This is a genomic window from Nocardiopsis trehalosi NBRC 14201 (assembly GCF_001552555.1).
Classification (GTDB): Bacteria; Actinomycetota; Actinomycetes; order Streptosporangiales; family Streptosporangiaceae; genus Nocardiopsis_B; species Nocardiopsis_B trehalosi.
Genome location: NZ_BCRK01000018.1, coordinates 1 through 54,889 on the forward strand (window position 1 = coordinate 1; position 54,889 = coordinate 54,889).

Genomic DNA, 54,889 nt, shown 5'->3' on the forward strand with positions numbered 1-54,889 from the left:
GGGGTCATGGGGCGGTTCCCTCGCTGGTGGACGTGTGCGATCCCTCGGTCCAGAACTCCTGGCCCATCCCGGCGCGGTGCATGTTCCACAGGTCCTGCTCGCTGAACGAGGACGGGATCGGGGAGCCGACGGCCGGGGTGGTGCGGTCCTCGTCCCAGTCGTAGTACTTCTGCACGTTGGTCGCCGCGGAGACCTCGTACCGCCACTCGCCGCCCGGCTCCTCGGGCGGGTAGACCCGGACCTCCCCGGTGTGCTGGTAGTTCCAGCTGCCGAGGGTGTTGATCCAGTCCTCGTTGTCGTAGACGTACCCGGTGCCCGTGCCGGTGCTCGTCCCGTTGAACCCGAAGGAGTTCCACTCGGTGCTGACCGGGTAGGTCACGGGACCGTCGACGCCCTGCGCCTTGGCGTCCGCGATGGCCCGGCGGCCGATGTCGCGGTGCGCGCCCTCGATCTCGCGCTGGAACTCGGGGACGTCCGCCACCAGGTCGTCCACGTCGATCTCCAGCGTCTCGCCGCTGCCGTCGAGGAAGTGGTGCAGGGCCTCGGAGGCGTTCGGCTGCCCGCGCAGCGCACCCCCGTTGGCGTACATCCGCACGTCGCGGTACTCGCGCTGGATCTGGTGGTCGATGCAGAGGGTCCAGAAGTCGCAGCCGGAGACCTCGCCGATGTCCTTGCTGTCGTACTCCTCGGCCGACTCCAGGGCGGTCGCGGTCTCCGGGTGCATCGGCGGCGACGGCCACTCGACGAGGCTCATCGCGCCGGGCGAGGGCTCGCACAGCGGGCTGCACACCTCGCTGCCGCCGTCGTCGACGGGGTACTGCAGGGTGGTCAGCCCGCCGCCGTCCCCGTCCTCGCCGCCCGAAGCGGCGGTGTCGCCACCCGGGGCGTCCGCGCACGCGGCGTCGCCGGCCACCCGGCAGACGGCGGTGTCGAGGAGGGCACCGACCCGGTCGGGCACCCCCGCGACCAGGACCACGCCGGCGATGGCGGCGACGAGGAGGACGACCCCCGCGTACTCGGTCAGGCCGGCGCCGGTGTCCCCCGATGGGCGCGTGCCCGCCCGCGCCCCGCTCCCCGGATCTCCCACCGACGCCCCCAGAAGGGTCGAAATATGAATAATCAGGTGAGATTAAGCCCCTACCGCATCGCGCGTCGTGGGCCCTGGGACCCAATCGCCCCCGGGAGGCCCCTGGCACCCGGCGGGCCGGGGAGGCGCTCGTCGGCGCGCCCGGTCCCCGCGGCCCTGCCGCCGCGGGGACCGGGCGCCGCCGCCTATCCCAGGACCGCGCGCACCGCGGCGGTGCCCGGGGCCGCGGTGAGGACGGTGCCCTCCGCTGTCTCCGCCGCCTCCGCGCCTTCGGCACGCACCCCGCCGCGCACGCCCACCAGCAGCACCCGCCACCCGGTCGGCGGCGGGGCGTCCGCGGCGACCACGACCTCGCCGCCGCCCCTGCGGGTGCGGAAGACCGCCGCGGGCCGGCCGTCGGGGCCGGGGACCGCGGTGGCCGCCTCCCCCTCCCCCGCCGCGCCGTACACGCGCAGCGTCACCCCGTCGAGCAGGTCGTAGTCGGGCCGGTCCTCGACCGCGCCGGTCGGCAGCACCGCTCCGGGCCGCACCAGCAGCGGCAGCGACGCGAACCCGTGCTCCTCCCGCCGCCACGCCGGGCCGCGCACGGCCTCCCCGGTGAGCAGGTGGGTCCACTCCCCCTCCGGCACGTAGTACTCGACCTCGCCGCCGGGATCGAGGACCGGCGCGACGAGGAGGTCGCCGCCGAGCATGTACTGGGTGTCGAGGTGGTGGCAGGTGGGGTCGTCGGGGAACTCCAGCAGCATCGCCCGCATCACCGGGACGCCGCGGTCCCGCGCCTCGGCGGCCGCCCCGTACAGGTAGGGCATCAGCCGGCACTTGAGCCGGGTGAACGCGCGGGCGACGTCGACCGCCTCCGCGTCGAACTCCCACGGCACCCGGTAGGACCCGCTGCCGTGCAGCCGGCTGTGCGACGACAGCAGCCCGAACGCCAGCCACCGCTTGAACAGGGCGGGGTCGGGCGTGCCCTCGAAGCCGCCGATGTCGTGGCTCCAGAACCCGAACCCCGACAGCCCCAGCGACAGCCCGCCCCGCAGGCTCTCCGCCATGGCCTCGAACGTCGACGCGCAGTCGCCGCCCCAGTGCACCGGGAACCGCTGGCCGCCGGTGGTGGCCGAACGGGCGAACAGCACGGCCTCGCCCTCGCCGCGCACCTCGCGGAGCACGTCGAACACGGTCTCGTTGTAGAGCTGTGTGTAGTGGTTGTGCATGCCTTCGGGGTCGGAGCCGTCGGCCCACACGACGTCGGTGGGCACGCGCTCGCCGAAGTCGGTCTTCACCGCGTCGACGCCGGTCTCCAGCAGCCCGCGCACCTTGTCGCCGTACCACCGGCGGGCCTCCGGGCTGGTGAAGTCGACCAGCGCCATCCCCGCCTGCCACATGTCCCACTGCCAGACGGTGCCGTCGGGCCGGCGCACGAGGTGGCCGAGCCGGGCGCCCTCCTCGAACAGCGCCGACCGCTGGGCGATGTAGGGGTTGATCCAGGCGCAGATCCGCAGCCCGCGCTCCTTCAGCCGGGCGAGCATCCCCTCGGGGTCGGGGAACACGGCCGGGTCCCAGGTGAAGTCGGTCCAGTGGTACTCGCGCATCCAGAAGCAGTCGAAGTGGAACACGCTGAGCGGGATGCCGCGCTCGGCCATGCCGTCGACGAACGCGGTGACGGTGTCCTCGTCGTAGTCGGTGGTGAACGAGGTCGACAGCCACAGCCCGAACGACCACGGCGGCGGCAGCGCGGGGCGGCCGGTGAGGGCGGTGTAGCGCTCCAGGACCTGCTTGGGGGTGTCGCCCTGGACGATGTAGTACCGCAGCCGCTGGTCCTCGACGCTGAACTGGACCCGGCCCACCGACTCCGACCCCACCTCGAACGACACCCGCCCCGGGTGGTCCACGAGCACGCCGTACCCGCGGTTGGTCAGGTAGAACGGCACGTTCTTGTACGCCTGCTCGCTGCTCGTGCCGCCGTCCGCCTGCCAGATCTCCACCTCCTGCCCGTTGCGGGTGAAGGGGGTGAACCGCTCGCCGAGCCCGTAGACCAGCTCCCGGACACCCAGCGCGAGTTGGGCGACCATGTGGTGGGCGCCGTCGGGGGTGTGCACGAACCCGGTGCCGCGCTCGCCGGCCGAGGTGAGGACGCGGTCGCCGGAGCGGAACTCCAGCCGCCAGGGGGCGGCGGTGTCGACGCGCAGCGTGAGGTCGCCGCTGGTCAGCTCCACGGTGCCGCCGTCGCGCGCGGTCCGCGGCGCGGCAGCGGGGTCGGGGGTCAGCGCGGTCGCCGGGTGCGGCCGGACGCCGCCGGCGAGGTGGGTGGTCTCGACGCCGATCACGCCGGGCGCGGGCGACCAGCACTCGACGGTCAGCAATGGGGCGTTGAGGGTGTCGCCGCGGTGGCGCACCGGTCGGACGGGGGCGTACAGGGTGAACCGGTCGTCGCGCAGGTCGACGTCGCGGACCTCGCGGGCGAAGTGGGCGCGCACGCCCTCCCGCAGGAGCCAGAAACCATCGGTGAACTTCATCGGCCGCCTTCCAGGGGTGGTGGGGCGAGGGGGCCGCCGCAGCGGGGGGCGGGCGGGTGGCCCGCCCCTCCGCCGGGCGGGTCAGGACGCGGCGCCGCCGTGGCGCTCGGCGTGCCGGCGGATGAGCTCCCGGAACCAGCGGTAGCTGTCCTTGGGGGTGCGCTCCAGGGTGTCGTAGTCGACCCGGACGATGCCGAAGCGCCGGTCGTAGCCGTAGGCCCACTCGAAGTTGTCCAGCAGCGACCACACGAAGTGGCCGCGCACGTCCACCCCCTTCTCGGCGGCGGCGGCGGTGGCGGCGATGTGGTCGCGCAGGTAGGCGATGCGGTCGGTGTCGTGCACGACGCCGTCGGGGCCGACCCGGTCGTCCTCCGCCGACCCGTTCTCGGTGATGTACACGGGCGGCAGGTCGTAGCGCTCGTCCAGGTCCACGAGGAGGTCGGTCAGCGCCGCGGGCACCACCGGCCAGTCCATGGTGGTGTGGCGGACGCCCTCGATCCGCACCTCCTCGGTGCGGATGTCGACGGCGGTGCGACGGCGGGGGTCGGGCTCATCGTGGGGGGCGTCGCGCAGCACGACGGGCCGGTAGAAGTTGATGCCGAGGAAGTCGAGCGGCTGCCCGATGACGTCCAGGTCGCCGTCGCGCCGGTAGGAGCCGTCGGCCAGCTCCCCCCACGTCTCGGCCTCGTTCGCCGGGTAGGTGCCGCGCAGCAGCGGGTCGAGCCAGACCCGGTTGTGCAGGGTCTCGGCGCGGTCGACGGCGGCGCGGTCGGCGGCGGAACCGGTGGCCGGGAGCAGTCGATCGAGGTTGAGGGTGATGCCGACCTCGGCGGTGCCGCCTCGGGCGGCGGCCGACGCGCGCAGTTCGCGGGCCGCCAGCCCGTGCGCGAGGAGCAGGTGGTGGGCGGCCGCCAGGGCGGGGGTCCCCTCGCGGGCGCCGGGGGCGTGCCGGCCGACGGCGTAGCCGACGAAGGCGGTGCACGTCGGTTCGTTGAGGGTGATCCAGCGGGTCACCCGGTCGCCGAGGCGGTCGGCGGTGATGCGCGCGTACTCGGCGAAGCGCTCCGCCGTGGCGCGGGAGCGCCACCCGCCGGCGTCCTCCAGCTCCTGGGGCAGGTCCCAGTGGTAGAGGGTGACGACGGGGTCGATCCCGGCCGCCAGGAGGGCGTCGACCACGCGGTCGTAGAAGTCGAGCCCCTCGGGGTTGGCGGGCCCGCTGCCGCCGGGCCGGATGCGCGGCCAGGCGGTGGAGAACCGGTAGTCCTGGACGCCCAGCTCCTTCAGCAGGGCGATGTCCTCGGGGTAGCGGTGGTAGTGGTCGCAGGCGACGTCGCCGGTCTCGCCGCGCGCCACCTTGCCGGGCGTGCGGCAGTAGGTGTCCCAGATGGAGGGGGTGCGGCCGCCCTCGGCCGCCGCGCCCTCGATCTGGTAGGCGGCGGTGGCGGTGCCGAACCGGAAGCCGGCGGGCAGGTCGGGGAAGTCGGGCGTGGGCATGGGTGCGGTCCTCGTCTCTGTGGGGGACGGCTCTGTGAGGGGCTGCTCTTCGGGGGCCGGCCGGACGGCGGCCGCTCGGCGGCGTGCGGAGGGCGGCGGGGCGGGGCGGGCGGTCACTTGCCGGAGCCGGCGGAGATGCCGGCGGCCACGTACTTCTGGGCGACCACGAGCAGCACCGCGGCGGGGATGGACGACAGCGTGGCGACGGCCATCACCGCGCCCCAGTCGCCCACGTGCGCCCCGATGTACTCGTAGATGCCGAGCGTGACGGGCTTGACGTCGTCGGTGGTGTTGAGGGTGAGCGCGAACAGGAAGTCGCTCCACGCGAAGAGGAACGTGAACAGCCCGCCGGTGATGAGGGCGTTGCGGCTCATCGGCAGCACCACGCCGATCAGCACCCGCAGCCGGCCGGCGCCGTCGACCATCGCCGCCTCGACCACCTCGCCGGGGATGGACACCATGAACGCGCGGAGCAGGATGATCGTGAACGGGATGCCGAGCGAGGCGTCGGCGAGGATCAGGCCGAGGTAGGAGTTGACCAGGTCGAGGTCGACGTAGGCGTTGTAGATCGCGTTGGCGACGACGATGCCGGGCACCATCTGGGTGATCAGGGTGGCGAACACGACCGCGCGGGCGCCGGGCGGCCGGAACCGGGCCAGCGCGTAGGCGGCCGGGGTGGCGACGGCCAGGCACACGGCGACCGCGCCGAGCGCCACGAGCATGCTCGTCACCAGGTTGGCGCCCTGCGACTCCCAGGCGCGGGCGAAGTTGCCGAGGTCGAGGGTGCGGGGGAACCACGCCAGCTCGGCCATGCCGGAGCCGGGTTGGAGCGCGGTGTTGACCATCCAGTACAGCGGGAACAGGAGCACGGCGAGCACGGCCGTGCCGATGGCGATGTCGGCGTAGGAGCGGCGGGTGCGCGGCGCGGTGGCGGCCACGGGGGTCATCTCCCCTCGGTGAAGCCGTCGCGGTTCGCCCGGAGGTAGATGACCGCGAAGACCATGCTGATCAGGATGAGGACGTTGCCGACCACGGCGCCCTGCCCGAAGTCCAGGCGCAGGAAGGACAGCTGGTAGGTGAAGGTGCCGAGGGTCTCGGTGGCGTTGGCGGGGCCGCCGTTGGTGAGGGCGAGGATGAGGTCGAGGATCTTCACCGTCGACATGAAGCCGAGGACGAGCACCACGGTCACCACCGGCCGCAGCAGCGGCAGGACCACGCCGAAGAACGTGCGGACGGGGCCGGCGCCGTCGAGCTTGGCGGCCTCGCGCACCTCGGTGGGGATCTCCTGGAGGCCGCCGTAGAGGATGACCATGTTGAACGGGATGCCGATCCAGACGTTCACCAGGATGACCGACACCAGGGCGAGGTCGGGGCTGCTCAGCCACGGAATCCCGGTGCCGAGGAGGGCGTTGGCCACGCCGGTCTCCTCGTCCAGGACCCGCCGCCACACGGTGCCCGACACCACCATGGGGATGAGCCAGGGCAGCAGGAGCAGCGACCGCATCGCCCCCGACAGCGGGAAGCGCCGGGAGAAGAACAGCGCCAGCGCCATGCCGATGGTGAACTGGCCGGCCAGGGAGCCGACCGTGAACACCAGGGTGTGCCACAGCGAGGCGCCGAACAGCTCGTCGGCGAGCACGGCCCGCCAGTTCGCCAGGCCGTTGAACGGGGCCTCGCCGGTGAAGTACGTCGCGAACGTGTAGTCCTGGAAGCTCATCGCGACGTTGCGCACCAGCGGGTACCCGAAGAACGCGAGCATGTAGAGCACGGCGGGCGCGATGAACAGCCACTGGGCGAGGACGCGGCGGCGCCGGGCGGCGCGGGACGCGGCCGCCCGTTCCCGGGAGCGCTCCCGGGGCGGGGCCGCGGGGGCGGTGGGTGCGGTGGTCGTCACGGCGTGCCCTCCAGTTCCGCCTCGATCCGGGACTGCGCGGCGGCCATCGCGGCCTCGGGCGCGGCCTCCCCGGTCAGCGCCGCCTGGAGCGCCCCGCCGATGGCCTGCGAATAGGTGTTCCACTCGGTGCCGACGTACTGGGTGCGGCTGCGGGCGGTCTGCACCTGGTCGGCGAACGGGGCGAGTTCCGGCACCTCCTCGCGGTACGCCTCGGCGGCGCCGCTGTCGACCGGGACGTTGCTGCCCTTGGTCGACCAGTCGAGCTGCGCCTCGGGCGTGGTGAGGCAGGCGATGAGCCGGGCGGCGGTCCGCTGCCGCTCGGTGTTCTCGGCGTTGACCGGCACCGTGTAGGTCTCGCCGCCGATCGGGGCGACGGGGGTCGCGCCCGCCTCGGGGACCGGGATCTCCACGACGGCCCACTCCAGGTCGGGGTGTTCGCGCAGGACCGGCATCTGCCACGGCCCGTTGACCATCATGGCGGCGTTGCCGGCGATGAACTGGTCGTTGACGTCGGCCTGGGTCCAGTTCACGGCGGACCGGGAGGCCGAGCCGTCCTCGATCAGCGAGGCGACGTACTCCAGCGCGGCCACCGACTCCGGGGAGGTGAGGTCGCGCTCGTCGCCCCCGTTGGACCACAGCCACGGCAGGAACTGGTAGACGCCGTCCTCGGTGGCCAGCGCGCTGATGGCCAGGCCGTAGCGGTCGCCCTCGGTGAGCGCCGCCGCGGCCTCGCTCAGCTCGGCCCACGTCTCGGGCGGGTCGATGCCGGCGTCGGCGAGGAGGGCGGTGTTGTAGAACAGGCCGAGCGAGTTCACCGAGCGCGCGGCGCCGTAGTAGACGCCGTCGTAGCTGCCGAACGCCACCGCGCCCGGCGACAGCGTGTCCGTGGTCAGCCCCAGGTCCTCCAGGGGCACCAGGCCGCCGGCCGCCGCGAACTGCGGCAGGTCCGACCCGTCCAGGATGAGCACATCGGGCAGCGACCCCGAGGACGCCATGCGCAGCGCCTTGGGGACGAGCTGGTCGGCGGGCACGCTGATCTGCTGGACGCGCACGCCGGCCTCGGCGCCGCAGCGGTCCATCACCTCCTGGTCCCAGGTGTGGTACGGCTCGTCGGTGCCGGAGTTCATGATCGTGTAGACGCCGGGGTCGCGCTCGGCCGCGCAGCCGGTGAGCGCCGCCGCGAGCGCGGCGGTGGCGGCGACGGCGGCGAGGGGCCGGGTGGCGGGGCGCACCGGCGCGGCGGGCCGGGGCGGGCGGGAGCGGCGCCGGGGGCGGTCGGGGGGTCGGTGGGACATGGGGGTCCTCCGTCGGTGGGACGGTCGGCCGCGCGGCGGGGCAGGGTCGCGCTGTCGGGGTCGGGTTCCGGGCGGGCGGGCCTCGGGGGGGCCGCCCGCCGGACTCACGGTGCGGCGGCCACGGTCCCGCCCGGGGTCAGCTCGGGCGGGATGAGCACGTGCGGGGCGGGTTCCGGGCCGGCGGGCGGCTCGGCGGAGGCGGTGGCCGCGTCGACCGCGAGGCGGGCGACGGCGGTCGACATCCGCGCCACGGGCAGTTCGACGCGGGTGGCGTCGACCCCGCCGAGGTCCTCGGGGAAGTTGCCGATGGCCACGAGGGAGAGGTCGCGCGGCACCTCGACCCCGCGCGCGGCGAGGTGGCGCAGGATTCCGGGGAGGGCGGCGGGGTGCTGGACGGCGAGGGCGGTCGGGGGCGCGTCGGCGTCGAGCAGGGCGTCGAGGCGGCGGGCGAGTTCGGCGGGGTCGCCGCTGGAGGGGTGGACGGGGACGGGGAGGCCGAGTTCGGCGGCGGCGCGGCGGGCGCCGTCGATGCCGCGCACGGAGTAGCTGCGCCGGGCGCGGATGTCGGCCTCCACGGTGGCGAGGTAGTGGACGCGGCGGTGTCCGGCCGCGTGCAGGGTGCGCACGGACAGGGCGGCGGCCGCCTCCCAGTCGAGGTCGGCCCAGGGGGCGGCGGCCTCGTCGGCGGGCCGGCCGAGGACGGCGACGGGCAGGTCGAGGGCGCGCATCGCGGGGATGCGCGGGTCCTCCATCTCCACGCCCATGAGGACGGCGGCGTCGGCGAGGCGGCTGCGCGCCACACGTTCCAGCCCGGACCCGCCGGTACGGGCGGTGATGAGCAGGACGTCGTAGCCGAGCGCGCCCGCGGCCTCGCTCAGCCCGTACATGAAGCGGCCGCCGACCGGCAGGTACCCGCGGGAGGGCAGCGGCAGGGCGAGGGCGACGACGTTGGTGCGGGTGCTGCGCAGCGACCGCGCCCCCGCGTTGGGGTGGTAGCCGAGTTCGGCGATGGCGTCCTGGACCGCCCGCCGGGTCGTGTCGGAGATCTTGCGCGACCCGCTGAGCACGTAGGACACCGTCGAGGGCGCCACCCCCGCCGCGCGCGCCACGTCCTTGATGGTGGGCATACCGCCTCCCGTCGAATCGATTCGACATCCGGGTGCACCGACGCGTCGAATCGATTCACCGCTACGGGGATGTTAAGAACCCGTTGCCGTGTGGTCAATGCCTCATGGCGGACGCGTCGGTCCGCCCCGGGGTCGCGGGCCGGGCGCCGGGCGGCGGGGGCGGCTTTGCGGGGGACGGACGGGGCGGGATATCGTTCCGGCGGGTGGGACCGCGTACGCGGCTCCCGGTGGACCGCGCTGAGAACGGAATGGCCGATGGACGCCGACGCGACACAGATTATGACGCGGACCGGGGAATTCACCGGAATGGCGCCCGAGGGCCCGCCTCCGTGGGAGGCCATCGCCCGGGACCGCCTCAACGGGGCGCTGCAGCGCTTCGCGAAGCCGCTCGCCGAACTCGTCGCGCGCGACGCCAACGAGGGCGACACCCGGCTGCTCGTCACCGATTTCCTCAGCGACGCGCTGAATTACAGCAAGTACGGCGAGCTGACCACCGAATACCGCACTAAGGGCGAATCGGTCGATTACGGAATCGTCCTGGACGACAAGCTGTTCGCGCTCATCGAGGTCAAGCCGTGCGGCCGCGACCTCGACGTGCGCAACCTGCGGCAGGTCAAGGCGCAGGCCGCCGAGCTGGGCACCCCGTGGGTCATCCTCACCAACGGGTGCGCGTGGCAGGTCCACCACCTGCCCGAGGGCGACCCGGCGGCGTCGGCGCTCATCATCGACGTCGACCTGCGCGCCGAGGACCGGCGCGCGCACACCGTCGACACCCTGTTCCACCTGAGCCGCGAGGCCGTCCGCAACGGGCGCCTGGACGACCTGCGCGCCTGGCGCGCGGCGCTGGCGCCGGCCCGCCTCGCGGAGGTGCTGGGCAGCGCGTCCGTGGTCGCCGCGATCCGCGCGGAGATGCGCCGGGCCACCGGCCACGCCGGGCACCTCGGCGACTCCGACGAGATCCTGGCCGCCCTGCGGTCCGACGTCGTCGCCCGGGGCCTGCTGGGCTGACCCCCGCCGGGCGCTACCGGACACACCGTCCCGGTCTCCCGCCCACCGCACGCGCGGCGCCGGCCGGGGAACCGGCCGCCCCGGCCGCCCCGGGCGGGTGACCGGGCGGATCAGCGGCGGCGGCCCCGGTCCGGCGGGGCGATCCGGTCGCGTCCGCCGAGGGCCGCGTCGTCGGCGGCCGCCGTGCCCGACACCCACCCCTCGTGGTCGTAGACGCCCCGGACCCGGCCGCGCACGGTCGCCGGGAACAGCTCGTCGGTGGTGTCGGCGACCTCCCGGTCGCGCGCCGCGAGAACGGGCAGCAGGTCCCCGGCGGCGGCCTCGCCCGCCGCGCGCTCCTGCTCGGCCTCGACCGCCGCCCGCAGCCGCTCGCCGACGCGCTGCGCGAACCCGTGCAGGTAGGACTGGCGGAAGGACCGCGACCGCGACCCGCCGCCCTTGCGGCCGGCCCGCCGCCCGCCGCTCAGCCCGCCGGTGGCCTGCACCAGCAGCGACGTGAACATGACCTCGACCGCGTCCAGCTCGGCGGGGAACCCGACGACGGTGCACCAGCCCAGCTCCGCGTCCCACACCGCGCGGCACCCGTTGGCGTCGGCCACGACGTCGAGCAGCACCGCCTTGGCGTCCGGGTAGGGGTCGTCGACGGGCACCCGGCGCACCGACGGCCCCCCGGTGGCCGCCCCCGGCGCGGCGGCGAGCAGGGCGGCGTCGATGCGGTGCCGCGCCATCAGCTCCTGGGCGCGCGCGGTCAGCGCCTCGGCCTCGGCGGGGAAGTCGGTGCCCTCGGCCTTGGCGAGCAGCGCCCGCACCCGGTCGAGCGCCCGCGTGTCGACCGGCGCCCCGCTGCGCGGCCCCTCGGGGCCGGGTCCCGCCGGGCCGGGCGCCGCGCGGCGGGCGCGGCCCGGCGGCGGCCCCAGGAGCGCGACCGGCGGCACGGCCGCGGCGGCGTGCAGGGCGTCGAGCGCCCACTCGATCCACTCGGCGCGCAGGGCGTTCTCGCGGCGGGTCCACTCCCGGACGTAGTCGGCGTCGTCGCCCCACCAGGTCCGGGCGTCGGCCGCCTCGGCTCGGGCGGTCCAGTCGGCGTCGACGGTGGCCGGGTCGTGGCGGCGCAGGTCGGCGGCTACCGCGTCGGCGGTGATGCGGGCCGGCGCGGCGCCCGCCGCGCGGCGCACCTGCCGGACCAGTTCGTCGGGCCGCCACCCGTTGTGTCCGGCGGCGGACACGGCGCCGGTGAGGCGGATGAAGAGGGCGCGGTCGGCGGCGGCGCACGCGGCCTCGTCGGGCCGCGCGGTGAGCTGGTCGACGTTCCACCGGAACCCGGCCTCGTCGCCGTCGCGGCGCGCCCGCAGCGCGGCGCCGATCAGGTCGTCCGGGGTCGCCGCCGCCCCGTCGGCCGGAGCGGCCCCCCGGTCGCCGCGCCCCGTTCCGCGGCCGTCGTCCCCGCCCACGTCTCCCCCACTCGCGTCGTCCCGGCCCGCGACCGGGCCTCCCCCATGGTCGCAGCCCCGCCGCCCCGCCGGAACCGGGCGGCGGCGCGCCCGGGGATAGCGTGGGCGGGACCACAGGCGAGCGGGAGGACGGCGTATGGGTGCGGAACACGTTCCGGCGGCGGTGCGGGCGGACGTGGAGTCCCGCGCACGCGGGTCGGCGGAGCTGGTCGACCGGCTGGTGGCGGGGGTCGGCGGCGCGTTGGGCTCGCGCGCCGTGTACGGCGAACCGGTGCGGCAGGGGGACGTGACCGTCGTCCCGGTCGCGCGCGTGTTCTACGGGTTCGGCGGCGGCACCGACCCGGGTGCCGGGGGCCGCGACGGGCTGGGCGCCGGCGGGTCGGCGCGGCCGCTCGGCTTCATCGTGCTGCGCGACGGGCAGGCGGAGTTCCGCCCCATCCGCACCCCGGCCGTGGCGATCGTGGTCCCGCTGGCGCTGATCGCCGGCGCGACCGCCGCCCGGATCGTCGGCACGGTGATGCGCCACCGGGGCGCCGCCCGGCGCTGACGGCGGACCGCGGCCGGGCCGTCCGGGCGGGGCCCGGACCGGCGCGGTCGGCGGCACGGGGGTCAGGACTCGCAGGCGGCGCCGTCGCCGTCGCGGTCGAGGTGCGCCCCGTATCCGGGGTCGCCGGCGTAGAGCGGGGCGGCACCGGCGGCCTCGGCGTCGGCGCAGGTGTCGTAGTGGACGTCGGGCACGACGGGGTCCGGGAGGGGTGCGGGCGCCTCCTGTTCGGGCGCCGGTTCGGGTTCGGGTTCGGGCTCCGGTTCGGACTCCGGCTCCGGTTCGGGGGGATCGGCGGTGACCGTCGCCGTAGTGGTGGTCTCGACCGTCGCGGTGGCCGTGGCGGTCACCGTCGCCGTGGGGGCGGCGGCCGTGCCGCCGCCCGCCGCGGCCCCCAGCAGGGAGACGCAGCCGACGAGGAGGAACAGCAGCACGGCGGCGCCGCCGCAGCCGATCGCGACGCGGGCGCCGGGGCCGAGCCGGTCGGCGGGCCGGGGGGCGGAGGTGCGGCCGGGGGATGGGTGCATGGGCACGTCCAGGGGTCTCCTGCCGCGCCCGAGCGGGGGGCGGAGCGGGGCGTTCGGGGGATGGCGCGGGGAGTACCGCGCCGCGCTGTCCGCGAGGGACCGGAGTGCGCCCCGTTGCACGGGGTGCGCGTTGGACGCCGCGCCACCCGTCCCGGTTGTCCCGATCGCCGGGTTCGGCCACCTTGTCTCCGCACGTCACAGCGCGGGCACCGAGGGTCGCCCCGCCCCCGGGAACGCCGACGGGCCCCGTACGCGTACGTACGGGGCCCGCTGGACGACTACTTAGAGAGCGACGACGTTCTCCGCCTGGGGGCCCTTGGCGCCGGCGACGATGTCGAACTCGACGCGCTGGTTCTCCTCCAGGTTGCGGAAGCCGTTGCCCGCGATGGCGCTGTAGTGGACGAACGCGTCGCCACTGCCGTCGTCGGGGGCGATGAAGCCGAAGCCCTTTTCGCCGTTGAACCACTTCACGGTGCCCTGAGCCATGCTGTCTCCTTCGGTGACTCTGCTCGGACGCGCACGGTGCAGCGTCCGATCGTTGTCGCGAGCCGTTCCCCGAAAAAGAAAACGCCCGCCGGCCAACAACTCCGCGGGCGATACACGAACACCATCAACTGCGAAATCACGACTAACAACTCCTTGAAAGCTACCACGCGTCCCACGGCCGCGCCAGCGTCGCGCACGTGTCCCCCGTCACTCCCGGTCGGCGGGCCCGGTGCGGGATCATGGGGCGCGGTGCCGGATCGGCACCGCGAGGACGAGGAAGAGGTGAGGACGACGGACGTCCAGCGGTTGGCCGCGCGGGTCCGCGCGGCGTGCCTGGGGCCCGCGGGGGCCGAGGCCGTGCGGCGGCAGATCGACGCGATCGCGCGCGTCCTCGCGGAGCACGCCGACGCGTTCGGCTACGACCCCGGGGCGCTCTCCCCCGAGCAGGCCGACGCCCTGCAGGACGCCTACCTGTCCGAACGGGACCTGCCCGTGGTCGAGGCCGACGACATCCGCGACATCCACGAGGCCCACGAGCCGGACGCGATCCCGCACAACAGCGACATCGCGGTGCTGGCCGTGGACCCGCACGACTGGACCGGCTACACCGTCACGAGCGCGGGCGAGGCCGAGCGCCAGGGCATGGCGGTCCTCTACACGGCGGCGCGCCTGGCCGAGCGCCTGTCGGGCGCCGATCTGACCGACGACCTGGCCGAGGACATCGCCTGGGAGGTCACCAGCGAGGTCTCCCCCGCCTGAACCCCGGCGCGCGCGTCCGGCGCGCGGCCTCGGGGCCCGGCAGCGGGGAGATCGGGCACCGCTCCCGAGGGGTTCGGCCGAACGGGCCGCACGCCCAGGGTCACCGGGAGAGAATGACCCATGACCCTTCGTGGTATCCGTCGTCCGACCTCCCACCGTGGGGCCGCCCGGTGGGGTGCGGGGGTGCGGCGCCCGTGACCTCCCGCGACGCCCTTCCCCGCGGCCCACGCCCACCGGCCGAGAGCGCGGCCGGGCCCCCGCCCCGCGACCGGCGGCACGGCGGCGCCGGGTCCGCCGCCCCCGCCGCGCTGCGCGACCGCGCCGAGGCCCTGTACCGCCACCTGCGCGACGCCGAGCGGCGCGCCCGCGCCGACGGCCGCCTGATCGACCTGCGCGCCGCACCCGGTTCGGCGGCCGGTGCCGTCCTGCTGCCGCTGCGGGCCGAGCCGCTGTTCAGCGGCGCCGCGGACACCCTCGCGGTGCCGGGCGCCGCGGCGCGGCCGCTCCGCTCCCCCGGCGGGGACGGCGCGGTGCTGCGTTACGGCTACCCGCTCGTCGTGCTGCCCGGCGCCCCGGACGGCGCCGCGCCGCGCGCGGTCCCGCTGTTCACGGTGGACGTCGCGGCGGTGCCCGGCGGCCCCGGCCTGCGGCTGCGGGCCACCGGCCCGCCCGGGGTATCGCCGGCCCTGCTGGAGGCGGTCGGCGTCGACCGCGCCGACGACCGCGCCGCGCTGCTCCGGGTGCCCCGGTCGGCCGGGGGCGGCTCCGGGCGCCCCGCCGCGATCGCCGACCTGGCGGGCACGGCGCGGGCGCTGCTCGACCGGCTCGACGTCGGCCGGGTGCACGACATCGACCCGGAGCGGCTCTCGACCGCGCCCATGGGCGACCGGCCGCTCGCCGGGGCGCACAACACCGCCGTCCTGCTGCGCGTCGACGCCGGACCCGGCTGCGCGGTCCCCGACGACCTCGACCCCGCGCACCCCGACGGCCCGCGCCTGGAGGAGGTGGCCGGGACGGCGCTGGCGGCACTGCTCGGCGCGGACGACCCGCAGCCGGCCGCGCCCGTGGTCCCGGTCGCGGCGGGCGCGGTGGCGGAGTCCCACCACGCGGTCCTGCGGTCGGTGCTGCGCCACCGGCTCACGGTGGCGGCGGCCCCGCCGGGCACGGGCGCCGACGGCCTGGTCGGGGCCGTCCTGCGGACCGCCGCCGCAGCGGGCCGCAGCGTCCTGCTGGTCTGCGGCGACGAACGGGTCCTCGACCGGGCGGCCCGGCAGGCGGCGGCCGCGCCCGCGCTCCCCCTGATCCGGGTCTGCGGCGGCGCCCGGCACCGGGCCGACGAGGCCCGCGTCCTGGCGGCCCTGCTGCGCCGCGCCCCCGCCGACCCCGCCGCCCCGGGCGCCCACCGGTCCACCGCGCACGACACCTGGGCGGCGGTGCGCGGGGCGTGGCGGGCGCTGGACACCGCCGCGTCGGCCGGCCGCGACCTCGCCCGGCTGGCCGGTGAGCGGCGCCGCATGGCCGGCCTCGGCTGGGACGCCGACGCCCTGTTCGGCCCCGGCGACCCGGCGGTGTGGCTGCGGCGGCTCGACCGCGCCCTGGCCGGCGGGCTCGGCGGCGCGTCGCACCGCGCGGCCGTCCGCCGCGAACTGGGGGTCGACCCGTCCCCGTGGAACCTGGACCGGCTGCGGTGGCTGGCCGCCGTCGAGACCGAGTGGCGGGTGGCCCTCGACCGCGCGGACCGCACCGGGCCGCCGGAGCGGTCGACCGCCGGCCTCGCGACCGCCCTCGCGGCCCACCGCCGCGCCGCCGCCGAGCACCTGGCGACCGCCGTCGACGCGCGGGCCGCCCTCGGCCGCACGGCCGTGGCCCGCCGCCTGGAGAGCCTGAACTGGCACCGCGACGCCGCCGCGCCGGGGGTCGGCCCGCTGCTGACGGCGGTCCCCGCGTGGGCGGCCACGCCGGCGTCGGCGCGCGGGCTGCCCGCGTCGGCGGCCCGGTTCGACCTCGTTGTGGTGGCCGCCGCCGACCGGCTGCCGGCGGCCGACCTGCCGCCCCTGCTGTACCGGGGCGCGCGGGCGCTGGTCGTCGGCGACCCCGCCGCGCCCGCACCGCCGGAGCCCCCGGCCGCGCGGTGGCCGCAGGGGCTCGACCCCCTCCGGTCGGCCGCCTCGGCCTATGGGGCGGCGGAGGCGGCGGTCGGGGCCACCGGGCGCCGGCCCGTCTGGCTCGACGAGCACGACCGCTGCCACCCGGCCGTCGCCCGGCCGGCGGCCCGCCACCTCTACGGCGGCCGGGTGGCGGTGCGCAGCGACCCCGCCGAGCGCCCCGACCCCCTGGCGGCCGGGCCGGGCTCCCGCGGCGGCGGCACGGGTCCGGACGGCGGCGCGGCGCGGATCGCGCCGTGGCAGCACGTGGCGGGGGTGTGCGAACCCGTTCTGGGCGGGTCGTGCCGCAACCGGGCCGAGGCGGCGGCCGCCGCCGACCTCGTGCGCCGGCTCGACGCCCTGCTGCCCGAAGGGGTGCGGGTGGGCGTCCACACCCCGTTCCAGCCGCAGGCGGCGCTGCTGCGCCGGCTGCTGGCGGGGCGGCCGCCCCGGCGCGCGGTCCGCGTGGGCGGGACGGCGCCGTTCGCCGACGACGTCGAGGACGCGGTGGACGTCATGGTGCTCTCCCCCGCGTGCGCGGGCGACGACCCGCCGCACCGGGTGCTCGCGGCGGCCCGGGCCGCCGCGAGCTGGGCCGTGCCGCTCACCCGGACCCTGGCGCGGCTCATCGTCGTGGGCGACCGCGGCCTCTGGGGCGGCGACGACGGCGTCCTCGGCGACCTGTGCCGGGCCGCCGGGCAGGAGGCGGTGGCACCCCCGCCCGGCGCGGCGGCCGCCGCCCTGGCGGCCGCGCTGCGGGAGCGGGGCGCGGCGGTGGCGGTCGGCCCCGAGTACCAGGGCGTGCCCGCCGACCTGGCCGTGCACGGGCCGCGCGGCACGGTGCTCGTGCTGGTCGACCGGGCGCCCACCGGGGCGGCGCTGCGCCGCCTGCTCGACCACCGCGCCCTGGTGGCCCGGGTGTCGGGGCTGCCCGCCGTGCGCGTGCCCGCCTGGCGCTGCCTGCACGACCCCGCCGGGACGGCCGCCGGGATCGCGGCGGACGTCGGGTGAGGGCCCGGCGGCGCGGGTCAGGCGCGGGGGGCGACCGCCTGGCCGGCACCGTCGACGGGGGCGGCCGGGGCCGCGGCGGCGGGGGCCGCCGGCGCCACCGGGGCGGGCGCCGCCGGGTGGGCCGGGCGGGCCAGCATGCGGTCGATCAGCGCGAGCGCGATGGCCGAGACCACGAAGGTCAGGTGCAGCACGGTCTGCCACAGCATCGTCTGCACGTCGGTGCGCGACGCCTCGATGAACGTCTTCAGCAGGTGGATGGAGGAGATGCCGATGATCGCCGTCGCCAGCTTCACCTTGAGGATGTTGGCGTTGACGTGGTCGAGCCACTCCGGCTGGTCGGGGTGGTCGTCCAGGTTGATGCGCGACACGAACGTCTCGTAGCCGCCGACGATGACCATGATCAGCAGGTTGGCCACCATCACGACGTCGACCAGGCCGAGGATGATCAGCATGATCGAGGTCTCGTCGACGTGGCCCGCCGCGACCTCCGCGATGAGGTGCCACAGCTCCTGCATGAACAGCCAGACGTACACCCCCTGCGCGACGATGAGCCCCAGGTAGAGGGGGACCTGCAGCCAGCGGCTGAGGAACATCAGGTAGCCCAGGCTCAGGCGGCCGGTGGCCATCGAGGGGGCGGGGGGCATCTCGGTCATCGCGGTGTTCTTATCTCACTGGGGGTGGAAACGGATGGTCGGCGAACAACTCTAAGGTGCTCCCGGCCTCCCTCCCCCGTCGCGCCGGTGCCGCGGCCGGGCCACCGCGCACGTCCGGGTAGAGTGCATCGGCCACCGCCGCCACGAGGAGGACCGCCGTGCCCGAGGGCCACACGCTGCACCGGCTCGCCGCGCACTTCACGAAGCACTACGGCGGCGCCCGGGTGCGCGTCACCAGCCCGCAGGGGCGGTTCGCCGACGGGGCGCGCCGCATCGACGGCCGCACCCTCCTCGGCGCCGAGGCGCACGGCAAGCAGCTCTTCTGCGCCTTCGACTCCGGCGAATGGCTCCGCGTCCACCTGGGCCTGTACGGCGCCTGGACGTTCGGCGACGCCGACGGCGAACGCCACCTGGGCGCGCCGCGCGCGGCCGGCGGCGAGCGCCGCGAACTCGCCCGCGACGCCGAGGGCTTCGTCGCCCCGCCCCCGCCGGTGGGCCAGGTGCGGGTGCGCATCGCGTCGGCGTCGGGCTGGGCCGACCTGCGCGGCCCCTCGGCGTGCGAGGTGGTGTCGGAGGAGGAGAAGCTGGCGGTGCAGGCCCGGCTGGGGCCCGACCCGCTGCGCGGCGACGCCGACCCGGAACGGGCGCGGCGGGTGGTCGCCGCGTCGCGCACCTCGATCGCCGCGCTGCTGATGCGCCAGGACGTGGTGGCCGGAATCGGCAACATCTACCGGGCGGAGTCGCTGTTCCGCGCGGGTATCGACCCCTACCGGCCGGGCCGCGCGGTCACCCGCGCCGAGTGGGACGCGCTGTGGGCCGACCTGGCGGGGCTGCTGCGCGACGGCGTCCGCGACGGCCAGATCGTCACCACCCGGCCCGAGCACCGCGCCGACCCGGACGCGTACCCGGTCGCCCGCCCCGACACGCTCTACGTCTGCTACCGCACGGGCGAGCCGTGCCGCGTGTGCGGCACGCCGGTGGCGCAGGCCGCGCTGGCGGCCCGCACCCTGTACTGGTGCCCCACCTGCCAGGCGGCGTAGCGGCCCCGTGATCGAGGGGGCCGCCGCGCCGCGCGGGGCGTACGCCGGGTCAGCCGGTGACCGGGTACTCCCGGGCGATCTCGACGTCGTTCTCGCGCTCGAACTCGGCGACCAGGGCGTCGGCCTCGGCCTGGGTGTCGGCGCGCTCCAGGTCCTCGGCGGTGGCCGCGAGCTCCTCGACCTTGCGCTCGGTGCCGTCGCGCTCCAGCGCCTCGGCGGTGGTGGCGCTCGACGCGCCGAACTGGCGGACGGCGGTGTAGTACAGGTCGGCGGCGCCGTTGCACAGCCAGTTGCCGCCGCACTCTCCGTACATGTCGTCGCGGAAGTTGTCGTCGATGGAGAGCCGCGCGGCCTCGGTGAACCGCGACTGGAGCTTGTAGTTGCGGTAGCCGAAGTCGTGCCGCTTGCAGCTGGGGTCGAAGTCGAACCCGAGCGGCTGGTCGGGCGACCAGCTGCAGGAGTCGCTGCTCCAGTCGAGCTGGTCGGCGTTGGGCGCGGCGTCGCGGGTGGAGATGAACCGCGACAGCGAGTAGTCGTAGAGGTACTGGTCGGTGACGCGCCGCAGCTCCTCGGGGGTGAGCGCGGCGTTGGCCACGCCGGCCCCGGTGAGGGAGATGAGGGCGGCCGCGGCGACGGCGATGGCGGACCGTCCGATACGTCGAGCGGGGAAACGCATGCGGGGGTGTTCCTTCCGTCCAGCGGGGTGTGACTCCTGAGTAATAAAGGAGGCGGCCCGGTGAAGGGAAGGCGGACGCGGCGAATGGCGGGTGATGTTCCTGTAGCCACCCGGATACGGTGCGGTCATGGCCGGGCCGTATCCGGGTGGCCGGGCGTCAGCGCCCCTGGAGGGCGTCGAGCGCGACGGACATGGCGATGACGAGGCGCCGGTCGACGTAGGGGCTGGGGATGTCGACGGTGTAGCGGTCGCGGAACCCCCACTTCTTGTCCACGCTGAACACGGTCTCGCCGTTGGCGGTGAAGTCAAAGTGGAAGGGGATGATCTGGGCGGCCTCGATGAACCGGCGGATGATCGCCAGCGCGGCGTTGCGCTCCTGGCCGACCATGGGCGGGTGGTTGGGCTGCTCCAGGTGCCAGGTGCTGCGCAGCAGGGACTGCTTGAAGTCCTTGCGGAACAGGCCGATGGGCTGGCCCGAGGCGTCGAAGATGTCGTAGGTGGCGCCCAGGTCGATGGCCTGGCGGGCCTTGAAGCCGAGCACCGGGTACTGCTTGGTGTCGTCGGTGTAGAGGGTGACCTGCTCCTTGAAGGCCAGGCGCTTCTGCTGCGCGAAGGCGAGCAGTTCCCCCTCGCTGCCGTCCGGCTGGACCGCGCGCACCTCGTACTGGTTGACCATCATCCGGACCCGCTGGCGGACGGAGAGCCGGGTGAGCGACTGGAGCTGGTTCATCGGTGTGGACCTTCTGTGGTGGGACGGGGAGGTGGGGGGTCGGCGGGGGCACGGACCGCCGACCAGTACAGACGCCACCGGTACCGCACCGGTTCCCGGCGCCGTGGTCACGCTTCGGCGACGGCCGGCACCGGCGCCCGGCGGTCGGGATGGTAGAAGTCGGGCTGTGAGCATACCGACGATGCAGCATCTGCTGGCCGACTTCGCCGACCGGCGCGACTGGGGCCGCTTCCACACCCCGAAGAACCTGGCCATGGCCCTGGCGGGCGAGGCCGGGGAGTTGGCGGCGGAGTTCCAGTGGCTCGACCCGGAGGAGTCGGCGCGGGTGATGGCCGACCCCGCGAAGGCCGCCGCGGTCCGCCTGGAGATGGCCGACGTGCTGAGCTACCTGCTGCGCCTGGCCGACGTGCTCGACGTCGACCTGGAGGCGGCGCTGCGCGAGAAGGTCGCGATCAACGAGACCCGGTTCCCCGCTGACGGGTGACCGGCACGGCGCCGGCGGTGCTCAGGGGTCGAGGGTGCGCAGGGCCAGCCAGAGCTCGGCCCGGTAGTCGGGGTCGTCGAGGTCGCCCGGCAGCAGCTCGCGGATGCGGGTGATCCGGTAGCGCAGGGTGTGCCGGTGCACGCCCAGCGCCTCGGCCGCGGCGTCCCAGCGGCCCGCGGCGGCCAGGTAGGCGCGCAGCGACGCGGTGAGGTCGTCGCCCGACCGGTGCCCGGTGAGCGGGGCGAGCAGGTCGCGGGCGAGCCGGGCGCCGTCGGGGGTGTCGACCAGGCCGAGGAAGCCGCCGGGCAGGTCGGCCGCCCGCACCAGCGGCGCGCCGCCCCGCACGGCGGCGTCGAGCGCGCGCAGCGCCTGGGCGCGGGCGGCGGGCAGCGCGGCGTAGGTCCCGGGGTCGGCGGCGCCGACCGGCGCGCCGGTGACCCGGGCCAGGACCGCGCCGGGGTCGGCGGCGGCCGGGCCGAGCACGGCCGCGCGGCCGTCGAGGTCGGCGGTGAGGCAGGGGTCGAGGTCGGGGTCGTGCGGCGGCCCCCCGGCGGGGGCCGCGGCGACGGCCAGGACGACGGGTTCGGGCGGCAGGGTCGCGCGCAGCGGGGCCGCCGCCGGCCGGCCGAGGTCGACGGCGCCGTCGAGGAGCGCGGCGAGCAGTCCGCCGCGCAGCCCGTCGGAGCGGCCGGGCGCGGTGCGCTCCAGCTCCAGGGACAGCAGCGAGATCGCGGCGTTGACGAGGGTGCGGTCGTCGGAGCCGAGCCGGTGCCCGGCGCCGACGGCCAGGACGCCGCGGGTGCGCCCGCCCGCGCCGAGCGGCTGCAGGGACGCCGCCGCGCCGTCCGCGCTCACCGAGGCTCCGACGCGGCGCTGGGACGCGCGCAGCCGGCGCACCTCGTCGGCGAGGGCGCCGGCGCGCGGCGCCGCGTCGGCGGGCGCGGCGTGCCGCAGCGCCCCGTCGGCGGAGAACAGCAGCGCCCAGCCGCCGAGTTCGGCGGCGAGCCGGTCGACCACCGGGCCGGCGCCGCTGAGCGCGGCCCGCGTGAGCCGCCGCTGGGCGGCGAACGCCCGGGTCAGCCCCTCGTACTCCTCGCGGGCGAGCAGCCGGGAGACCTCCTTGCCGACCGCGATGAACGGGGTGGCGCGGGGCACTTCGAGGAGCGGCAGGCCGGCCGCCTCGGCCGCGGCGACGAGCGGGTCGGGCACGTCGTCGTGGGCGACGCCGCTGCCGAACCCGAGGCCGGTGACGCCGCGCCGGACGAGCGCGCCGACGTAGTCGCGGACGGCGGCGGCGCCCTGGTCGGGACTCCACCGCATGCCGGTGGTGAGGACGAGTTCGCCGCCCTCCAGGTAGGGGGTGGGGTCGGTGAGCTCGCTGACGGCGACCCAGCGCACCGGCCGGTCGAGGGCGTCGTGGCCGGTGAGCAGGCGCAGGCGCAGGCGGGGCGTCCGCAGGACGGCACCGAGGCTGGGGGGCACGCGCCCGCCTCCTCTCCCCCACCGGAATGGCCAATGAACTGGTCCGATCTTATCCACGGCGGCGATGGGGGCGTGGTCCCCGCGCCCATAGGGTCGAGCCCGATCACCGTGCAGAGCGTGGAGAGGAAGGACAGGCCGATGGCAACGACCGAGGTCCCGCAGGAGCGCCGGATCGTCACCGAGATCCCCGGACCGAAGTCGCGGGAGCTCCAGCGGCGCCGGCTCGCGGCCGTCGCCCAGGGCGTGGGCAGCACGCTCCCGGTCTACGTCCACCGCGCGGGCGGGGGCATCGTGGAGGACGTCGACGGCAACGCCCTGATCGACTTCGGCGCGGGCATCGCCGTGACCAACGTCGGCAACGCGGCACCGCGCGTGGTGGCCGCCGCCGCGGAGCAGCTCGGCCGCTTCACCCACACGTGCTTCATGGTCAACCCCTACGAGGGGTACGTGGAGGTGTGCGAGGCGCTGAACCGGATCACCCCCGGCGACCACGAGAAGCGCTCGATCCTGCTGAACAGCGGCGCGGAGGCCGTGGAGAACGCGGTCAAGATCGCGCGCAGCGCCACCGGGCGCTCGGCGGTCGTGGTGTTCGACCACGCCTACCACGGCCGGACCAACCTGACGATGGCCCTGACGGCGAAGAACATGCCGTACAAGCAGGGGTTCGGCCCGTTCGCCGGCGAGGTCTACCGGATGCCGATGGCGTACCCGTTCCGCTGGCCGACCGGCCCCGAGAACTGCGGTCCCGAGGCGGCCGCCCAGGTCGTGGAGCAGGTCACCAAGCAGATCGGCGCGCACAACGTCGCGGCGTTCGTGATCGAGCCGATCCAGGGCGAGGGCGGGTTCATCGAGCCGGGCGCCGGGTTCCTGCCGGCGATCGCGGAGTTCTGCCGCGAGAACGGCATCGTGTTCGTCGCCGACGAGGTGCAGACCGGGTTCGCCCGCACGGGCGACATGTTCGCGTGCGAGCACGAGGGCGTGGTGCCGGACCTGATCACGACGGCCAAGGGCATCGCGGGCGGCCTGCCGCTGGCGGCCGTCACCGGCCGGGCCGAGCTGATGGACGCGGTGCACGCGGGCGGCCTGGGCGGCACCTACGGGGGCAACCCGGCGGCGTGCGCGGCGGCGCTCGCCGCGCTGGAGGCCATCGAGGAGGACCGCCTGGTCGAGCGGGCGCGCGAGATCGGCGCCACGCTGCTGTCCCGGTTGCGCGCCCTGGCCGCCGAGTACGACGTCATCGGGGACGTGCGCGGCCGCGGGGCGATGGTGGCGGTGGAGCTGGTGGCGGGCGGCGGCGACCGCACGCCCAACACCGAGGCGCTGGCCGAGGTGGTCCGCCACTGCCACGCGCAGGGCCTGGTGCTGCTCACCGCGGGCACCTACGGCAACGTGATCCGGCTGCTGCCGCCGCTGGTGATCGGGGACGACCTGCTCGACGAGGGGCTGCGCATCCTGGAGGAGGCGTTCGCCCGGCTCTAGGCGGGTGGACGCGTGCGCGGCCGGCGGGGGGCTCCCCGTCGGCCGCGCGGCGTTTGGGGCCGGGTTCGGCGTGTCGGCGCCGATATCCCCCGTTGCGTGGACCGAAGCCCCGCACCGGCGGGGGTGTACCGCATCACCCGCCGAACCGACAAAAGCGACATGTCACCTAACTCGCCACGGAAACAGCGGACATATTCCCATTGGCGCTACTGAGAGTTATTCTATCTAAGCTCACAGTCACAAAAATCGGCCTGACCTATTCCCGAGCCAGACTCACTCTGGTTGAATAAGAGTCGATCACTATAGGCCCGCCAGACTGTCCTAAACCACGGGGGGAGCAGGGACGTTGAGCGGTCTGAGCATGATGTGCGCCTCCGGCGCAGCCAATGCGGACGCAGATGACGGATACCTCTACGATTCAGGGTCACTCAGTACCGCGCAGATCATGGGGGACGCCTGCGCGGTCTGCCACGTGAAGTGGCCGCGGCCCCGCCACCCGATCGGCCTGCTGGCCGACGGCGGCGAGGTCTACGGGTGCGACGACTGCGCGGGTATCGCCGCGTCGCACGCGGCCCGCACGCTGGAGCACGCGCTCGTGGCGCACTGACCACAGGCGTGCGCCGGTTCGGCGGCACACCCGCCGGCGGCGGAGAGGGCGCTCCGGGTCCAGGGGGAGAGAGGACCCGGAGCGCCTTCGTGACGCACCCGCTTCCGTGGGGGGAGGAGGGGAATTGAGCGCGTCGTCCAGCATGGTCCACGACGCCCGCGCGGCGCGGCCTCGCGGCCCCGCCGTGGGCGAGCGGCACCCACGATACTCCTTGTAGCCGCCGCCCGACCGGCAGTAGCGCAGATCCGCCCCTCCCGCGCCCGCGGTCAGCCGTTCACGGGGAACCCCAGGTCGACGCCGCCGGCCCGCACCGCCCCGGCGCGCCGGTCGACGGCCGCCCCCCGCGGGTCGGGCCAGCGCGCGGTGACCGCCTTGGTGCGCGTGTAGAAGTGCACGCCCTCGGTGCCGTGCACGTGGGAGTCGCCGAACAGCGACTGCTTCCACCCGCCGAACGAGTAGTAGGCCATGGGCACCGGGATCGGCACGTTGACGCCCACCATGCCCGCCTCCACCTCGTTGCGGAAGCGGCGCGCGGCGGCGCCGTCGCCGGTGAACACCGCCGCCCCATTGCCGTAGGGGTTGGCGTTGATCAGCTCCAGGCCCGCGTCGAAGCCGGGGACGCGCAGCAGGCCGAGCACCGGTCCGAAGATCTCGTCGCGGTAGCACGCCATGGCGGGGGTGACCCGGTCGAGCACGGACGGCCCGAGCCAGAAGCCGCCGGGCGCGCCGTCCGGAACGGGGTGGTCGCGGCCGTCCACGGCGAGCACCGCCCCCTCGCGCACCCCGGAGTCGAGGTACCCGGCCACCCGGTCGCGGTGCTCGCGGGTCACGAGCGGGCCCATCTCGCTGCGGTCGTCGTCGCCCGGGCCGACGCGCAGCCGCGCCACGCGCGCCCGGATGCGCTCGACCAGGTCGTCGGCGACCGAGTCGACCGCCACGACGGCCGAGACCGCCATGCACCGCTCCCCCGCCGAGCCGAACCCGGCCGAGACCGCGGCGTCGGCGGCGAGGTCGAGGTCGGCGTCGGGCAGCACGAGCATGTGGTTCTTGGCCCCGCCGAGCGCCTGCACCCGCTTGCCGGCGGCCGCGGCGGCGGCGTAGACCCGGCGGGCGATCGGGGTGGAGCCGACGAAGCTGACCGCGCGCACCCGGTCGTCGGCGAGCAGAGCGTCGACGGCGGCGCGGTCGCCGTGCAGGACGTTGAACACGCCGTCGGGCAGGCCGGCCTCGGCCCACAGCTCGGCGATGCGGACCGACGCCGAGGGGTCCTTCTCGCTGGGTTTGAGCACGAACGTGTTGCCGCAGGCGATCGCCACCGGGAACATCCACATCGGCACCATCGCCGGGAAGTTGAACGGGGTGATCCCGGCGACCGCGCCCAGCGGCTGGAGCACCGAGTAGGCGTCGACCCCCGAGGAGACGTTCTCCGAGAACCCGCCCTTGAGCAGGTGCGGGATGCCGCAGGCGAACTCCACGACCTCCAGCCCGCGCGCCACCTCGCCCGCCGCGTCGGCGACGACCTTGCCGTGCTCGGCGCTGATCAGCCGGGCCAGTTCCCCGCTGTGGGCGTGCACGAGTTCGCGGAACCGGAACAGCACCGCCGCCCGCCGCGACAGCGAGGTGTCGCGCCAGGCGGGGAACGCGGCGTGCGCGGCGGCCACGGCGGCCGCCGCCTCCTCGGGGCCGGCGAGGTCGACGGTGCCGGTGACCCGGCCGGTGGCGGGGTCGTGGATGTCGCCGCGGCGGTCGGCGGCGCCGGGGTGGGGCCGGCCGCCGATCCAGTGGGTGACGTGCGTGCTCATGGAGGTCCTCACTCGCGGGGGGCGGCGGGCGCCGCCGGGCGGACGGGGGTCAGGCGGTCGCGGCGGCGTCGACCTCCGTGACCGCGTCGACGAGGATGTCGCGCCCCTCGCGGGCGTCGGCCCCGGTCACGACCATGGGCGGCGCCATGCGCAGGACGTTGCCGCGCAGCCCGCCCTTGCCGATGAGCAGGCCGCGGCGGCGGGCGGCCTCCTGGACGGCGGCGGCGAGCGCCGGGGAGGGGGCGCCGGTGGCCGGGTCGGCCATCTCGACGGCGAACATCAGGCCGGTGCCGCGGACGGCGGCGACGCTGGGCAGCGCGGTCAGCGGGCGCAGGCCGTCGAGGACGACGGGGCCCAGCGCGGCGGCGTTGGCCTGGAGGTCGTGGTCGAGGACGTAGTCGAGGGTGGCGTTGGCGGCCGCCATGGCGACGGGGTTGCCGCCGAAGGTGGACACGCCGTTGGCGGTGAGGCCGTCCATCAGGTCGCCGCGGGCGACGACCCCGCCCACCGCGAACCCGTTGCCCAGGCCCTTGGCGAAGGTGATGGCGTCGGGGACGACCCCGTGGGCGCCGATCCCCCAGAACGACGCGCCGGTGCGGCCCCACCCGGTCTGCACCTCGTCGGCGATGAACAGGATGCCCTCCTCGTCCAGCACCTCCTTGTACGCGGCGAGCAGGCCGGGCGGCGGGGTGGCGAACCCGCCGACGCCCTGGACGGGCTCGGCGATGAGGCAGGCGAGGTCGGGGGCCGCCGCGGTGGCGAGGACGTCGCGCAGGTCGGCGACGCACGCCTCGATGTAGGCGGCGTCGTCCATGGCGCGGAAGGCGGGGGCGTCGCGGTCGGTGCCGTGCAGGTAGTGCACGTTGAGCGGCGACAGCGAGGAGTTCTTCCAGGAGCGGTTGCCGGTGACGGCGATGGTGCCGAAGGAGCGGCCGTGGTAGCTGTTGCGCAGCGCGAGCACCTGGTCGGAGCCGCGGGCGCGGGTGGCCAGCAGCAGGGCGGTCTCGTTGGCCTCGGTGCCGGAGTTGGTGAAGAAGACCTTGGCGTCGGGGATGCCGGAGAGGCGGGCGATCTTCTCGGCGAGTTCGACCTGCCCGCGCAGCAGGTACAGGGTCGAGGTGTGCACCACCCCGGTGGCGAGCTGGCGTTCGACGGCCTCGCGGACCTCGGCCACGTCGTAGCCGAGCATGTTGGTGACGATGCCGGCGAAGAAGTCGAGGTAGGTGCGGCCGTCGGCGCCGGTGACGCGGACGCCCTTGCCCCCGGTGATCTCCAGGGGCTCGTCGTAGTAGAGGGACAGCCACGAGGGCATGACAGCGCGGTGGCGGGCGAGGAGTTCCGACATGGCTTCAGTGTCGTGGCGCGGGCCGCCGACCGCCAGCGTCACACTGTCGATGACCGCATACGGGTGTTGACAGAGTGTCAATGGGGGCGGTCCGGACGAGCGCGCCGAGGCCCACGCCCGGCCCGCGCCGCGGCGTCGCAGCAGGGTCCCGGGGCGACCGGCGGCGCGCTCCCGGGGAGCCGCCCCAGCACTCTGTAAAGATCCGCCCCGGACGGCGCGGGCGCCCGCCCTACACTGGTCCCGTGCTGCCGACCCTCGCCGACGTGCTCGCACTCCCCGCCGTCCAGCGCGCGCGCCCGAAGGTCGTGGTGGGCGCCGACCGCCTCGGCGTGGCCGTGCGGTGGGTGCACATCGCCGAGGTCACCGACCTCGCCCACCTGCTGCGCGGCGGCGAACTCGTGCTCACCACGGGGATCGCCATGCCCGACGACCCCGCCGCGCTGCGCCGCTACGTCGACGACCTCGCCTCGGCGGGGGTCAGCGGCATCGCGGTCGAGCTGGGCCGCAAGTACGCCACCGACCTGCCCGCCGCGCTGCTCGACGCCGCGCGCGACGCCGGGGTGCCGGTGGTCTCCCTGGAGCGCGAGGCGCGGTTCGTGGAGATCACCGAGGCCGTGCACGTGCGCGTGGTCAACCGGCAGCTGGAGGAGCTGCGCGAGTCCGAGCGGCTGCACGAGGTGTTCACCCGGCTCTCCGTCGAGGGCGCGCGCCCCGCGCGGGTGCTGGAGGAGGTCGCCCGGCTGTCCGGCTGCCCCGTGGTGCTGGAGAACCTCACCCACCAGGTGCTGGCGTGCGACCTCAACGGCGAGGAGCCCGGCACGCTGCTCGCCGCGTGGGAGGCCCGCTCGCGCGGGGTGCCCGCGGTCCCGCGCACCGTCCACGACCCGGCCACCGGGTGGCTGGCCACCATGGTCGGCGCGCGCGGGCAGGACTGGGGGCGGCTCATCCTCATCTGCGGCGCCGCCCCGGCCCCGCGCCAGACCATGCTGGTCGAGCGCGCGGCCACCACGCTGGCGCTGGTCCGGCTGCTGGAGCGCCACCAGGAGAGCCTGGAGCGGCAGACCCACCGCACGATCATCGCGGGCATCCTCGACCGCGCCTACTCCGACCCCGAGGAGGCGCTGGTGCGGGCCGGCGCCGTCGGCGTCCCGCTGAGCGGGCGCACGCTCATCGGCCTGGTGCTGCGGCTCGGCGAGGGCGGCACCGGCCTCGCCGCCCAGGCCCGGTTGGCCGACAGCGCCGAGGGCGTCGCCCGCGCCTGCCGCGAGCTGCGGCTGCCCGCGCTGGTGGGGTCGGTCGACGACCTGCGGGTGGGGGTGCTCCTGGCGCTGCCGCCGCGCGAGGGCGCCGACGGCTGCCTGCACCGGCTGGCCGAACGGGTCCGCGAGCGGATCGGCGCCGGGCCGGTGCTCGCCGTGGGGTCGCCGACCGACGACATCCGCCAGGTGCGGCGGTCGTTCCTGGAGGCGCGGCAGGTCGCCGACGTCGCCGTGCACCAGGCCGACGACCGCCCGTTCTACCGCCTGCCCGACCTGCACCTGCGCGGCCTGCTGCACCTGTTCCGCGACGACGAGCGGCTGCAGACCTACGTCGAGCGCGAGGTCGGCCCGCTGCTGGCCTACGACGCCCGGCACGGCACCGACCTCACCGAGATGCTGCGCTGCTACCTGGGCGCCGGGCGGAACAAGGCGCTGGCGGCGGCCAACGCCCACCTGTCGCGGCCGGCGTTCTACGAGCGGCTGCGCCGGATCTCGCACGTCCTCGGCTCCGACCTCGACTCCATCGAGACCTGCCTGTCGCTGCACGTGGCGCTGCTGTCGCTCGACTCGGTGCGCGACCGGCTCCCCCGCTGAGCGGCCCGCCTAGACGATCGCCATGGCCACGCCGGGGGCGTAGACCAGCAGCAGGAACCGCGCGGTGCGGGTGACCATGGTGACGGCGAGGAACGCCGACAGCGGCATGCGCACCGTCCCCGCCAGCACGCTGACCACCATGAACGGCGGGATGCTGGAGAACGAGCTGATCCCCACCAGCCCCGCCGTCCACAGCGGGCGGCCCTGGGCCCGCGCGCGCAGCCGCTCGGCGCGCTCGGTCCACTTGCCGCCCTTCTCGGCCCGGCGGGCGAGCCACGGCAGGTTCAGCGCGCCGCGCCCGAGGTAGTAGTAGGCGACCTTGCCGAGGGTCTGGCCGGCGCCCGCCCCCACCGCCATGGCGAACAGCGCCCCGTCGGCGGTGAGCGCCGCGGCGCCCACCAGGTACACCTCGACGTTGAGCACGGGCACCAGCGCCGACACCAGGCCGAACAGCGCGGCCAGCGCGGTCTCCGTCACGTGCGGCTCCCGGTGGGCGAGGGCGCGGCTAGTTCTCGGCGGCGGCGAGCTGCCCGCAGGCGCCGTCGATCTCCTGGCCGCGGGTGTCGCGGACGGTGACCGGGACCCCGTGCGACTCCAGCACGCGGACGAACTCGCGCTCGTCCTCGGGCCGCGACGCGGTCCACTTGGAGCCGGGCGTGGGGTTGAGCGGGATGAGGTTGACGTGCACCAGGTGGCCGCGGAGCAGCCGGCCGAGGAGGTCGGCGCGCCACGCCTGGTCGTTGATGTCGCGGATGAGCGCGTACTCGATGGACACCCGGCGGCCGGTGGTGCCGGCGTAGCGCCAGGCGGCGTCGAGCACCTCGTCGATCTTCCACCGGTTGTTCACCGGGACCAGCTCGTCGCGCAGCTCGTCGTCGGGGGCGTGCAGCGAGATGGCCAGGCGCACCTGCATGCGCTCGGCGATGAGCTTGTCGATGGCCGGCACCAGGCCGACGGTGGAGACCGTGACGCCCCGCTGGGAGATGCCGAGGCCCTGCGGGACGGGGTCGGTCATGCGGCGCACGGAGTCGAGCACCCGCCGGTAGTTGGCCATCGGCTCGCCCATGCCCATGAACACGATGTTGCTGATGCGCCCGGGGCCGCCGGCGACCTCGCCGCGCGCGAGGTCGCGGGCGACCGCCACGACCTGGTCGACGATCTCACCGGTGGAGAGGTTGCGGGTGAGGCCGTTCTGGCCGGTGGCGCAGAACGGGCAGTTCATGCCGCAGCCGGCCTGTGAGGAGACGCACAGGGTGGCGCGGTCGGGGTAGCGCATGAGGACGGACTCGAACAGCACGCCGTCGAACGCCCGCCACAGGGTCTTGCGGGTCATGCCGTTGTCGCAGGTGATGTGGCGGACCGGGGTGAGCAGCGGCGGCAGCAGCGCCGCGCCGAGCCGCTCGCGGGAGGCCGCCGGCAGGTCGGTCATCGCGGCGGTGTCGGACTCCAGGTGCCCGAAGTAGTGCTGGGCGAGCTGCTTGGCCCGGAACGGCTTCTCGCCGAGGTCGGCGACGACGGCACCGCGTTCGTCGGGGCTGAGGTCGGCGAGGTGGCGGGGGGGCTTGGCGCGCCGCGGCGCGGCGAAGGTGAGCTCGGCAGGCATGGCGTCCAACGTTGAGGTGAGCGGGGGCGGCGCGGGGACGGCGATGCGCGGTACTTTGGGCCTTGTACGGCCTTTCGCGATTTCCCACCGCGGTGCCACCCTTGGGGCACTACGGTTCATACTATGCGGCGCCCGGACACCGGCGCGCGGACGACGCCGGACCGACGACAAGGAGGGCAGGTGGCAGGAGCGCAGGTCCTCCTCGACCAGTTCAGCCCGTACCGCAGCCGCCGCGTCGTCGTCGAGTACGACTCCCGAACCACGGCCGCCTACCTGCTCGACGCCCGCGGCGCCATCCGCGTCCCCGTGTGGCTGGCCAACCACGGCATGGCCCCCGACACCGGCGACCCCAGCGGCCTGTACGAGGGCGAGGCCCCGCTCATGCCCGCCGCTCACACCAAGCACCCCCAGGGCCGCGCCCCCTTCGACGCCGACCGGCTGCGCGCGGTCTGGTTCGAGGAGGGCGACGGCGTGGCCCTGCTCGACGACGACGGCCTGCTCGCCATCATCCCCGGCTGGGCCGAGGCCGACAGCGGGCTCCCGGGCTACGCGCGCGAGGCCATCGGGCGCAGCCCCTACGCCTGGGCGCTCGACCCGGTCGCCGCCCAGCTGTGGCCGCGCGTGGTGCACGCCGAGGCGTACTGGGACTGGCGGTCCTCCCCCAGCGCGTGGCGCAGCGTGCAGCGGACCGTGTTCAACCACCTCACCCGCACCGTGGGACCGGCCGGCCACTACTGGGACGTCTCCGACGGCCACGCCCCGCTGATCCGCGTCTCGGAGCGCCCGCCCACCGCCGACCGCCCCTACACCGTGCTGAGCACGGTGGGCATGTGCGGCCAGCGGATGCCCACGCTCGACCGGTACATGGCCGACACCTCCGCCTACGCCCGCGTGGAGCTGGCCCTGGCCACCACCACCCCGGCGCACGTGGCGGCCCGGATCTTCCGCTGGATCGGGGCGTTCCCGTGGCGGGCGGTCACCTGGTTCGGCGCCGGGCACAGCGTGAAGTGGCTCGACAACCCCGAGGACGCCGCCATGCGCGGCGGCAACTCGGCGGTGCTGCTGGTGTCCGACCCGGCGGCGCTGCCCGGCGCCGAGGGCCACCTGCCGCCCGACACCTCCGGCCTGACCTTCCACGGCGACCCGGTGTCGTGGCTGTGGATCGTGCCCATCACCCGCCCCGAGCACCTGTTCGCCAAGGAGCACGACTCCGCCACCCTGATCGACAAGCTCGCCGCCGAGGGCCGCGGCTGGGTGCTCGGCGGCTGACCGCGCCCGGCCGCGCGCCGCCCTCCTCCCCACCCCCGGAGGCCCGCCGTGTCCGACACCGCCGCCCTGGCGCACACCCTGCTCACCGCCCTGTTCGGTACGGCGGCCGCCGGATACCTGGTGCTCGCCGTCCGGCCGCGCCTGGGCTGGGACCTCACCAGATGGCGCTACCGCGACCCGGCCGCCGTGGAGCCGAGCAGGGCCGTGTTCGCGCTGCGGCGGGCGCGGTCGGTCGTCCTGTGCTGCGTGATGGCCGCGGCGGCGGTCGCCCTGGGGACCGCGCGGGCCGAGTTCGTCGGCGCCTTGTCGGCGCTGTCCGCCCTGTGAGGCGCGGTGCGCGGCCGCGGGGCGCGCGCGCCGGAGCGGGGGTGGCGGCGGGCCGGCGGGTGCCGCCGGCCCGGGGTCACGGCACCAGCAGGGTCAGCACCACCCACGACACCGGCCCGCCGATGAGCAGGGAGTCGACCCGGTCGAGCAGGCCGCCGTGCCCCGGCATGAACCGGCCCATGTCCTTCAGGCCGAGGTCGCGCTTTGTCAGCGACTCGATGAGGTCGCCCACGGTGGCGGCCAGCACCACCGCCACGCCGAGGACCAGGCCCGCCCAGATCGGACCGTCGAGCATGAGGTCGACGGTGACCGCCCCCGTGATCATGCACGCCAGCACCGACCCGCCGAAGCCCTCCCACGTCTTGTTCGGGCTGATGACCGGCGCCATGCGGTGCCGGCCCATGGTGATCCCGGCGAAGTACCCGCCGATGTCGCTGCTGATGGTGACGAGGATGAACGCGACCAGCCGCTCCTGGCCGTCGCCGGGGGTGGCGATGAGCAGCTGCCAGGTCCCCAGCAGGAACGGCAGGTACACCAGCGCGAACATGCTCGCCCCGGCGTCGCGCACGTAGCCGTCGGCGCCGTCGCGCAGCCGCCACGACAGCGCGACGATCCCGGTCAGCGCGGTGGCCCCCACCAGCCACGGCGCGCCCCCGAGGTAGGCGCACGCCTGCATGGCGATGCCGCCGACGAGCAGCGGGGGCAGCGCGACGCGGGCGCCCCGCAGGGCGACCGCGCGCTTGAACTCGCGCAGCCCCAGCAGCACGGCGGCGGAGGTGATGGCGATGAACACCGCCGGGAACGGGTAGATCGACACGAACACGAGGGCGCCCAGCGCCACCCCGCTCGCGATCGCCAGCGGCAGGTTGCGGCCCGCGCGGACCGGTTCGCCGTTGGGCTTGGTCAGCACGAACCGCCGGTCGCCGGGCTCGCCGCCGGCCGGCGCCCCCGGCGCGTGCGCGCCGTTGAGCGACGCGTCGGCGACACCGTTGAGGGCGCCGTTCGGCGCGGCGTCCGCAGCGGGCCCGGCGGGGTCGCCTGACGCGCCCGCGCCGGGGGCGGCGGGGCCGGTGGGGGGCGCCGGAGCCGGGGGCGGGTCGGCGGCGGGCGGGCCGGCGGCCGACCCGCGGTCGTCCCTCCGCTCGGATCCGGGCTCGGAAAGCGACACAGACCTAGACCTCGAGCAGTTCGGATTCCTTGTGCTTCAGCAGTTCGTCGATCTGCCCGACGTACTTCTGGGTGAGCTCGTCGAGCTCCTCCTGGGCGCGGCGGCCCTCGTCCTCGCCGATCTCGCCGCCCTTGACGGCCTTGTCGAGGGCGTCCTTGCCGTGCCGGCGCACGTTGCGGATGGAGACCTTGCCGTCCTCGGCCTTGGTCCGCACCACCTTGACGTACTCGCGGCGGCGCTCCTCGGACAGGTCGGGGAAGACGACGCGGATGACGTTGCCGTCGTTCGCGGGGTTCACCCCGAGGTCGCTCTCGCGGATGGCCTTCTCGATGGCCTGCGCGGAGCCGCGGTCGAAGGGCGACACGACGACCATGCGCGGCTCGGGGACGGAGAACGACGCGAGCTGGTTGATGGGGGTGGGGGCGCCGTAGTAGTCCGCCACGATCTTGTTGAACGTCGCGGGTCCCGGCCGTCCGGTGCGGATCGCGGCGAAGTCCTCCTTCGCGACCACGACGGCCTTCTCCATCTTCTCCTCGGCTTCGAGGAGTGTCTCTTCGATCATTGGGGCTCCCGTGTGTCGCAGTGGTCCGTCTGTCCGAGGTGTGCGCGCGTCAGGTGGCGGTCGGGCCCACGATCGTGCCGATCTTCTCGCCCCGCACGGCGCGGACGATGTTGCCCTGGCCCATGAGGTCGAAGACGACGATCGGGAGTCCGTTGTCCATGCACAGGCTCACCGCGGTGGCGTCCATGACCTTGAGGCCGCGGGTGAGCACTTCGTTGTAGCCCAGCCGGTCGAACCGGACCGCGTTGGGGTTGCGGTGCGGGTCGGAGTCGTAGACCCCGTCGACCTGCGTGCCCTTGAGGACGGCCTGCGCGCCGATCTCCAGGGCGCGCTGCGCCGCCGTGGTGTCGGTCGAGAAGAACGGGGCGCCCAGGCCGGCGCCGAAGATGACCACGCGGCCCTTCTCCAGGTGGCGCACGGCCCGGCGCGGGATGTACGCCTCGGCGACCTGGCTCATGTGGATGGCCGTCTGCACGCGGGTCTCGACGCCCAGGCGCTCCAGGAAGTCCTGGAGGGCGAGGCAGTTGATGACGGTGCCGAGCATGCCCATGTAGTCGGCGCGGCCGCGCTCCATGCCGCGCTCGGCCATGGCGGCGCCGCGGAACATGTTCCCGCCGCCCACGACGACGGCGACCTCGATGCCCTCCGATACGGCCGAGGCGACCGCCTCGGCGACGTACTGGACGACTCCGGGGTCGATGCCCAGTTGCTCGCCTCCCGCGAAGGCTTCACCCGACAGTTTGAGAACGACGCGACGCCAGCTCGAATCATGCATGGCGGGGGCGTCTGCGGTGGTATGACCTTCGATCTCCGGCACGGCGCTCGGCCTCCTTCTGGTTCCCCCGAGTGGTACAACGGCGCGCGGTCGCCACCCGGGACCGGGCGGAACCGCGCCTTATCCACCGAAGGTGCCGGGGCGAGTACTCCTACCCCGGCACCTCCATCATGTCAAAGGTCTACGACTGCCCGACCTTGAAGCGGACGAAACGACGCACGGTGACGCCGGCCTCGTCCACGACCTTCTGGATCGTCTTCTTGTTCTCCTTCACGAACGGCTGCCCCAGCAGGGTGGCGTCCTTGAAGAAGCCGTTGACGCGGCCCTCGATGATCTTGGGCAGGGCCTGCTCGGGCTTGCCCTCCTCGCGGGCGGTGGCCTCGGCGATGCGGCGCTCGTTCTCGACGATGTCGGCGGGGACGTCGTCCTTGCCCACGTACTTGGGGGCGAGCGCGGCGATCTGCTGGGCGAGGTCGCGGCCGACCTCGGGGGCGGCCTTGTCCAGCTCGACCAGGACGCCCATGGTCGGGGGCAGGTCCGGGTCGGACTTGTGCATGTAGCTGGCGACGTAGGCGCCCTCGAAGCGGGCGAAGCGGCGCAGCTCCAGCTTCTCGCCGATGACGGCGCTGTTCTCCTCGATGACCTGGCGCACGGTCTTGCCGTCGGCGTACTCGCTGGCGAGCAGGGCGTCGACGTCGGCGGCCTCGCTGCGGGCGACGAAGTCGGCGATCTCACCGGCGAGCTGCTGGAACTTGTCGTTCTTGGCGACGAAGTCGGTCTCGCAGTTGATCTCGACGAGGGTGGCCGAGGTGTCGCCGTCCTGCTTGAGGACGACCAGGCCGTTGGCGGTGGTGCGCTCGGCGCGCTTACCGACGTCCTTGGCGCCCTTGACGCGCAGGAACTCGACGGCCTTGTCGAAGTCGCCGTCGTTCTCCTCGAGCGCCTTCTTGCAGGCCATCATGCCGGCACCGGTCAGGTCGCGCAGCTTCTTGACGTCGGCGGCGGTGTAGTTCGCCATAGTCTTCTCTGATTCCCTAGAAGTGGGTCGACGGGGTCTCCAAGGGGCCCTCCACGCGGGCGGCGGGGCCGCCCGCGTGGAGGGCCGGACACGGCCTTCGGCTCAGGCTTCCTTCGGAGCCTCGGCGTCGGCGGCCGGGGCCTCCTCGGCCGGAGCCTCGGCGGGGGCGTCCTCGGCCGGGGCGTCCTGCGCCTCGGCGGCGGGCGCCTCGCCCTCGGCGGCCGGGGCCTCCTCGGCCGGAGCCTCGGTGGCGGTGTCCTCGGCCGGGGCCTCGGCGGCGGCGTCCTCGGACTTGCCCTCGAGCAGCTCGCGCTCCCACTCGGCCAGGGGCTCGTCGGCGGCCTTCTCCTCGCCGGCGGAGGCGCCGGAGCGGGCCAGGAGGCCGTCGGCGACCGCGTCGGCGACCACGCGGGTCAGCAGGCTGACGCTGCGGATGGCGTCGTCGTTGCCCGGGATCGGGTAGTCGACCTCGTCGGGGTCGCAGTTGGTGTCGAGGATCGCCACCACCGGGATGTTCAGCTTGCGCGCCTCGCTGATCGCGATGTGCTCCTTCTTGGTGTCCACGATCCACACCGCGCTGGGCACGCGGGACATGTCGCGGATACCGCCGAGGGTGCGCTCCAGCTTCTCCTTCTCGCGGCGAAGGCCCAGCAGCTCCTTCTTGGTGAGACCGGAGGCGGCGACGTCGTCGAAGTCGATCTCCTCCAGCTCCTTGAGCCGCTGGAGCCGCTTGTGGACGGTCGAGAAGTTGGTGAGCATGCCGCCCAGCCAGCGCTGGTTCACGAAGGGCATGCCGACGCGGCGGGCCTGCTCGTCGATGGCCTCCTGCGCCTGCTTCTTGGTGCCGACGAAGAGGATGGTGCCGCCGTGGGCGACCGTCTCCTTGACGAACTCGTAGGCGCGGTCGATGTACGCCAGCGACTTCTGCAGGTCGATGATGTAGATGCCGTTGCGCTCGGTGAAGATGAAGCGCTTCATCTTCGGGTTCCAGCGCCGCGTCTGGTGCCCGAAGTGGACGCCGCTCTCGAGGAGCTGGCGGATCGTCACGACTGTGGCCATGACCGGGTCCTCCTTGGTGCGGCGGGCCGGGGCCCGCCTCGGTTGTTCCTGACGCCCCGGCCGCTCCGCCGCACCACCGGAGGCGGTGCGGACCGTGAGAGCGGCCCTTCTGTGGAGAAGCACGAGGGCGTGCGTAGTAGTCGGCTCGCGTGAGCCACAGAAGATTCTAGCCGTGATCGCGGGTCGGCGAAGCCATAGCGACCGCCGCCCAAACCTGTCAAGAACCCCACCCGTCACCGACCCCTATCCCCCGACCCCACAACCGCCCCACACGTCCCGCCCACCCCGGGGTCCACCCGTCGCCCCGCACGCCCACGGTCCCGATCCGTCCACAGGCGGGGAATTCGCGTGGACGCGGGGACGGGCGGCCGCGCACGCTGGACGTATGTGGAAGATCGTCCGGCTCCTGCCCCTGATGCTCGCCGTGTCCCTGGCCGTGGCACCCGCCGACGCCGCGTACGGCGACACCGTCGCGCGCCCCGGCCCCGGCGGCGGGCCGTGGCGTGCCCCGCTCGACGGACCGGCCGTCGTCCTACGGGCGTTCGCGCCGCCGCCCGAACCCTGGCGGGCCGGGCACCGAGGCGTCGACCTCGCCGCCGAGCCCGGCGCCGCCGTCCGCGCGGCCGGTGCCGGGGTGGTGGCCTTCGCGGGACGGGTGGCGGGCATGGGCACCGTCAGCGTCGACCACGGGGATCTGCGCACCACCTACCTGCCGGTTCGGGCCGAGGTGGCCCGGGGCGACCCCGTCGCGGCCGGAGACCGCCTGGGCACCGTCGTCGCCGATCCCCCGCACTGCGGCACCCGCATCTGCCTGCACTGGGGGCTGCGGCGGGGCCGCGACTACCTCGACCCCATGGCCCTCATCGGACGCGGCGGCGTCCGGCTGCTCCCCCTCTACGGGCCTCCGCGTGCCGGCGGCCCGGAAGGTGTCCCCGGCACCCTCTCGCGGCCAGATTCCGACGGGCCGCTGCCGCGCGACCATGCGCCGCCCGCTCGTGCGGCGTCGTCCCGCAGCCGCTGATTCGGGTGGCTGCTCCGACCACTCCGGCCGCTCCGACCGACCGCGCCCACGGGGCGGGCGGCGGTGCGAGCGGCGGGGTGGGGGCGCAGTCGGCGGCCATGGCCGCGCCCGCCTTCAGGCGGGCCGCTTCCGGATGCGTCCGTCACCTGGAACCGGCGTCGCAGCTCGTCACGCTCGGGGGTGGGCCTGGTTGTAGGTCCGCGTCAGGCGCTCGATCGAGACGTGCGTGTAGATCTGCGTGCTGCGCAGGGACGCGTGGCCGAGGATCTCCTGGACGCTGCGCAGGTCGGCGCCGCCGTTGAGCAGGTGGGTGGCGGCGCTGTGCCGCAGCCCGTGCGGGGCGATGTCGGGGCCGTCGCCGTCGGCGCCCATGTGCGCGTGCACGTCGCGGCGGGCCGAGCGCGGGCCCAGCCGGCCGCCGCGCGCCCCCAGGAACAGCGCCGGGCCGCTGGTCTCCGTGGCCCAGCGCGGGCGGCCGCCGCGCAGCCACCGCTCGACGGCGTCGAGCGCGGGGGCGCCGATCGGCACCACGCGTTCCCGGCCGCCCTTGCCCCACACGCGCACGGTGCGGCGTTCGCGGTCGACGTCGTCGATGTCGAGGCCGCAGAGTTCCGCCACCCGTACCCCGGTGGCGTACAGGACCTCGACCACGGCGTGGCGGCGCAGCAGCGCCGGATCGTCGGGGTCGGAACCCTCCGAACCCTCGGTATCGGAGCCAGGGCCGGGGCGGGCGAGGGCGGTGGCGGCCTGCGCCTCGTCCAGCACGGTGGGCAGCGGGCGGTGCGCCTTCGGCGTGGCGAGGTGCGGCCCGGGATCGTGCGGGAGCCGACCGGTGCGGTGCAGGTGGTCGGTGAAGACGCGGACGGCGGCGATGCGGCGGGCGATGGTGGCGCGGGACGCCCCGGAGTCGTGCAGGGCGGACAGCCAGCCGCGCAGCGCGGTGACGTCGAGGTCGGCGACCGCGCGCCCGGTGGCGTCGAGGTGGTCGAGCAGGCCCCGCACGTCGGCCAGGTAGGCGCGCACGGTGTGGGGCGACCTGTCGACCGCGACGTGGCGGCGGAAGTCGGCGAGCAGGTCGGCGTGTTCCGGGCGGCTTGCGCTCATGCGGCGCCGGAGGTGCCGGAGGGGCCGCCCGGTCCGGCTGTTCCGGAAGAGGCGCGGGGCAGCGCGGCGATGGCGTCGATCTCGATCAGGAATCGGGAGTCGATCAGCCCGCTGACCTCCACGAGCGTTGCGGCGGGGCGCGGCTGGAACACCAGGAACTCGTTGAGGACCTGCCGGACGGACTGGAGGTCGGCGACGTGGCGCACGTAGTAGGTGAGCTTGACGACGTGCCGCAGATCGGCGCCGTGCCGCTCCAGGGCGACGGCGATGTTGCGGAAGACCTGACGGGTCTGCTCGACGGCGTCGCCGTCGGCGACACTCCCGTCGGGCGCCTGAGGGGTCTGCCCGGAGACGAACACGAGCGGGCCGTCCGCCAGGAAGGTGTCGCTGTAGTTGCTCGCCATGCCGCAACACTACCCAGGCCGCCCCCGCCCGTCCCCTGTACTTCGGCCCCGATCCGCACTCCCCGGCATGGGGTGCGCGGCGGCGGATGCGCTCGGTGCGGAATCGGCCGGGCGCCGTCCGGGGGCGCCCCGAGTCGGAACACCTCGGGGCGCGGCCGGGGCCGTCGCAGAGCGGTCACCGCGTAGGAACGGACCCCGGACGGGTACGCCAACCGGTCCGGCCACGCTCGATGAACCCTCCGGCGGCGAGCAGGCCCAGTCGGCCCAAGGTGGTGTCGAGGTCGAGACCGGTGGCCGTGGCGACGGTGGCGGCACCCGCACCGCCGCGTTCGGGGACGGCGTCGAGGACGCGGCGGGTCGTGGGGTCGAGTGCGTCGGCGGCCATCGCGGTGGCGGTACCGGGACGCAGGCCGTCACCGATCGGCCCGACCTGTTCGGCCACGTCGGTGGCGTCGGTGACGCACGCCGCCCGCCACTCGCGGAGCAGGCGGTGGCAGCCGGCCGAGAGGGCGGACGTGACGGGACCGGGGACGGCCATGACGACCCGGCACAGGTCATGGGCGTGCCGCGCGGTGTTCAGCGCGCCGCTGCGCAGCCCGGCCTCGACCACGACGGTGCCGGGGGTGAGGGCGGCGATGACGCGGTTGCGGACCAGGAACCCGTGGCGAGTGGGGGTCGTGCCGGGCGGGTGCTCGCTGACCAGCGTGCCGCGGACGGCGATGTCGGCGAACAGGCTCTCATTGCCCCGGGGGTAGGCGAGGTCGAGACCGCAGGCGAGGACGGCGACGGTGGGGGCGCCCCCGGCGAGCGCGCCGCGGTGGGCCGCGGCGTCGATACCGTAGGCGCCGCCCGACACGGCCGAGTAGCCGCGTTCGGCGAGGTGGCAGGCGAGGTCGCCCGCGACGTGCAGACCGTAGGCGGAGGCGGCGCGTGAACCCACCATCGCGACCGAGCGCAGGCAGGCGTTGCGGAGGTCGTGGGCACCGCGCACCCACAGGGCGTAGGGGCGGCGATCGGCGAGTTGGTCCAGGCGGCCGGGCCATTCGGGGTCGCCGGGGATGACGACGCGGGTGCCGATGTCGGCGGCCGCCGACATGAGCGCGTCCGGATCGACGCGGGCGGCCGCGGCACACCAGCGGACCCACCGGTCGGCGAAGGCGGTGGGGCGGACGCCGTCGGGTGGAGGTGGCACTGGCCCGGCGGCACGGAGCCGCCGCCAGAGGTCGACCGCCCCGAGGGCACCGAGCAGCCGCCCCATGGCCGGATCCCCGGTGTCCGCAACAGCGGTCAGGCACGCCCGAGCGATCCCCTCGCAGACGCTCCCGTCCCCCGGCGCTCCCCCGACCGGGACGGTGGACGCGACCGAGGCCGAGGCCGGGTCCGCGACCGAGGGGGGCTCGGCGGCCGAGGCCGGCCGACCGGGCGGATCGCTCGGCAGGCCGGAGGACAACGACCCAGGATCGGCGCGGGCCTCCACCTCACCCACCGCCGACACCACCCGCCCCGGCGCCGCATCCGCACGCGGCCCCAGGGCCCCGCCGAAATCCGATGGGCGACCGGGCGGAGCCCCGGAGACCTCCGGGCCGTCCTCTTGCACCGGAACGGAGGAGACCGCCGGGCTGTCCGGTTGCACCGGAACGGAGGGCACCGGGCCGGTCGGGAACGCCGCCGGGGCGGCGGGTCGCGCCGAGTCGCCGCATGGCGGAACGGCGGTGGGGTCGTCCCGCCCGTGGGGGACGGCATCGGGGCGGCGGACGACGTTGGCGGACGGGCCGGCGGGCGATGCTGCGTGAGGGGTGGGGGAAACCGAGTCGACAGGCACCGGCGGGTCGGTGGGCGGGGGCGGGTCGGTGGGGGTCATGGGGTGCGTCCGGACCAGAGGGCGAAGGCGAAGGCGGTGTCGTCGATGCCGGGGCGGTCGCGTCCGGCCAGGTCGCACAGGGTCCATGCCAGTCGGATTGTGCGGTCGACGCCTCGGGCGCTGATCTCGCCGCGTTCGAGGGCGGCGCCGAGGATGCGCAGGGCGGCGGGGTCGACGGGATGGTCGCGCCGCAGGTCCGATCCGGGGATCTCGGCGTTGGTGGTCCACGGGGTGGCGGCGAGGCGGCGGGACGCGCGGTCGCGGGCCTGGACGACGCGTTCGGCCACGGTCGCGGAGGATTCGGCGTAGGCCCGGTCGGCGAGCAGTTCGGCGTGCGAGACGGGATGGAGCTCGACCTTGAGGTCGACCCGGTCGAGGAGAGGGCCGGAGAGGCGGCCGAGGTAGCGGCGGCGCTGCGGTGAGGAGCAGGTGCAGGCGTTGCCGGAGCGCCCGCAGGGGCAGGGGTTGGCGGCGAGGACCAGCAGGAAGCGCGCGGGGAAGCAGACGGTGGCGGCCGAGCGCGACACGATGACCTCGCCGCTCTCCAAGGGTTGGCGCAGGGAGTCGAGGACTCCGCGCCCGAACTCGGGCGCCTCGTCGAGGAAGAGGGCTCCGCGGTGGGCGAGCGAGACGCACCCCGGACGGAGGCGGGTACTGCTGCCGCCGCCCACGATGGCCGCGCGTGTGGCGGTGTGGTGCGGGGCGCAGAAGGGTGCCTGGGTGATGAGGGGTTCATTCTTGGGGAGGGTGCCCGCGACCGAGTGGACGGCGGTGACCTCGATCGACTCAGCGCGGGTGAGCGGCGGCAGGACGGTCGGCAGCCGCTCCGCCAGCAGGCTCTTCCCGGTACCGGGCGGGCCGACCATCATCAGGTGGTGGGCGCCCGCCGCGGCGATCTCGACGGCACGGCGGGCGATCGGTTGGCCGAGGACCTCGGAGAGGTCGGGGCGGCGTGCGGGCCGCGACGTGCCCGGGCCGGGCTCCGGCTCGTCGTCGATGAACGGGATGGTGACCGGGTCGCCGCGGATGCGGGCGAGGAGTTCGCCCAGGGTGGCGACGTCGATCACCTCGACGTCGGGCACGAGCCGGGCCTCGGCCGCGTTGCCGCGGGTGACGACGAAGGAGGTGTGGCCCGCGCGGACGGCGGCGAGCACGGCGGGGAGCACCCCGTCGACGGGGCGGGTGCGCCCGTCCAGGCCGAGTTCGGCGAGGAACACGGCTCCGTGGATGGCTTCCGCGGGGATGGTCCCGTGAGCACCGAGGATGGCGGTGGCGATCGCGAGGTCGAAACCGCTGCCGCGCTTGGGCAGGCTCGCCGGTGACAGGCTGACGGTGATGTGCTCCTCGGGCCAGGACTCCCCGGAGTTGACGACGGCGGCGCGGATGCGGTCGCGGGCCTCGCGCAGCGCGGTGTCGGGCAGTCCGACGAGGGTCAGCCCGGCGGGGCCGCTGCCCAGGTGCGCCTCGACCTCGACCGTGTGTCCGTCGACGCCGAGCAGCGCCACGGAGCGCGTGCGCGCCAACCCCATCGCTCCCCCTCCGTCCCCGGCGCCGCGCCGGCGTTCGCCGTCCCTGTCGGGCCTTCGCTCTCCCGAATCCGCACGCCCGCTGTTCCCGGGCGCCCCTTCCGCGTCCAGGCGCGCACGCCCGCTGCTCGCCGCCGCGCCGACCGGTGGGGGCCCGTCCACCCGTTCGCGATCCCGACCGTCGACCCCGGTGGAGCCGATCCCGTGGCCACCCGGCCGGGACGTGTCCGGCGCCGGTGAGGTGCCGACCGTTGCCGACCGCTCGCCCGGGGCGGCCCGTCGGCGCCCCGATCCGGTGGCGCGGGAGTCCTGAGGACCCGCGCGCCGGGACCCGCCGCGTCCGGAACCCGCCGCACCGGCACCGGCCACACGGGCCGAGGAGAGCGCGACCCCGGCACTCGGCGGCGCCGGCGGCGCCAGGCGGGATCCAGCACGCCGTCCTGGGAGAAGGCCGGCGACCGGATCGACACGGACGCCTTGCCGGGCGCCGGGTGGCGTGTTGGCGGTGGCGGCAGGGGCGGGTGGGGGGTTGGTGGGGTGGGCGGGGGCGAGGTCGAGGGGGGTCATGCGACACCTCGGTGGTGGCGGGCGAAGGTGCGGCCGTCGGCGGCGACCAGGACGGAGACGACGTCGATGCGCACCCGGGCGGACGACGTGCCCGTCTCGGCCGCCCAGCGGTGGGCGAGGCGGCGCAGCCGGGCGAGCTTGGCGGCGGAGACCGCTTCGAGCGGGGAGCCGAAGCGGAGGGAGGTGCGGGTCTTGACCTCGGTGACGACGAGGGTGGTGCCCCAGCGCGCCACGATGTCGATCTCGCCTTCTGCGCAGCGCCAGTTGCGGGCGAGGATGCGCAGCCCCTCCTTGCGGAGGAGGGCTGCGGCGACGGCCTCGCCCCGGCGGCCCAGGCGCGCCCGGCGGGCGGCACCGGGATCAGGCCGCCCGGCATGGGGATGCGCGGTCAGGGCGGTGGGGCCGCGCTCAGCACCGGATGGCTGGTCGCCGAGGTGTGGGGGGCCGACAGAGGGTGGGTGACCGCCATCCGGCGGGACCGGATGGGCGGGGTCAGGACCAGGCCGCCCGGCGTCGGGATGCGTGGGCGGAGTGTTGGGGCGGTGCCGATCGGTGCGGGGCGTGCCTTGGCCCCGGCCGTCCGGGTCGGCCGCGCCCCCTTGTTGGTGAGGGGAGGCGGGCCCGCGCCGACCCCCGGACGGCTGGTCGCCCCCGGGCGGGGCTCCGGCAGAGGGAGGGTGGTCGCCGCGCGGGGGGACCGAATGGTCGGCGCCGCCGTCGCGGGGCACCACCCCCAGGTGGTGACGTGTGGGGCGGCCGGTGGGGAGGCCCGGCCGGGTGGGGGTGGTGGGCCGGACACGGGCGGGACCGGCCGGGCGGCGGGACGCGCGCCCGGTGCCCAGACCGATGGCCGTCCGGCCTGAGCCCGGCCCCGTGCCCGCCCGTCCGGAGCCCGGTCCGGTGCCGGCGCGTCCGGATCCGGGGCCGGTGCCGGCACGGCCCGTGCGCGAACCGCGCCGACGGGGCCCGCAGGTCGCCCCCTCGGCATGGGCGCCGGATCCATCCGCCGAGGTAGGGCCCTCCGGACGCGGACCGGCGGCGTGCCCACCGAGGCCGTCGGGCCGCCCCACTGCGGGACCGGGGCCTCCCAAGGGCTCCACCGGGGAAGAGGGGCGTCGACGGCCGCCCCGTCGCATACCGACCACCGCCGACGGACGATCATCGGCCCCGGTTCCCGGCTGCCCCAGGGGTGTGGGACGGGCAGGACGGAGAGGTACCGGGGAAGGGATGGACGCGGCCGGGACGGGCGGGGGGTTGGCACCGCCGTGGGTGGGGCGGCGGATGCCGGACCACCAACGGCGGATCGTGGACCCTGGCGACCGGAGACCCGCGAGGACGGGCCACCGGCGCTCGAACGCACCGAGCATGTGCGATCACCTCCACGTACTACGGTGCGTCACCGGAGGTGGTTCGCGCAGCTCGAATTCTCCGTCTGTGGATAACTCCGTGCCGAGGTGCGCCCGCGAGCCGCTTCCCACCCGTCCGCACGCCCGTCCCAACCTCGCTCCGACGGACGCCCGACTGCGGGCGTCGGCGGCGCCGGGCCGCCTCAGCACCACCCGCTACCGCCACCGCCCGCCCATCGGGCCGGCCGGAAGACACGGGGGACGGACTCGGATGTGGCCGGGGGACGAGGGTCCTTCGTCGTCGGTGGGGGAAGGCGGAGGGGGCCGGGCCGTGGCCGGGCGGGGGGTGGGGGAAAGGCGGAGGGGGCGGCCCCGGGTGGGGGCGCCCCCTCTGGGGGTGGAGCGGTCAGTCGCGCTTGCCGCCCGCTTGGCCGGAGGCCGGGACCTCCAGGTCGGCCTTGGTGATCTCCTCGACGTTGACGTCCTTGAACGTCACCACGCGCACGTTGCGGACGAACCGGGCCGGGCGGTACATGTCCCAGACCCAGGCGTCCTCCATCGTGACCTCGAAGTACATCTCACCGTTCTCGGTGCTGCGCGGCTGCAGGTCCACGTGGTTGGTCAGGTAGAACCGGCGCTCGGTCTCCACCACGTAGCTGAACAGGCCGACGACGTCGCGGTACTCCCGATAGAGCTGCAGCTCCATCTCGGCCTCGTACTTCTCCAGGTCCTCAGAACTCATCTCGCGCTCGCTTTCGTCGTGCACTCCGACTCGCCGGCCCGGCTCCCTTCGCCCCTGCGGTGTTCGGTCTCGCGGTGTCGTGCCTCGGAACGGGAGCCCCGCCCCGCCATCCATGATGCGGCACGTGTCAACCGCGTGTGGTCAATCCGCGGAAGTCCCGGCACGGGACCGACGCAGCCGGTCCACTACCCGGCGGCCGGACCGGTGAACGGGCACCGCGCCCAGCGCACCCAGGGCGAACGGGAGCGCGACCGCCGCCCCCTGCGCGGCGTCCTCGGCCGGCGGGGCCGCCCCGTCCGGCCCGGAGGCGGATTCGAGGGCCTCGAAGGAGTCCGGGATGGGCAGGGTCGAGATGCGGTCGAGCGGCCACACGAGGACGAAGGCGCGGCCCTCGACGCTCTCGATGGAGATGGTGCCGCCGCCCGGGTCGTTCTGGTGCAGCCGGGAGTCGTAGGAGATCTCGCGGTGGTCGCCCATGACCCAGAGCCGGCCCGCGGGCACCTCGACCGGGCCGAACTCGGTGTGGGTGGCCAGGCTGTCGGGGTACAGGTAGGGCTCGTCCAGGGGTTCGCCGTTGACGAGCAGCCGGTTCTGCTCGTCGCAGCACTCGACGGTGTCGCCCGGCACCCCGATGACGCGTTTGATGTAGTCCTTGCCGGTCGGCGCCACCCCGAACCGCTGCCCCACCCAGGTGAACAGGCGCGACACCGGGTTCGTGGGGGGTTCGACCGTGACCTCGTTCTCCTCGTCCCACGACCCGCTGCCGTTGAAGACGACGACGTCGCCCCGCCGCACGTCGCGGACCTGGTACACGAGCTTGTTGACGAGCACCCGGTCGCCGATGAGGAGGGTGTTCTCCATCGACTGCGACGGGATGTAGAACGCCTGCATCACCCAGGTCTGGATGACGAAGGCCAGGACGAGCGCGATGGCGATGAGGGCGGGCAGTTCCTTCCAGAACGACCCCGACGACCCCTCGCTCGTCGACTCCTTCTTCGCGCTCATCGGCTTCCCCGCGTTCTTCGCTGCGTCCGCATCATCCGGGGTCACGGTCTCCTTTTCCGCACCGGCCCCCGAGACGCCACCGGCTCCCCCATGATCGGGCATGGGGGAGCCGGTGGCGTCGGGCGGGTCGCCCGGTTCCGGCCGGGCCGCGCCATCAGCGCGGGACCCGGCCTCACGAGGGTCCAGATCGTCGTAGCTCATCGGGACCGAAGCCTAGCCGAGCACGACGCCGCGCGCCGGAAAAGGCACACGCGGAAGGGGCACGGCTACTGGGCGATGGGCTCGCGGCGCTCGCGGATGCGGGCGGCCTTGCCGCGCAGGTTGCGCAGGTAGTACAGCTTGGCGCGGCGGACGCGGCCGCGGGCCACGACCTCGATCTTCTCCAGGGCCGGGGTGTGCACCGGGAAGGTGCGCTCGACGCCGACGCCGTAGCTGATCTTGCGGACGGTGAAGGTCTCGCGGGCCCCCGGGCCCTGCCGCCGGATCACGACACCCTTGAAGACCTGGACGCGGGAGCGGTTGCCCTCGGTGACGCGCACGTGGACGTTGAGCGTGTCGCCCGGGCGGAACTCGGGAATGTCGGAGCGGAGCTGGGCCTTCTCGAGCTCCTGGATAGCGGTGTGCATCTCAGCGGTTCCTCATCGATTGCGCGCCGCGGCGACGGACAGTGCGGTTCGCGCGGGCGGATCTGCTGGGGTCGGGTTCGCGTGCTCCTGGCGGGTCCCCCTCGGGCCGGTGGGCGTAGGGCCACGGACGGCACGGGAACAAGACGCACGACAGGGGCAACTCGTCTAGTCTGCCACAGGTTCGGTACCGCTCTGCCCCCGGACCTCGGTCAGAACCTCCCGGTCACGCCGGTCGAACTCGCCGTCCGGGGTGTCCCGGAGCAGATCGGGGCGGTTGCGGGCGGTCCTGCGCAGGGCCTGGTCGCGGCGCCACCGGTCGACCGCGCCGTGGTTGCCCGACAGCAGGACCGGCGGCACCTCCAGGCCGCGCCAGACCGGCGGCTTGGTGTAGACGGGCCCTTCGACCAGGCGGGCCATGGACCCGGAGGCGAAGGAGTCCTGCACCGCCGACTCGGCGTTGCCGAGCACGCCCGGCAGCAGCCGGGTGATGGTCTCGACCATGACCAGGGTGGCGGACTCGCCGCCGGCCAGGACGTAGTCGCCGATGCTCAGCTCCTCGACCGGCATCCGCTGCGCGGCGTCGGCGGCGACCCGGGAGTCGATGCCCTCGTAGCGCCCGCACGCGAACACCAGCCACGGCTCCCCCGCGAGGCGGTCGGCCCGCTGCTGGGTGAAGGGCACCCCGCTGGGGGTGGGCAGGACCAGGCGGGGCACCGCGTCGGCGCCCGCGGTGACGGTGTCCAGGGCCTCGCCCCACGGCTCGGGCTTCATCACCATGCCGGGTCCGCCCCCGTAGGGGGTGTCGTCGACGGTGTTGTGCCGGTCGTGCGTCCACGACCGCAGGTCGTGCAGGCGGATGTCGAGCAGCCCGGAGGCGCGCGCCCGGCCGATGAGCGACAGCTCCAGCGGCGCGAAGTAGTCGGGGAAGATGGTGATGATGTCGATGCGCATGGGTTCTTCCAGGGCCGGAGGGCGGGGCGGCCCGGGGCGGGTCAGTTCCCGAGGTCGAGCAGGCCGGGAGGGGGGTCGACCACCAGGCGGCCCGCGCCGGGGTCGACGTCGGGCACCAGGGCCCGGACGAACGGGACCAGCACCTCGGCGCCCGAGGTGCCGGTGATGACGAGGACGTCCTGGGCGTTGTGCAGGACGTCGGCGACGACACCGATGTCGGCGCCGTCGGGGGTGACCGCGCGCAGGCCGATCAGCTCGTGGTCGTGGAACTCGTCGGGGTCGTCCACCGGCGGGATGTCGGCGGAGTCGACGAGCAGGGTGGTGCCGCGCAGCGCCTCGGCGGCGTCGCGGTCGGCGACGGCGGCGAACCGCACGAGCAGCCGGCCGGAGTGGGTGCGCACCGTCTTGACGGTGAGCGGCCCGGCGGAGGCGGGGTCGGTCAGCAGCCGCGCGCCCGCCGCGAAGCGCGCGGTCGGGTCGTCGGTGCGCACGTCGACGGCGACCTCGCCGCGGATGCCGTGCGCGCGGCCGACCCGGCCGACAACGAGACGCATCGTTCTCCTCATGGTGGAACGCCCGGCCGCTCGGCGGCCGGGCATGGCACTGGGGCGCCGGCCGATGGCCGGCGCCCCAGTGCGCGGATCAGCGCACTTCGTTCAGGTCCAGGAGGTCGACGCGCACGTAGCGGCCGCCGGCGAGCGAACCGACGACGGTGCGCAGCGCCTTGGCGGTCCGGCCGTTGCGGCCGATCACCTTCCCGAGGTCATCGGGGTGGACCCGGACTTCGAGCACCTTGCCCTTGCGGAGCCGGCGGGCTCTCACCTGGACGTCGTCGGAATTCTCCACGATTCCGCGAACTAGGTGCTCAAGCGCCTCTTCCAACACGTCAGGCCTCGCCCTCGGGCTTCTCCGCGGCCTCGGCGGGCTTCTCCGCCTTGTCGGCCTTCTTGTCAGCCTTGCGCGCCTTGCCCTTGCCCTCGTTGTCGGGCAGGACGAGTTCCTTCAGGGCGGCCTGGAACTCGGCCTCCTGGGCTTCCTTGTCCTTGGGCTCGGCGACCTTCAGCGGCGCCGGGGCGGGCAGGCCCTTGAACTTCTGCCAGTCGCCGGTGCGCTTGAGGATGGTCTTGACCGCATCGGTGGGCTGGGCCCCCACGGACAGCCAGTGCTGCGCCCGCTCGGAGTCGACCTGGATGAAGCTCGGCTCCTCCTTGGGGTGGTACTTGCCGATCTCCTCGATGGCCTTGCCGTCGCGCTTGGTGCGGGCGTCGGCGATGACGATGCGGTACTGCGGCGTACGGATCTTCCCCATACGCTTGAGCTTGATCTTGACAGCCACGGGTGTGGTCTTCTCCCAGTTGCGGTGCGGGTGCCCGGAGCCTCGCCGCGTGGGGTTGCGGCGCGCCGCCGAGGCGGGGACGTAGGTGCGCGGGTGAGGTAGAGGGCCGACCCGCGGCACCGTTAGTCAACACTCAATTGTGCCAGACGTTCGGGCGTGCGACGTGCGTCCGCGCGGAACCGGCGGTTCGAAACGCGCGGGGCGGCGCCCCCGGTGTCCGGGAGCGCCGCCCCGCGGGCGGTTCACTGCTTGGGCAGCTTGAACTGCGAGAGGTCGGGCATGCGCCCGCCGCCCAGGCCGGGCGGGAGCTGCGGCGCGCCGGCGCCGCCGCCGAGACCGGGGGGCAGCTGCGGCGCGGGCTGGTCGCCGCCCTCCTCGCGGCGCCGCTGGCGCTCGGCGGCGCGCTCGGCCTCCTGCTGCTTGGCCTTGAGCGGGTTGCCGCTGCGCTGCTTGCCCTTCTTGAGCTTCTTGGGCTGGGCCTTGCCCTTCTTGCGGCCCCCCATGCCCGGCATCCCGGGCATGCCGGGCATCCCCGGCATGCCGCCGTTCTTCATCTGGCGCATCATCTTCTGCGCCTCGAAGAACCGGGTGACGAGCCCGCTGACGTCGCCGACCTGGGTGCCCGAACCGTTGGCGATGCGCAGCCGCCGGGACCCGTTGATCACCTTCGGGTTGGCGCGCTCGGCCGGGGTCATCGACTGGATGATGGCGGCGATCCGGTCGAGGTCCTTGTCGTCGACGTTGCTGATCTGCTCGCGCATCTGGCCCATGCCCGGCATCATGCCGAGCAGGTTGCTGATGGGGCCGAGCTTGCGCACCATCGCCATCTGCTGCAGGAAGTCGTCCAGGGTGAAGTCCTGGTCGGAGGCCAGCGTGCTGGCCATCTTCTCGACCTCGGACTCCTCGAACGTGCGCTGCGCCTGCTCGATCAGGGTGAGCACGTCGCCCATGTCGAGGATGCGCGACGCCATCCGGTCCGGGTGGAACAGGTCGAACTCGTCCAGCTTCTCACCGGTGGAGGCGAACATGATGGGCCGGCCGGTGAGGTGCCGGATCGACAGCGCGGCGCCGCCGCGGGCGTCGCCGTCGAGCTTGGTCAGCGCCACCGCGTCGTAGCCGACGCCGTCGAGGAACGCCTGCGCGGTGTTGACCGCGTCCTGGCCGATCATGGCGTCGACGACGAACAGGATCTCGTCGGGCGACACGGCGTCGCGGATGTCGGCGGCCTGCCGCATCATCTCGGTGTCGACGCCGAGGCGGCCCGCGGTGTCGATGATGACCACGTTGTGGTTGTTGCGCCGCGCGTGCTCGATGGAGTCGCGGGCGACCTGGACCGGGTCGCCGACCCCGTTGCCGGGCTCGGGCGCGAACACCGGGGCGCCGGCGCGCTCGCCGACGACCTGGAGCTGGGTGACCGCGTTGGGCCGCTGGAGGTCGGCGGCGACGAGCAGCGGGGTGTTGCGCTGCGCGGTGAGCCAGCGGGCGAGCTTGCCCGCGAGCGTGGTCTTACCGGCGCCTTGCAGACCCGCCAGCATGATGACGGTGGGCGGGTTCTTGGCGAAGCGGATCTCGCGGGTCTCGCCGCCGAGGACGCGGACGAGCTCCTCGTTGACGATCTTGATGACCTGCTGCGCCGGGTTCAGCGCCTTGGAGACCTCTTCGCCGCGGGAGCGCTCCTTGATCTGCGTGATGAAGTCGCGGACGACGGGGAGCGCGACATCGGCCTCCAGCAGCGCGAGACGGATCTCCCGCGCGGTGGTGTTGATGTCCTCTTCGGACAGTCGCCCTTTGCCGCGCAGCGAGGAGAAGACCGAGGTCAGCCGGTCGGAAAGCGTCTCGAACACGAGTGTGGCCAGTCCTTCGTCTCGGGTTTGGCTTCCTAGGTTACCCGCCGGGGCGCGGGGCGCGCGCCCCGGCGGCGGCCGCCCCCGGACGTGCGGTCAGTTGCCGGACGGGCTGGCCGAGGGCGACCCGGACGGCGACGCCGAGGCCTCGTCCTCCGGGTTGAGGGTGGCCTCGCGCTGGTCCTCGACGGTGCTGATCAGCTCCTCGCGCGCGTCGCCGCTGATGCCGCGGGTGGACAGCAGCGCGTCGCCGGAGATCTCGTACTCCTGCGGCTCCGCGCTGGGCGCGAGGTCGTAGTCGACGCCGCAGCTGAGTTCGGCGGTCTCGCCCGCCTTGAGCGAGGCGGTGTCGTCGCAGGTCTGCTCGCCCAGCTCCTCGTTGGTGAGGGTGGCGTCCATGCGGACCAGGACCGTGGTGTCGCCGCCGGAGCCGGAGGCGTCGGTGGCCTTGCCGGTGACGGTGCAGGCGCCGCCGGTCTCGCAGCTGAGGTCGAGCTGGCCGTCCCAGTCGACGGGCAGCCGGGCGTCGCGGGAGCCGGCCAGGCCGTCCTCGGCGGCCGCGAGGATGTCGTCGTAGACGCCCTCGATGTCGGCGGTCTCGGGGGTGGTGAAGTCGAGCCGGGTGCGCGGGCCGGAGTCGGCGCCCTCGGGCGCGAGCCGCTCGATCTCGATGCGCATGACCTGCCCGCTGTCCTCGCCGATCCAGACGCGGTTGCGCTCGCCGCCCTCCAGGTCGACGCGGTAGGCGGAGGTGCCGTCGAGGTTCTCCAGCACGGCGTCGCCGCCGTCGGGGGCCATGCCGCGCAGGATCTCGGCGAGGGAGGCGGGGGTGAGCACGGCGGCCGGGTCGATGCCGAGCTGGGCGCCGGTGACCCGCACCCACGCGCCGGCGTACTGGTCGGTGTCGGGGTTGGCGACGTCCTGGTCGAGCCAGTACTCGTCGGGCGCGTTGACGAAGAGGTGGCCGTCGGCCTGGAGGACCTCGGCCTCGTTCTCGCTCTGCTGCACGGTGCCGTGGGCGGCGCCGGCGTCGGTGACGGTGAGCGCGGTCTCGCTGACGGCGGCCTCCTCGGAGGCCGCGATCTGCCCCTGCACGGAGACGGCCGGCGCCGCGCCCAGGGTCTCCAGCGCGGTGTCCAGCAGGGGGCCGGCCTCGACCGGGGTCGGGGAGGGGGAGGGCTCGTCGCCCCCGCCGCCGGGGCGCCAGTCGCTCAGGTCGATCGAGCATCCGGCGGTGCCGAGCGCGAGCACGGCCGCTGCCGCCGCGAACCTGACCGGTCGGCTCGGTCGGCGCCTGCTGGGATGAACCGGCGACATCATGCCTCCTGGCGGCCCCTTGGCCAAGGGGTACACGGGTGTGGTCGGGATGGGCGGGGGCGGGCGCGCGCGGCGTGGCAGCGGGCCCGGACGCCCGTGGAGGGCCGGACCGGCCGGACGGCGCGTCCCCCGAGTGGGGTGCGCGGCCCTCCGATGCGGACAGCGTACCGAACGTGTTCGCGCCCCCGGGTCAACGAACGCCCACGAAACGCCCGCCGTCCGGAGTCGGCCGCCGCGGGCCGTCCCGGGGCGCACGACGGCCGGGGCCGGCGGGGAGTCCCCCGCCGGCCCCGGCTTCGTGCACCTCACCGCATGTGGCGGTCGGGCTCGCGCCCTCGACGCTGGGGACGCTAGGACCCGACCTGCTGTGAGGCCTTGCCCTCGCCCGGAGGCGTCGGCGAGGGAAGCTCCGCGGCGGTCTCGATCTCGTCCAGCTCGTCGAAGGCGTAGGCGGTCTCGGAGTGCAGCTCGTGGTCGAGGCCGTTGGTCTCGACGTGCTCGGGGATGCGGAAGCCCATGACCAGGTCGATGACCTTGGCGATGACGAAGGTCACGACGAAGGAGTAGGCCAGGACCGCCAGGACCGCGGCCGCCTGGAGGCCGAGCAGCCCGATGCCGCCGCCGTAGAGCAGGCCGTCGTCCTCGGTGACGGAGGCGCCGGTGGAGGCCGCGAGCAGCCCGATCGCGAGGGAGCCGATGATGCCGCCGACCAGGTGGATGCCGACCACGTCGAGGGCGTCGTCGTACTTGAAGCGGAACTTCCAGCTGATGGCGTAGGCGCAGACGCCGCCGGCGACCAGCCCCAGCGCGATGGAGCCGAGCGGGGTGAGCGACGCGGCCGCCGGGGTGATGGCGACCAGGCCGGCGATGGCGCCGGAGGCGAAGCCGAGGGCGGTCACCTTGCCGTAGCGGATGCGCTCGACCAGCATCCAGGCGCCGGTGGCGGCGGCGGTGGCGACCTGGGTGTTGACGAAGGCCAGGGCGGCGGTGCCGTCGGCGGCCAGCCCGGAGCCGGCGTTGAACCCGAACCAGCCGAACCACAGGAGCGCGGCGCCCAGCAGCACGAACGGCAGGTTGTGCGGGCGCATGGACTCGGAGCCGAAGCCCTTGCGGCGGCCGAGGACGAGGGTGAGCGCGAGCGCCGCGATGCCCGCGTTGATGTGGACCGCGGTGCCGCCCGCGAAGTCGATGACGCCGAGGTTGAAGATCCAGCCGGTGCCGCTCCAGACCCAGTGGGCGACGGGGAAGTACACCAGCAGCGCCCAGACCGGCACGAACAGCAGCCACGCGCCGAACTTGGCGCGGTCGGCGACGGCGCCGCTGATCAGGGCGACGGTGATGACCGCGAACATCATCTGGAAGCCGGCGAACGCGAGGTCGGGGATGCCCTCGCCGGTGCCGATGAGGTCGGTCAGTCCGGCGGAGGAGAGGTCGCCGAGGAAGGGGGCGAGGGGGCCGTAGCCCTCACCGAAGGTCAGGGAGTAGCCGGCGACCACCCACAGGACGCTCACGATCGCGATGCTGGTGAAGCTCATCAGCATCATGTTCAGCACGCTCTTGGCCCGCGACATGCCGCCGTAGAAGAACGCGAGTCCCGGTGTCATCAACATCACCAGCGCGGCGCTGATGAGCACCCACGCGGTGTTTCCGCTGTCCATGTTCGTCGCCTCCAGGGTCGGGCCGGGGGATTGCGTCATCGGGAGGGAGGTCAGCGGGCACGTCGTCGGGCCCGGTGAAGATCACCACGACGGCAACCCTCGTACCGGCGTGTTTCCCGTCGGGGCCACCGGTGTTGCGCGGGCGTGAAGAGATGGTCCGGCGTGTTACGCGAGGGTGACGCAACCGCGCAGAAGGGTCGGCGCGGGCGTCCGGGGTGGGAACGGCCCCGGCGGGGGCGGTGCACGCGGGCGGCGGAGGCGGGCGTGAACGCGGGCGGGGGCGGCGGCGCCGATGCGCCGCCGCCCCCG

General features: G+C 74.9%; 50 protein-coding genes. 12 read left to right on the top strand and 38 right to left on the bottom strand.

Translation table 11 applies throughout. The features are described from left to right. Positions 1 to 4: 4 nt before the first annotated feature. The 7 genes from NT8_RS05430 to NT8_RS05460 all read right to left on the bottom strand — a co-directional run bounded on the left by NT8_RS05430 (position 5) and on the right by NT8_RS05460 (position 9,410). A complete protein-coding gene (locus tag NT8_RS05430; RefSeq protein WP_067964904.1) occupies positions 5 to 1,087 on the bottom strand; it encodes a hypothetical protein in 1,083 nt (360 codons plus the stop codon). Positions 1,088 to 1,272: 185 nt separating this feature from the next. Continuing rightward, a complete protein-coding gene (gene yicI, locus NT8_RS05435; protein WP_067964907.1) occupies positions 1,273 to 3,600 on the bottom strand; it encodes an alpha-xylosidase in 2,328 nt (775 codons plus the stop codon). An 81-nt stretch (positions 3,601 to 3,681) separates the two neighbouring features. Continuing rightward, on the bottom strand, positions 3,682 to 5,094 hold the full coding sequence (locus NT8_RS05440) for a GH1 family beta-glucosidase (protein ID WP_067964909.1): 1,413 nt from the start codon (positions 5,092 to 5,094) through the stop codon (positions 3,682 to 3,684). A 113-nt stretch (positions 5,095 to 5,207) separates the two neighbouring features. Then, entirely contained in the window at positions 5,208 to 6,041 is an 834-nt protein-coding gene (locus NT8_RS05445; RefSeq protein ID WP_067964910.1) for a carbohydrate ABC transporter permease, read from the bottom strand. Continuing rightward, positions 6,038 to 6,988 (bottom strand): carbohydrate ABC transporter permease, encoded by a 951-nt coding sequence (locus NT8_RS05450; protein ID WP_067964912.1) that lies wholly within the window; start codon positions 6,986 to 6,988, stop codon positions 6,038 to 6,040. Before NT8_RS05450 ends, NT8_RS05445 begins: the two co-directional genes overlap by 4 nt. After that, the gene (locus NT8_RS05455) at positions 6,985 to 8,283 is read right to left on the bottom strand and encodes a sugar ABC transporter substrate-binding protein (protein WP_067964914.1); all 1,299 of its coding nucleotides are present in this window, start codon (positions 8,281 to 8,283) and stop codon (positions 6,985 to 6,987) included. Before NT8_RS05455 ends, NT8_RS05450 begins: the two co-directional genes overlap by 4 nt. 104 nt (positions 8,284 to 8,387) lie before the next feature. Next, the gene (locus NT8_RS05460; RefSeq protein WP_067964917.1) at positions 8,388 to 9,410 is read right to left on the bottom strand and encodes a LacI family DNA-binding transcriptional regulator; all 1,023 of its coding nucleotides are present in this window, start codon (positions 9,408 to 9,410) and stop codon (positions 8,388 to 8,390) included. 279 nt (positions 9,411 to 9,689) lie between these two features. Here NT8_RS05460 and NT8_RS05465 point away from each other — a divergent pair, with 279 nt between their 5' ends. Continuing rightward, entirely contained in the window at positions 9,690 to 10,418 is a 729-nt protein-coding gene (locus NT8_RS05465) for a hypothetical protein (RefSeq protein ID WP_084468662.1), read from the top strand. Positions 10,419 to 10,528: 110 nt separating this feature from the next. Here NT8_RS05465 and NT8_RS05470 read toward each other — a convergent pair whose 3' ends face one another. After that, positions 10,529 to 11,869, bottom strand: a complete 1,341-nt coding sequence (locus NT8_RS05470; RefSeq protein ID WP_067964921.1) for a DUF2786 domain-containing protein — start codon at positions 11,867 to 11,869, stop codon at positions 10,529 to 10,531. Positions 11,870 to 12,005: 136 nt separating this feature from the next. On the opposite strand from NT8_RS05470, the gene NT8_RS05475 reads away from it, so the two are divergent. Beyond that, entirely contained in the window at positions 12,006 to 12,416 is a 411-nt protein-coding gene (locus tag NT8_RS05475; protein ID WP_067964923.1) for a spore germination protein GerW family protein, read from the top strand. A gap of 62 nt (positions 12,417 to 12,478) precedes the next feature. On the opposite strand, the gene NT8_RS30670 is transcribed toward NT8_RS05475, so the two are convergent. Together NT8_RS30670 and NT8_RS05485 are read right to left on the bottom strand one after the other, a co-directional pair. After that, complete coding sequence (locus tag NT8_RS30670) at positions 12,479 to 12,940, bottom strand: excalibur calcium-binding domain-containing protein (protein ID WP_067964924.1); 462 nt, start codon at positions 12,938 to 12,940, stop codon at positions 12,479 to 12,481. A gap of 282 nt (positions 12,941 to 13,222) precedes the next feature. Further along, positions 13,223 to 13,426, bottom strand: coding sequence for a cold-shock protein (locus NT8_RS05485; RefSeq protein WP_067964926.1), 204 nt, complete (start codon positions 13,424 to 13,426; stop codon positions 13,223 to 13,225). Positions 13,427 to 13,675: 249 nt separating this feature from the next. Between NT8_RS05485 and NT8_RS05490 the strand changes: the two genes are divergently transcribed. Beyond that, positions 13,676 to 14,185, top strand: coding sequence for a hypothetical protein (locus tag NT8_RS05490; RefSeq protein WP_245646039.1), 510 nt, complete (start codon positions 13,676 to 13,678; stop codon positions 14,183 to 14,185). A 194-nt stretch (positions 14,186 to 14,379) separates the two neighbouring features. Next, entirely contained in the window at positions 14,380 to 17,340 is a 2,961-nt protein-coding gene (locus NT8_RS05495; RefSeq protein ID WP_067964930.1) for a hypothetical protein, read from the top strand. 17 nt (positions 17,341 to 17,357) lie between these two features. Here NT8_RS05495 and NT8_RS05500 read toward each other — a convergent pair whose 3' ends face one another. Next, the gene (locus NT8_RS05500; protein ID WP_157515547.1) at positions 17,358 to 17,993 is read right to left on the bottom strand and encodes a TIGR00645 family protein; all 636 of its coding nucleotides are present in this window, start codon (positions 17,991 to 17,993) and stop codon (positions 17,358 to 17,360) included. Between the two features lie 158 nt (positions 17,994 to 18,151). Here NT8_RS05500 and NT8_RS05505 point away from each other — a divergent pair, with 158 nt between their 5' ends. Next, complete coding sequence (locus NT8_RS05505) at positions 18,152 to 19,033, top strand: Fpg/Nei family DNA glycosylase (protein WP_067964933.1); 882 nt, start codon at positions 18,152 to 18,154, stop codon at positions 19,031 to 19,033. A gap of 49 nt (positions 19,034 to 19,082) precedes the next feature. Here NT8_RS05505 and NT8_RS05510 read toward each other — a convergent pair whose 3' ends face one another. Both NT8_RS05510 and NT8_RS05515 read right to left on the bottom strand, forming a co-directional pair. After that, positions 19,083 to 19,709, bottom strand: coding sequence for a phospholipase (locus NT8_RS05510; RefSeq protein WP_067964935.1), 627 nt, complete (start codon positions 19,707 to 19,709; stop codon positions 19,083 to 19,085). Between the two features lie 157 nt (positions 19,710 to 19,866). Continuing rightward, a complete protein-coding gene (locus tag NT8_RS05515) occupies positions 19,867 to 20,439 on the bottom strand; it encodes an LURP-one-related/scramblase family protein (RefSeq protein WP_067964938.1) in 573 nt (190 codons plus the stop codon). Between the two features lie 181 nt (positions 20,440 to 20,620). Here NT8_RS05515 and NT8_RS05520 point away from each other — a divergent pair, with 181 nt between their 5' ends. Further along, positions 20,621 to 20,923, top strand: coding sequence for a nucleotide pyrophosphohydrolase (locus NT8_RS05520; protein WP_174549526.1), 303 nt, complete (start codon positions 20,621 to 20,623; stop codon positions 20,921 to 20,923). Between the two features lie 21 nt (positions 20,924 to 20,944). Here NT8_RS05520 and NT8_RS05525 read toward each other — a convergent pair whose 3' ends face one another. Further along, positions 20,945 to 22,405: a PucR family transcriptional regulator gene (locus NT8_RS05525; RefSeq protein WP_067964943.1), complete on the bottom strand. Its 1,461-nt coding sequence runs from the start codon at positions 22,403 to 22,405 to the stop codon at positions 20,945 to 20,947. 138 nt (positions 22,406 to 22,543) lie between these two features. Between NT8_RS05525 and gabT the strand changes: the two genes are divergently transcribed. Further along, a complete protein-coding gene (gene gabT / locus NT8_RS05530; RefSeq protein ID WP_067964945.1) occupies positions 22,544 to 23,884 on the top strand; it encodes a 4-aminobutyrate--2-oxoglutarate transaminase in 1,341 nt (446 codons plus the stop codon). Between the two features lie 445 nt (positions 23,885 to 24,329). Beyond that, on the top strand, positions 24,330 to 24,491 hold the full coding sequence (locus tag NT8_RS05535) for a hypothetical protein (RefSeq protein ID WP_394326567.1): 162 nt from the start codon (positions 24,330 to 24,332) through the stop codon (positions 24,489 to 24,491). 266 nt (positions 24,492 to 24,757) lie between these two features. On the opposite strand, the gene NT8_RS05540 is transcribed toward NT8_RS05535, so the two are convergent. Next, the gene (locus NT8_RS05540) at positions 24,758 to 26,293 is read right to left on the bottom strand and encodes a CoA-acylating methylmalonate-semialdehyde dehydrogenase (protein WP_067964946.1); all 1,536 of its coding nucleotides are present in this window, start codon (positions 26,291 to 26,293) and stop codon (positions 24,758 to 24,760) included. 49 nt (positions 26,294 to 26,342) lie between these two features. Beyond that, positions 26,343 to 27,638 (bottom strand): aspartate aminotransferase family protein, encoded by a 1,296-nt coding sequence (locus NT8_RS05545; RefSeq protein WP_067964991.1) that lies wholly within the window; start codon positions 27,636 to 27,638, stop codon positions 26,343 to 26,345. A 242-nt stretch (positions 27,639 to 27,880) separates the two neighbouring features. Between NT8_RS05545 and NT8_RS05550 the strand changes: the two genes are divergently transcribed. Further along, on the top strand, positions 27,881 to 29,491 hold the full coding sequence (locus NT8_RS05550) for a PucR family transcriptional regulator (RefSeq protein WP_067964948.1): 1,611 nt from the start codon (positions 27,881 to 27,883) through the stop codon (positions 29,489 to 29,491). A gap of 9 nt (positions 29,492 to 29,500) precedes the next feature. Here NT8_RS05550 and NT8_RS05555 read toward each other — a convergent pair whose 3' ends face one another. Continuing rightward, positions 29,501 to 29,968 (bottom strand): VTT domain-containing protein, encoded by a 468-nt coding sequence (locus tag NT8_RS05555; protein WP_067964950.1) that lies wholly within the window; start codon positions 29,966 to 29,968, stop codon positions 29,501 to 29,503. A 28-nt stretch (positions 29,969 to 29,996) separates the two neighbouring features. After that, positions 29,997 to 31,094 carry a 23S rRNA (adenine(2503)-C(2))-methyltransferase RlmN gene (gene rlmN / locus NT8_RS05560; protein WP_067964952.1) on the bottom strand — a complete coding sequence of 366 codons (1,098 nt, stop codon included), beginning with the start codon at positions 31,092 to 31,094 and terminating at the stop codon, positions 29,997 to 29,999. Positions 31,095 to 31,274: 180 nt separating this feature from the next. Between rlmN and NT8_RS05565 the strand changes: the two genes are divergently transcribed. Both NT8_RS05565 and NT8_RS05570 read left to right on the top strand, forming a co-directional pair. Further along, the gene (locus tag NT8_RS05565) at positions 31,275 to 32,363 is read left to right on the top strand and encodes a suppressor of fused domain protein (RefSeq protein WP_067964955.1); all 1,089 of its coding nucleotides are present in this window, start codon (positions 31,275 to 31,277) and stop codon (positions 32,361 to 32,363) included. 48 nt (positions 32,364 to 32,411) lie between these two features. Further along, entirely contained in the window at positions 32,412 to 32,690 is a 279-nt protein-coding gene (locus NT8_RS05570; protein ID WP_067964957.1) for a hypothetical protein, read from the top strand. Between the two features lie 76 nt (positions 32,691 to 32,766). Here NT8_RS05570 and NT8_RS05575 read toward each other — a convergent pair whose 3' ends face one another. The 5 genes from NT8_RS05575 to rpsB all read right to left on the bottom strand — a co-directional run bounded on the left by NT8_RS05575 (position 32,767) and on the right by rpsB (position 37,272). Beyond that, positions 32,767 to 33,858: a phosphatidate cytidylyltransferase gene (locus tag NT8_RS05575; RefSeq protein WP_369406284.1), complete on the bottom strand. Its 1,092-nt coding sequence runs from the start codon at positions 33,856 to 33,858 to the stop codon at positions 32,767 to 32,769. A 4-nt stretch (positions 33,859 to 33,862) separates the two neighbouring features. Beyond that, the gene (frr, locus tag NT8_RS05580; protein ID WP_067964958.1) at positions 33,863 to 34,420 is read right to left on the bottom strand and encodes a ribosome recycling factor; all 558 of its coding nucleotides are present in this window, start codon (positions 34,418 to 34,420) and stop codon (positions 33,863 to 33,865) included. 49 nt (positions 34,421 to 34,469) lie between these two features. Further along, complete coding sequence (gene pyrH / locus NT8_RS05585) at positions 34,470 to 35,195, bottom strand: UMP kinase (protein WP_067964960.1); 726 nt, start codon at positions 35,193 to 35,195, stop codon at positions 34,470 to 34,472. A 181-nt stretch (positions 35,196 to 35,376) separates the two neighbouring features. Then, positions 35,377 to 36,213 (bottom strand): translation elongation factor Ts, encoded by an 837-nt coding sequence (gene tsf, locus NT8_RS05590; RefSeq protein ID WP_067964962.1) that lies wholly within the window; start codon positions 36,211 to 36,213, stop codon positions 35,377 to 35,379. Between the two features lie 102 nt (positions 36,214 to 36,315). After that, positions 36,316 to 37,272: a 30S ribosomal protein S2 gene (rpsB, locus tag NT8_RS05595; RefSeq protein ID WP_067964964.1), complete on the bottom strand. Its 957-nt coding sequence runs from the start codon at positions 37,270 to 37,272 to the stop codon at positions 36,316 to 36,318. Between the two features lie 385 nt (positions 37,273 to 37,657). Here rpsB and NT8_RS05600 point away from each other — a divergent pair, with 385 nt between their 5' ends. Beyond that, on the top strand, positions 37,658 to 38,293 hold the full coding sequence (locus NT8_RS05600; RefSeq protein WP_245646040.1) for a peptidoglycan DD-metalloendopeptidase family protein: 636 nt from the start codon (positions 37,658 to 37,660) through the stop codon (positions 38,291 to 38,293). Between the two features lie 168 nt (positions 38,294 to 38,461). Here NT8_RS05600 and NT8_RS05605 read toward each other — a convergent pair whose 3' ends face one another. The 15 genes from NT8_RS05605 to NT8_RS05675 form a co-directional block, all read right to left on the bottom strand. Then, positions 38,462 to 39,397 (bottom strand): tyrosine recombinase XerC, encoded by a 936-nt coding sequence (locus tag NT8_RS05605; RefSeq protein WP_067964966.1) that lies wholly within the window; start codon positions 39,395 to 39,397, stop codon positions 38,462 to 38,464. Next, positions 39,394 to 39,801 carry a RidA family protein gene (locus NT8_RS05610; RefSeq protein ID WP_067964968.1) on the bottom strand — a complete coding sequence of 136 codons (408 nt, stop codon included), beginning with the start codon at positions 39,799 to 39,801 and terminating at the stop codon, positions 39,394 to 39,396. Before NT8_RS05610 ends, NT8_RS05605 begins: the two co-directional genes overlap by 4 nt. 175 nt (positions 39,802 to 39,976) lie before the next feature. Then, entirely contained in the window at positions 39,977 to 41,059 is a 1,083-nt protein-coding gene (dprA, locus tag NT8_RS05615) for a DNA-processing protein DprA (protein WP_157515548.1), read from the bottom strand. Between the two features lie 599 nt (positions 41,060 to 41,658). Further along, positions 41,659 to 43,191, bottom strand: a complete 1,533-nt coding sequence (locus NT8_RS05620) for a YifB family Mg chelatase-like AAA ATPase (protein ID WP_067964970.1) — start codon at positions 43,189 to 43,191, stop codon at positions 41,659 to 41,661. 560 nt (positions 43,192 to 43,751) lie between these two features. Then, positions 43,752 to 45,122, bottom strand: coding sequence for a YraN family protein (locus NT8_RS31435; protein WP_369406285.1), 1,371 nt, complete (start codon positions 45,120 to 45,122; stop codon positions 43,752 to 43,754). A gap of 385 nt (positions 45,123 to 45,507) precedes the next feature. After that, positions 45,508 to 45,843, bottom strand: coding sequence for a DUF2469 domain-containing protein (locus NT8_RS05630; protein WP_067964999.1), 336 nt, complete (start codon positions 45,841 to 45,843; stop codon positions 45,508 to 45,510). Positions 45,844 to 45,984: 141 nt separating this feature from the next. After that, entirely contained in the window at positions 45,985 to 46,848 is an 864-nt protein-coding gene (gene lepB / locus NT8_RS05635; RefSeq protein WP_369406286.1) for a signal peptidase I, read from the bottom strand. 266 nt (positions 46,849 to 47,114) lie between these two features. Then, positions 47,115 to 47,474 carry a 50S ribosomal protein L19 gene (gene rplS / locus NT8_RS05640; protein ID WP_067964974.1) on the bottom strand — a complete coding sequence of 120 codons (360 nt, stop codon included), beginning with the start codon at positions 47,472 to 47,474 and terminating at the stop codon, positions 47,115 to 47,117. A 165-nt stretch (positions 47,475 to 47,639) separates the two neighbouring features. Then, the gene (trmD, locus tag NT8_RS05645; protein ID WP_067964976.1) at positions 47,640 to 48,425 is read right to left on the bottom strand and encodes a tRNA (guanosine(37)-N1)-methyltransferase TrmD; all 786 of its coding nucleotides are present in this window, start codon (positions 48,423 to 48,425) and stop codon (positions 47,640 to 47,642) included. A gap of 41 nt (positions 48,426 to 48,466) precedes the next feature. Beyond that, positions 48,467 to 48,979: a ribosome maturation factor RimM gene (gene rimM / locus NT8_RS05650; protein ID WP_067964977.1), complete on the bottom strand. Its 513-nt coding sequence runs from the start codon at positions 48,977 to 48,979 to the stop codon at positions 48,467 to 48,469. Between the two features lie 88 nt (positions 48,980 to 49,067). Continuing rightward, positions 49,068 to 49,310, bottom strand: coding sequence for an RNA-binding protein (locus tag NT8_RS05655; RefSeq protein WP_067964979.1), 243 nt, complete (start codon positions 49,308 to 49,310; stop codon positions 49,068 to 49,070). A gap of 1 nt (position 49,311) precedes the next feature. Then, complete coding sequence (gene rpsP, locus NT8_RS05660) at positions 49,312 to 49,761, bottom strand: 30S ribosomal protein S16 (protein WP_067964981.1); 450 nt, start codon at positions 49,759 to 49,761, stop codon at positions 49,312 to 49,314. Between the two features lie 242 nt (positions 49,762 to 50,003). Then, positions 50,004 to 51,605, bottom strand: coding sequence for a signal recognition particle protein (gene ffh / locus NT8_RS05665; RefSeq protein WP_067964983.1), 1,602 nt, complete (start codon positions 51,603 to 51,605; stop codon positions 50,004 to 50,006). A 96-nt stretch (positions 51,606 to 51,701) separates the two neighbouring features. Next, positions 51,702 to 52,856, bottom strand: coding sequence for a LolA-like protein (locus tag NT8_RS05670; protein WP_245646041.1), 1,155 nt, complete (start codon positions 52,854 to 52,856; stop codon positions 51,702 to 51,704). A gap of 416 nt (positions 52,857 to 53,272) precedes the next feature. Further along, positions 53,273 to 54,580: an ammonium transporter gene (locus NT8_RS05675; RefSeq protein WP_067964986.1), complete on the bottom strand. Its 1,308-nt coding sequence runs from the start codon at positions 54,578 to 54,580 to the stop codon at positions 53,273 to 53,275. Between the last annotated feature and the right edge of the window lie 309 nt (positions 54,581 to 54,889).

Excerpts from the sequence above, each read along its gene's own strand:
- yicI (WP_067964907.1), bottom strand. The coding sequence starts at position 3,600 with ATGAAGTTCACCGATGGTTTCTGGCTCCTGCGGGAGGGCGTGCGCGCC.
- NT8_RS05440 (WP_067964909.1), bottom strand. The coding sequence starts at position 5,094 with ATGCCCACGCCCGACTTCCCCGACCTGCCCGCCGGCTTCCGGTTCGGC.
- NT8_RS05445 (WP_067964910.1), bottom strand. The coding sequence starts at position 6,041 with ATGACCCCCGTGGCCGCCACCGCGCCGCGCACCCGCCGCTCCTACGCC.
- NT8_RS05455 (WP_067964914.1), bottom strand. The coding sequence starts at position 8,283 with ATGTCCCACCGACCCCCCGACCGCCCCCGGCGCCGCTCCCGCCCGCCC.
- NT8_RS05460 (WP_067964917.1), bottom strand. The coding sequence starts at position 9,410 with ATGCCCACCATCAAGGACGTGGCGCGCGCGGCGGGGGTGGCGCCCTCG.
- NT8_RS05465 (WP_084468662.1), top strand. The coding sequence starts at position 9,690 with ATGACGCGGACCGGGGAATTCACCGGAATGGCGCCCGAGGGCCCGCCT.
- NT8_RS05475 (WP_067964923.1), top strand. The coding sequence starts at position 12,006 with ATGGGTGCGGAACACGTTCCGGCGGCGGTGCGGGCGGACGTGGAGTCC.
- NT8_RS30670 (WP_067964924.1), bottom strand. The coding sequence starts at position 12,940 with ATGCACCCATCCCCCGGCCGCACCTCCGCCCCCCGGCCCGCCGACCGG.
- NT8_RS05485 (WP_067964926.1), bottom strand. The coding sequence starts at position 13,426 with ATGGCTCAGGGCACCGTGAAGTGGTTCAACGGCGAAAAGGGCTTCGGC.
- NT8_RS05500 (WP_157515547.1), bottom strand. The coding sequence starts at position 17,993 with ATGACCGAGATGCCCCCCGCCCCCTCGATGGCCACCGGCCGCCTGAGC.
- NT8_RS05510 (WP_067964935.1), bottom strand. The coding sequence starts at position 19,709 with ATGCGTTTCCCCGCTCGACGTATCGGACGGTCCGCCATCGCCGTCGCC.
- NT8_RS05515 (WP_067964938.1), bottom strand. The coding sequence starts at position 20,439 with ATGAACCAGCTCCAGTCGCTCACCCGGCTCTCCGTCCGCCAGCGGGTC.
- NT8_RS05520 (WP_174549526.1), top strand. The coding sequence starts at position 20,621 with ATGCAGCATCTGCTGGCCGACTTCGCCGACCGGCGCGACTGGGGCCGC.
- gabT (WP_067964945.1), top strand. The coding sequence starts at position 22,544 with ATGGCAACGACCGAGGTCCCGCAGGAGCGCCGGATCGTCACCGAGATC.
- NT8_RS05535 (WP_394326567.1), top strand. The coding sequence starts at position 24,330 with ATGGGGGACGCCTGCGCGGTCTGCCACGTGAAGTGGCCGCGGCCCCGC.
- NT8_RS05540 (WP_067964946.1), bottom strand. The coding sequence starts at position 26,293 with ATGAGCACGCACGTCACCCACTGGATCGGCGGCCGGCCCCACCCCGGC.
- NT8_RS05545 (WP_067964991.1), bottom strand. The coding sequence starts at position 27,638 with ATGTCGGAACTCCTCGCCCGCCACCGCGCTGTCATGCCCTCGTGGCTG.
- rlmN (WP_067964952.1), bottom strand. The coding sequence starts at position 31,094 with ATGCCTGCCGAGCTCACCTTCGCCGCGCCGCGGCGCGCCAAGCCCCCC.
- frr (WP_067964958.1), bottom strand. The coding sequence starts at position 34,420 with ATGATCGAAGAGACACTCCTCGAAGCCGAGGAGAAGATGGAGAAGGCC.
- pyrH (WP_067964960.1), bottom strand. The coding sequence starts at position 35,195 with ATGCATGATTCGAGCTGGCGTCGCGTCGTTCTCAAACTGTCGGGTGAA.
- tsf (WP_067964962.1), bottom strand. The coding sequence starts at position 36,213 with ATGGCGAACTACACCGCCGCCGACGTCAAGAAGCTGCGCGACCTGACC.
- rpsB (WP_067964964.1), bottom strand. The coding sequence starts at position 37,272 with ATGGCCACAGTCGTGACGATCCGCCAGCTCCTCGAGAGCGGCGTCCAC.
- NT8_RS05600 (WP_245646040.1), top strand. The coding sequence starts at position 37,658 with ATGTGGAAGATCGTCCGGCTCCTGCCCCTGATGCTCGCCGTGTCCCTG.
- NT8_RS05605 (WP_067964966.1), bottom strand. The coding sequence starts at position 39,397 with ATGAGCGCAAGCCGCCCGGAACACGCCGACCTGCTCGCCGACTTCCGC.
- NT8_RS05610 (WP_067964968.1), bottom strand. The coding sequence starts at position 39,801 with ATGGCGAGCAACTACAGCGACACCTTCCTGGCGGACGGCCCGCTCGTG.
- dprA (WP_157515548.1), bottom strand. The coding sequence starts at position 41,059 with ATGGGGCGGCTGCTCGGTGCCCTCGGGGCGGTCGACCTCTGGCGGCGG.
- NT8_RS05620 (WP_067964970.1), bottom strand. The coding sequence starts at position 43,191 with ATGGGGTTGGCGCGCACGCGCTCCGTGGCGCTGCTCGGCGTCGACGGA.
- NT8_RS31435 (WP_369406285.1), bottom strand. The coding sequence starts at position 45,122 with ATGCTCGGTGCGTTCGAGCGCCGGTGGCCCGTCCTCGCGGGTCTCCGG.
- NT8_RS05630 (WP_067964999.1), bottom strand. The coding sequence starts at position 45,843 with ATGAGTTCTGAGGACCTGGAGAAGTACGAGGCCGAGATGGAGCTGCAG.
- lepB (WP_369406286.1), bottom strand. The coding sequence starts at position 46,848 with ATGAGCGCGAAGAAGGAGTCGACGAGCGAGGGGTCGTCGGGGTCGTTC.
- rplS (WP_067964974.1), bottom strand. The coding sequence starts at position 47,474 with ATGCACACCGCTATCCAGGAGCTCGAGAAGGCCCAGCTCCGCTCCGAC.
- trmD (WP_067964976.1), bottom strand. The coding sequence starts at position 48,425 with ATGCGCATCGACATCATCACCATCTTCCCCGACTACTTCGCGCCGCTG.
- rimM (WP_067964977.1), bottom strand. The coding sequence starts at position 48,979 with ATGCGTCTCGTTGTCGGCCGGGTCGGCCGCGCGCACGGCATCCGCGGC.
- NT8_RS05675 (WP_067964986.1), bottom strand. The coding sequence starts at position 54,580 with ATGGACAGCGGAAACACCGCGTGGGTGCTCATCAGCGCCGCGCTGGTG.